The following is a 57,671-nucleotide window of genomic DNA, read 5'->3' on the forward strand; positions in this document are numbered from 1 at the left end:
ACTTTCTTATTATTCTGCTTAACATTTTGGGTTGCAAAGAAAGTTTTCAAAAGTACCAATCAGGCACATACTGCGATTTTTTCGATGGGTGCTTGTATGTCAAATACAGGACTTATTGGAACCGCAGTGTTGAGCCTGTTAATGGGACACCAAGCCACTACTTATATCTCATTGGTCGTAATTATTGAAAGTGTATTGCTGATTCCTGCTGTTTTAATTCTTGCCGAAATGGGGTTGCAAAAGCAGTCGGATTTATGGTCTGTTATAAAAAGTACCGCACGTACTTTATTGACTAATCCATTGTTTATTGCAGTGATTTTAGGAATCGGTTGTGCAACCTTAAAGATTCCATTACCTAAATATTTAGATCAAGTACTTGGTATGTTAGGACAAGCAGCATCACCTTTGGCATTGTTTGCGATTGGTGGTAGTTTGGTTGGGTTAGGAATTCGCTCTATTAATGTACAAAGCATTTGGTTAGTCTTTTCTAATAATATGCTGATGCCATTAGGTGTGTATTTAGGATTATCTGCTGTGGGTGTGAGTCAGGAAATGCTGTATGCAGGTACGTTAATTGCTGCAATGCCAATGCCCACATTATTTGGTATGTTGGGGCAGGGTTACGGCTTAAGAGAAGAAGTATTAACCCCATTGATGCTCAGTACAGTGGTGGGTTTTATGGTGGTTAGTAGTCTAATTGCGTTGTGGTGGTAGTTCATTAAGTCTAATATTCAAGAGTCATAAATAAGTATCATAAAAATGGCTCATTATCATGTTTGATACTGAGCCAAATAAATCAGTCATTTTCAAGATTTTTATTTTTTCGGTGCAGGCTGTTTGGCTTGCTCGGCAAGCAATTTATTGACGACATCTAAAGATTCTTTCGCTTTTGGAATATTATCTTTTGCCAAAGCAGTATAGATCTTTTTCGCTTCAGGTAAGTTCTGTTCAATAATATTGCCATTAGTCATCATATTTGCCACAGCCATGAGCGCAGGCACATAGCCTTTTGTCGCAAGGTCACGAATGGCATTCAAGCCTTGTTTCACTAAAGTTTCATTTTTGGTTTTATAACCTTGAGTGATGTCATATAGCGCTTTGGTATGAATGGCCTGTGAATTGCCTTTTTTAATGAGCGGATCAATTCTTAGTAGTGCTTCTTTATCTTTACCTTCTGCAAAAGCCATGACTGCAAGTTCAAGTGTTGCATCATCAAAACCTTGTGAAGATGCTTTTTCTAAGTAGGTCTTAGATTTTTTCGCATCTTTGGTAAGCCCTAATTCACCTGTAGCATAGCTTTGAGCCAAAACATAACTTGCGACTGAATAGCCTTTATCTGATGATTCTTGATAAAGTTTGAGTGCTTTACCATTATTCTTTGCTGTGCCTTGACCCATTTGGATCATATATGCTTGATTGTACATGGCTTGAGCATTGCCTGCTTTTGCCATAACATCCAGCTCGGTATAAGCCGCCGTGTAATTTTTTGCTTGTAAATACTGCTGAACTTTGGCAAAGGCAGGATCAAGTCCGCTTTGATCAGGTGCTGCAAATGCAGAAATTGAAGTGAGTGCAAGAAGTGATGCGATCAGAATTTTTTTCATCGTTGTAATAACCCTAGTGTGACTGCGACATAATTCCATTTATGTAGTGGAACACATGTTTTAGATAGATTTTAATCATAATTTGAAATTTATGAATGTAAACCTTTCAATTGTATTTGTTGATGTATTTATGTGGTTTACTTATTGAAAATACGTAAACTTATGAATATTACAATGAAACTGAACAGCCTAAAATTATGAATTGCTTTCTTAATTTATATTCATTTAATATATACAAATAAACAGTATTTTTAGACTGATTAAATTTTTCGATAAGGCTTTGCAGATGGGTTGGATTTTGTTTAAATCGCAGACTAAATGAAATTTGAGAAGATGTATGTTTATTAAAGGCATTAAGCGTAATTATTTAAGAGTGCTTGAAGATGAAAGTATTGCCGATGAAGACAAAATTGATGCTTTACTGATGAAACTTGGTGGTGAATTTTTAGTCAGCAAAGAAGACCGTGTTTATATTTTTCAAAAGGGTGAAGTCACTGCAAAGTTTGATGCCAAACATGCCCGTGCATACCAATTTAAAGACTATTTATGCAAAGACATGAATAAGTTATTCCATGGATTTTGATGGGAACATTTTTAAATATTCTGATTGAATATTTTGCTTAAAAATATAGATTTAATCGATATAGCTTTGCATAGATTGTTTGAGTATTTCGATTAAATCTTCATCCATATACTGATAATCATCAGGAATATCTAAAACAATAATTTTCTTATGTAATAGTTCTTTAGGAAATTTTTCTTTAATCCATACTTTATGTTTTTGTTCCATGACACAGATATAATTTGCCCAAGAAATATCTTTAACGGTTAAGCAATGTTTTGCATGACGACTCGTTCCTGCAGAACGAGTATGAATACCATAACCCACTGCAAAAATACGCTCTGCTGTTGGACTTCGCCATTGATTACGGCTACAAATAAAAAGATAGTTAATGAGGATTTCTCACAATTTATTGTTTGTGGATGATTGTTTTTAAATATATTCTTTAAAATATATTTCAGCCAAAAGTATTTCATTTATATCACATCAAAAAGCTATTTTTTGTAAGATAAGATAAGATAAGATGAGTCGGGACGGATTTAAAAATGATAAAAATACTGTCGATTTTATGCATAGGTTTAATTTGCTCAACAGCAAGTTTAGCAGAGCAACCTAAGCTTATTCCGCATCCAATAAAATTAAAAAATGGAAAGCATTTTTCTTTAAATCTTCCTACAAACTACGACATCATTCCTGCGGCAGAAGGCTTTAAACGAGTACGTTTTTTTGCTAAAGCACCCGATGGTAGAATGTTCGTCACAGATATGTACGATTTGTCTGATAATAAAAAAGGCACTGTTTATATTTTAGATGAGTGGAATGCTACAACAGGAAAATTTGGTAAAGTTATTTCCTATTTGACAGGTTTAAAAAATCCCAATTCTGTGCAGTTTTATACCGATACCAATGGACAGGACTGGTTATATATTGCAGAAACGCATCAACTCACCCGAAGAAAATTTAATAATGGTGAAATAAAACCAACAAGTACGGCGGAGATACTAGCGACTTTTCCTGATTATGGACTTAGCTATAAATATGGCGGTTGGCATCTGACACGAACCATCGCAGTCGGTGGTAATGGTAAAATTTATGTTTCAGTTGGATCTAGTTGCAATGCTTGTGTAGAGAAAGAAAAAGTTCGGGCAAGCGTTTTAGAAATGAACCCTGATGGTTCAGAACAAAAGATATATGCTTCGGGTTTACGCAATGCTGTGGGCTTGAAATGGGTCGGTAAATTTTTATTTGCCACCAATCAAGGGGCAGACCATTTAGGGAAAAATAAACCTGATGAAACCTTTTATGCGCTGAAACGTGATGCGGATTATGGTTGGCCGTCATGTTATTCGTCGAATGGTAAAATTTTTGCAGACCCAAAATTCAAACGTGCCTCAGGCTGTAAAAATATACCATCGCCTTATGCTTATTTTCCATCACATTCTTCAGCACTCGGTTTTGACTATTTTGATGATCCTAATACAGATGACACAATCAAAAATGCTTTTTTAGTCGCTTTGCATGGTTCAACTGATGAATCGATCGGGAATGGATATAAAATTGCCATTATGCGCAAAGGGCAGAAACTTGAAACCTTTATGGATGGATTTTTAGTGGGTAAAACAGTGAATGGGCGACCAGCAGATATTTATAGGATTGATGCAAATTCCTTTTACTTTTCAGATGATCGGGGTGGTGTTGTTTATTATGTGAGGAAGAAATTTTAAATTTTCGTATGTTTGAAAAAAATCCTTCTTAATAAGAAGGATTTAAATTTTTTATATATCTGATAAATCTTCATCCGTAACTTCATTTTCTTTAATTTCTATATACCTGTTTATGTCATTGTATAAAAGGGTAAGGTGCTCTAAGCGTTCTTGGAATTTAAGATTTTCATTCATATGTTTGTGTAATTCTTTGGTGAATTTAGGGTTCGTAATATCTGCTATACCATTAATAGTATGGCTTAGTTTGTAATGTTCATTGTCATACATTGACTCGAATATATAACTATTAAGAAAGTAGATAAGTTCTTGTTTGTTATCACTATCATGAATAAGAAATTTTATTAAACTTGAGCTTGAAATAAAAAATTCATCAAAATCATGTGCTACACATTCGAAATATGACAAAATATCTTGAGGAATTTGATTGTTTTTTAAGTAATTAAATTGAAAAAAACTATTTTCTTTTACAGTTTCAAAAATTGGTAAAAGGAATAGTTTATAGTAAAAATATTTATTTAAATGAGAAATAAAGAAAGTTAAGTTATCGACTACTATTGGTTTAATCTTCTTATTAAAAATTTTTTTAGCATTTTCAATTTCTAATTTACTTATGAATTTTGCTAAATAAAATTCGTGAATACTTCTATGAATAAAAGTAAATTCAGTTCCATCTTGTAAAATTAAACATAAATATTTTGTAAAATCATTCATTACCAAATATGGTGAAGTCGTTAATTCATACTTAACCAAGGATTTTTTTATCTTTTCTATGAAGAGAGCTTGTCCAAAAAGAAGCTTATCTTCTAGAAACATTTCAAAACAAAATCTTTCAAAAATTAGTTCAAGATCATCTCTATTGAGTTTTGACTCACTTTCTCTATCCCATCCTTTTGATTTATCATGAGTAATTGAAACTAAGTCGAAAATATTTTTGTAAAAATCTACAATTCTTTCAGGAGGAGTAAAATCAGAGGTATATTTTCTAATATATAAACCAATCATCAATGGTGTAATAAGTACACTTTTTACTTCAGGGGTAGTATTTTGAATTGACTTAATAAGTTGTTCTTGAGCTTACTTTTTCAGTAACAATTTTTTCAATTAAATTTTGTCTGTCCTCATCGTCATAGCTATTAACCTTAATAATTTCAAAATAAGATGAATGTTTAATTTCAGAATCTGGTCTACTACTTACAATGAGTTTTAAGTTGGAAAAATTATTTGCTAATTTTTCTATTGTTGAAAGCGTGTCAGGAATGAAATCCTTACTGATCTCATCAAATGCATCAAGAAATAACGAAACATTTCCAGACTGTAATATGAATTTTACTTGTTCATTTTTGATGTTATTTGTCCAAGCCTCAATTTTTTCTTGAATTAAATATTCAAGGCTTTTTTCTTTTGATATGTTTTTTAGCTCAATGAAGATAGGGATTCTTGAATTTTTCGAAGCTTCTTGCAATGCCAAGTATCGCATTAAAATGGATTTTCCTTGCCCAACAGTCGCTTCCATTAAAATACTATGTTCGGTAGTTATTTGATCTAAACAATGTATTTTTGAGATACCATTTCTAGTGGTAATTGAGGGCGTATAAAAAAAACTATGCAAATCTACAGGTTTTTCAGCTCCTGTAAAAAGAGTTTTTACTAATCCTATTTTTTCAATAGAATCTACGAGTTGTTGGTTATTAATTGAAAATTTTTTAAGATTAAAGCGTTTTTCAAACTCTGTGCTTAGAAATGTATTTGTATTTTTTGCAATTTCTGAAAGTATAGGTCGTAGTGCTAATAAAGTTAATGCAGTTGAAATTGGTTCAGGCATGATGTAGTCGTTATAAAGCTCACTATTGTGAGCTAATATAACAACAATTTATAAATAAGTTAAACACTTACTGTGGTCTAGCCACATCACCACTCAAATACTCAGGCAAGTCTAAAACAGTGACTTCTAACTCTGCCAAAGCATCAGGACGAGCCACCACAAGGGCAATAAAACCACTCTCAAAAGCAGCACTATTCACCACTTGAATACCTTTGTTAAGCTGGTCACCCAAAGCAGGCACATCACCTGAACCCTGAATCACATGCAACCATGCTTTAGGCTTCGCTTTAAACCATAAACGCGCAATAACTTCCTGACCTAAATAACAACCTTTGTCATATTGAATCCCTTCACGTTGATGCAAACGGAGCTCTTGAGGTTGAAACAAACCTTGCGTGATTTGAGTGATAAAAGCTTGCCCATTTTGAATGGCAGAGACTTCCCAAGCAGTAATATCAGTCGTTTCTGCTGAAAAAGTAGTCGTATCGTCAACGAGTGTTGGAAAAACTGAACCCACGAGTTCTAGTTTCATTTTAGCGAAAGCACCATACTTTTTAATGTGCTTAGAAAACTCATCTGCTTGGTCGGCAGTTGTGACAATTTCGAAGTGTTCAGGATTGACCTTTTTTAGCCACAAACCGAAGTGGATACGACCTTTCAGATCACAAATAGCGGTATAACGCGTAACATTTTCAGCCAATGCTTCTGTATTTAAAGTGACCTGTCCTTGTAGAAATTTTTGTGCATCCACACCAATTAAAGTGAATGAAGAGAAAGCCAATTCGCTCATGAAATACTCACTTATCTAAAATCTAATACTAAAGAATGAATTCTATTTTCCGCTATTTTTCAGAAAAAAGCACATTTAGTGTAAATATTCCAATCAAGTTGTTACTAAATATTTCAAAACCCCCTATTTTTATATGTAACCATATGAAAAATATACGATTTGGGAAATGGCTTTTCGACAGTGTAGTATTCAGCCATTAGACATGCTGTACATAATGATGCAAGAGGCACAAAGTAATGAATAACAACTACCGTAAATCTCTGACAGATACCCAGCTCGAATACTTCGATGTGCGTCAAGCCGTAGAAGACATCCAGCAAGGCGCATACGCAAAACTTCCATACACATCAAAAGTATTGGCTGAACAATTGGTTCGTAAATGCGACCCAGCCATTCTTGAACAATCTTTAAAAGAACTGATTAACCGTAAACAAGACCATGATTTCCCTTGGTATCCTGCACGTGTAGTGTGTCATGACATTCTTGGTCAAACTGCACTTGTTGACCTTGCAGGCTTGCGTGATGCAATTGCAGAACAGGGCGGTGACCCGTCTAAAGTCAATCCAGTTGTGCCAACACAGCTTATTGTTGACCATTCTCTCGCTGTAGAGTTTGGTGGTTTTGACCCAGATGCTTTCGAGAAAAACCGTGCGATTGAAGACCGCCGTAATGAAGACCGTTTTCACTTCATTGAGTGGACTAAAACAGCTTTTGAAAATGTCGATGTAATTCCTGCGGGCAACGGCATCATGCACCAAATCAACTTGGAGAAAATGTCTCCAGTAATTCAAAATCGTGATGGTTTAGCATTCCCAGATACTTGTGTAGGTACAGACTCGCACACACCACATACAGATGCACTTGGCGTGATCTCAATTGGTGTAGGTGGACTCGAAGCTGAAAATGTAATGCTCGGTCGTGCATCTTGGATGCGTCTTCCAGATATCATCGGTGTGGAATTTGTGGGTCAGCGTCAGGCAGGCATTACGGCAACAGATATCGTTTTAGCATTAACTGAATTTCTACGCAAAGAACGTGTAGTTGGTGCATATTTAGAATTCTTCGGTGAAGGCGCAGACAGCATGTCAGTGGGTGATCGTGCAACGATTTCCAACATGACCCCTGAATATGGCGCAACAGCGGCTATGTTCTACATCGACCAAAACACCATTGATTATTTAACGCTTACAGGTCGTGAAGCGGATCAAGTTAAACTTGTTGAAAGCTATGCTAAAGAAATTGGTCTTTGGGCATCTGATATGACACAAGCGGAATATCCACGTGTATTACGTTTTGATTTATCGCAAGTAACTCGTAACATTGCAGGGCCGTCAAACCCACATGCGCGTGTGTCTACGGCTGACTTAAAAGCCAAAGGTATTGCAGGCAATTTAGAAGCGGCTCAAGCAGAAGAAGCAGCAGGCTTAATTCCTGATGGTGCGGTAATCATCGCAGCAATTACCTCGTGTACCAATACTTCAAACCCTCGTAATACAGTGGCAGCAGGCTTGCTTGCACGCAAAGCCAATGAACTTGGTTTAGTGCGTAAACCTTGGGTTAAATCATCTTTTGCACCAGGTTCTAAAGCAGCTGCTTTGTACCTTGAAGAAGCAGGTGTACTCACCGACTTAGAAAAACTCGGTTTTGGTATCGTGGGATATGCTTGTACCACTTGTAATGGTATGTCAGGCGCATTAGACCCTGTAATTCAAAAAGAAATTATCGATCGTGATGTGTACGCAACTGCAGTACTTTCAGGGAACCGTAACTTCGATGGTCGTATCCATCCTTATGCAAAACAAGCATTCTTAGCTTCACCTCCGCTTGTTGTTGCTTATGCGATAGCAGGAACAATTCGTTTTGACATCGAAACAGATTCTTTGGGCAATGATAAAGATGGTAATCCAATTTATTTAAAAGACATTTGGCCATCAGATGAAGAAATTGATGCACTTGTAAAAGTTGCGGTTAAGCCTGAACAATTTAAGAAAATTTACATTCCAATGTTTGATTTGGGCGTGAATGCTAAATCTGAAAGCCCGTTGTATAACTGGCGTCCGCAAAGTACCTATATTCGCCGTCCGCCGTATTGGGAAGGTGCTTTGGCAGCTCCACGTACTTTGGCAAATATGCGTCCACTTGCAATTTTGGGTGACAATATCACCACGGATCATTTGTCTCCATCAAATGCGATTGTGTTAGACAGTGCTTCAGGTGAATATTTGAAGAAAATGGGCGTACCTGAGGAAGATTTTAACTCTTACGCAACGCACCGTGGCGACCATTTGACTACGCAACGTGCAACATTTGCGAATCCTAAACTGTTCAATGAAATGGTGGTTCGTGCTGATGGTACGATCAAGCAGGGTTCGAAAGCGCGAGTTGAACCTGAAGGCGAAGTGATGCGTATGTGGGAAGCGATTGAAACTTATATGAATCGTAAACAACCATTGATCATCATTGCAGGTAAAGACTATGGTCAGGGTTCAAGCCGTGACTGGGCTGCTAAAGGTGTTCGTCTTGCAGGTGTTGAAGTGATTGTTGCGGAAGGTTTTGAGCGTATTCACCGTACCAACCTTGTCGGTATGGGTGTGTTACCACTTGAGTTTAAAGCAGGCGTTGACCGTAAGACGTTAAAGCTTGATGGTACTGAGTTGTATAGCGTGATTGGAAATATTGCACCTCGTTCTGACTTAACTTTGGTGATTGAGCGTGCGACAGAAGATGGTAAGAGTGAAATTGTTGAAGTCGCTGTAACTTGCCGTCTGGATACTGAAGAAGAGGTGCATGTGTATGAAGCGGGTGGTGTGTTGCAGCGCTTTGCACAGGACTTTTTGGAAGGGAATGTGGCTTAAGTAAAAATAAGTCATTTTAATACTTGAAATAATTTTATAAAGCCATATTTCAAATATGGTTTTATTTTTTGGAAAATGGAAATGTCTCTTTTAAGGGAAATTCAAAACGATGCAGTAAACTCTAATGTTAAAGTTTCTGATTTATTAAGACGATGCAAAGTTTTAGCTTATCGATTGGGTAATGACGATTTTAAAACTTGGGTTGATTCAGAGCTTAATGGATATGAATTGTTGGATGATATTCCGTCTTATCGAATTTTCAATAATGTTACTTCAAAAGGACACTTTTCAGGTGCATTTGGATCAGGGCTAAGAAATGCTGATATTCCATCAAATTGCTTTCCTAAAGAATTTCGAAAAAATTTAACAACAGTTTCATTAACTGCGCCAATTGCTGAAATTGAATCACTTGTGATGGGTTCTTCTAAAAAGGGTAAATTATTACAGCAACCTTGGGATGCAAATTTTGTGGCTATGTTTAGCAATAAAGTTTATGAGCATATGGTATGTGTACAAGCCTGGAAAGTTATACCCTCTACGAAATTGGAGGGAATTGTTGATATCGTAAAAACCAAAATATTAAATTTTGTATTAGAAATAGAAGTTATTAATCCTGAAGCTGGCGAAGCAGAGTTGAATTCAAACCCAATTTCTCAAGAAAAAGTGAGTCAAATTTTTAATATTAATATTTCAGGAAATGTTGGTAATTTAGCTTCAGGGAATAGCCACAGTACTATTCAGCAATCTAACAATACTGAAATTCCAAAAGAGTTCATGGAATTAATTGCGAAGATTCAGGATGTAAATGAAGAAGATAACGAGGTTTTACAAGAACTAGAAGATAGAATAGAGGAGCTCGGTAGAAATGTTGGTACTAAAAATTATAAGGAAAAGTATTTGGAGCTTATGGGTTTTTTATCAGACCATACAACAGTAGTAAGTGGTTTGGTTATGCCTTTTTTACCATATTTAAGTTCATTTTTGGTGACTTAAGTTTTAATCATAAAGGAGGGTTTGATTGATTTATATTCTAAAAATACCTATCATAAGATATATATTAAGACTATTGGAGTAGGTGATGACTACAGCAAAAGTTTTTATGACAGGTCGTAGCCAAGCTATTCGTTTACCGAAAGAATTTCGCTTTGAAGGAAAAGAAGTCGAAATCTTTCGTCGTGGTGAGGAAGTGATACTGCGTGAAAAACCTGTGACAGCAGACTATTTATTCAAAGTATTGGCACAGATGCCTGAGGACTTCTATGTAGAAGAAAGGATGGATGAACCACCGCAAGAACGAGAAGAATTCTAATGCCGACACAATACTTATTGGATACTAATATTTGTATCTATATCACTAAGCATCAACCTGAAATTGTCCGCCAGCATTTTGAAAAGCATTTGCCAAATCGTAACATTTTAATGTCAGTGATTACTTTAGGAGAGTTACGTTTTGGTGCTGAAAAAAGTCAAAACAAAGAAAAGGCTTTAAAAGTCATAGATGAATTAAGCGCAATCATTCCTGTTGTTGAACTGGATGAAACAGTTGCTGAACATTATGCACAAATACGAAAAGACTTAACTTTAAAAGGTCAGATTATAGGTAACAATGATTTATGGCTTGCAGCACATGCGAGAGCAAATGATTGGGTCATGGTGACCAATAATGAAAAAGAATTTTTACGAGTCAATCAATTAAAAATAGAAAATTGGGTAACAAAAGCGATTTAGAAATCTAATGAGAGTTGGTCTATATTTGTTTGCACATAAGAACTTTCAATAAAATATAAGCTAAGAAACTCATGCCAAAAAAATCCCCTGAACAAAAAGCCGAAGAAAAACATCGCTATATTGTAGCAAGTGGTGCAGCCAATACAGCAAACTTGAACCATTCCTAACAGAGCCGAATCAAGCGATTCGAGTCATGGTAGCAATGAACCCTGATGCAGATGCTGAAATACTTGACCGCTTTGCAAACGACAAATTTTGGGGGAGTACGCATAGAAGTGGTGGGTCATCCGAATGTCAGCGAAGAAACATTACGCAGATTATTCGAAGCTAAGGTTAGCAAAAAAGGAGTCATCCATCACGCAGCACATGCAAAGCTACTCGAACGAGGCATTGAGTTTGGTGAAGATAGAATGCTACTTGATATGAGAAAATAAAAGAAAGACTTAAATAGAAATTTCGATTCATTTCTTAACATTAACGAAGAAAACATAGCAAACTCTAAAACCACATCACAAAATCTAGATAAATTCCCAAAAATTACAGTTTTATATTTCTTGCAAAAATGACACCATTTTTATTTAAAATAACTAATAGACAAACCTCAAAAATTGATTATACTTTATTCACCATTTCTAAAAACCTATGGAGAACAAAAATGGTTACTGCTGGCGAACAACCCGGAACAGGCTTCTATTTTTGTGTCCAATGCGGACATCGCGCTTACTTAGAAATTGGTACAGACCGTTTACCCCCGTGTACCAAATGCCTTGGCAATCAATTCAACAATAAGAATGCCTAAGCAGCACAAATAAAACAGTTACTCACTGTTTAAAAAAAAGCCCTATTACTCAATAGGGCTTTTTGCTACCTTATTTAATAATTTATAAAAATAAAGGTAGATGCACAATGATTGAAACAATACTCAGCCTATGCATAGGCATTGGATTAAGTGCAGCCTGTGGCTTTCGTGTCTTTGTTCCATTACTGGTGATGAGCGTTGCATCACTGACTGGATTATTTGAACCCATGAAAGGTTTTGAGTGGTTGGCAATGCCGTCAGTTTGTATCGGGCTTACAGTGGCGACCGTTTGTGAAATTGGGGCTTATTACATTCCGTGGGTAGATAACTCTTTAGACAGCATTTCTACACCTGCGGCGATGATTGCAGGTACACTGACCACGATGGCAGTGAGTACAGGAGAAATGTCACCCTTTGCAAGTTGGGCAGCAGCAATTATTGTTGGGGGGGGAACAGCATCAGCAGTACAACTTAGTACCGTTGCAGTCCGTGGCTTATCTACAGCAACGACAGGAGGGATTGCTAATCCATTGGTTTCTACAACTGAATGGATGAGTGCATTGCTGATCTCTGTCTTATCATTTTTTGTTCCTGTATTCGTAGTCATTGCTGGGATTATTCTGATGATTATTGGAATCCGTTGGATTCGTCGTAAAAAACAAGAAAATTTAAATCATTCAGCAGTATAAAGAAAATAATTGCTCATTTAGTTTGATTTTTATCCAAGATCAGTTTAGTTTTATAAAGACATACTTTTTGTATGGGATTATTTTAAATTGAACTTTAAAGTATTGGGGAGAGTGCTATGATCAAATTTATTATCAATGAAAATCCCTCAGCCAATGGGGTCTATCAAATACATAATGCAACACAGGGTTGTGAACACTTGCCTAATTTGAGCCAACAAATTCTGATTGGGTATTTCGCAAATATTGAGCTTGCTTTGAAAAGAGCCAAAATGAATTGGTCGAAAGAAAAAATTCAGCCCTGTAAAGCTTGTTGTGCAGAGCAATGATGTTGATCTTTTAGCGTCATCAATTTAATTTTAAATGTTGTTAAACTCAGCTTTTAGGCTGAGTTTTTTATATTTCTAAATATGTTTATATCAAAAATGATGAAATAAAAAGTATATATTGAGGTACATAAAATTTTTAAAATTTCTATGTGCTTCAATATAAAAAGATTTATCAAAAAAGTATGATTGATATTTCACCTAATACTAAAGGCGTATAAAAAATACGTGTATATTTGTGAATTGAAACACTAAAAATTGATTAAATTTTAATAAAATCACGTATTAGACTGTTTTTAAACAATAAGATAAGTGTTATTAATAAACAACAATACTTAAAACACATGGATTAGTGAAAGCATGAAAAATTTTGAAGTTGAAATTACTTTATCTGAAGGAAATGGGGCGGAGCAAACGGAAAGCTTTGAATCACAAGATATAAATTTAATATTACGTAAGTTTTTTAATATCAATTGGCGTCGTCAATTATTGAAACAATTACAACAGATGGAAAGTGAAAGTACTTTTAGCGTAATGAACGTTGAGACTGAACAATATATAAGTATAACGTTAAATGCACACAGTACTCAGACTGAACCACAGTTTCATATTGACAGTAATATTGAGTTTAGCGTGGTGAGTAAGGAGTTATTAGGATTACTCAAACGAACCAAAAATTATACGGTAATTTATAAAAATTTAAATCAAAGCCAAGTTGTTGAACAACTTTCGGTTTTTTTAGATGGACAAGTTGATTCAATGATTGAGCATTACAAACAATTACTTCATAAAAAGTCATTGCAGGAATATCGCATCGCTTAATTTGAAAACAGTACAAGATACTTAGCTTAAAAGAGGAGTATCTTGTACTGGGTTTATTCAATTTGAATAAATCATCTGAGTAGTGATTTGGAAAAAAAGCAGTGCTTTTTAACTTTAAAATGATAAAAAAAGCAGTAAAAATATTTTTTTTGGGAAATTATTTTTATTTTATAGTAAACAATGAAAAATATTCCTAAAAATATTGGAAATGAGTAAATCTTCGGAAATTAATTCCGTATAGCTTTAACTATTATAGCTTTCAAGGGTGTGATGGGATCGAAAAGAGTAGCATGCTGTGAGCGGCGCAAAACGCGAGTGCAGTACAAACCCACAAGGTCTCGATTCGGCTTAGGACGCTATAGATCAAAAGTTTATAGGCTAGAAGGTCATTTCTTACCAAGAGTGATAGTTGAAGTAAAACATCAGATTTTCCCTCACCCCTTAAAAATTCTGCTTCATCAGTAATTCTGAGTCATCTTCATCAAAAATTCCAAATATCATTTCACTTCAAACTTGAAGCACATTTTATAGATCGCTCTCGTCTTATTTTTGCTGCTCAGCATGTAAAATATCATTCAATTTTGTCATGTATTTATAGCAATACATTCTTCATGCATTTGTAAATAAAAACACTTTAAGTTAATTAAAATAAATTCAAAGTATTTGAGTTGGTTTTAACTGTTTTAATGAAAACATGTATAGGAGTCTATGTTTTTGATTTGAAGAATGAAAAGTATCGCAAAAAATATTTTTGTTCCGTAAAAATGGATTAAGCATAGGCAGATCATGATTTCTTAGACTAAATGTGATAACACTCTTGGAAAGTCTGTATATTCAACGATTAAGAATAGATAATCATCGAAAATCCCGTAGGCAAAAGGGAAAATACTCCTGCTAGTATCTCATTGCTAGGGTATAGGAATAAATAATAATGAAAAACTTTGAAGTAGAAATACATTTTCCGGGTCGAAAAAATGTATTAGATTCTGAAGTATCTCCTGACAATACAACCCAGGAAGTATTGGCAAAATTTGACTCACTCAATTGGCGTGGTTTACGTATTTTACAGTTGCAAATGGACGGTTCAAATTCTACATTTTTTGTGAAAAACCAAGAAACTGGAGAATATTTAAACATTACACTTAATGCATTTTCAGTCGGTGATGCGCTTGAGTTTCGTTTAGAGAGCAATATTCCAATGATGGTTCCATTTAAAGATTTATTTGGTCTAATTACTCGTCAATCTAAATCTGTACTTGGTTATAAAAGTATTGGCTTTGAACAATTGACTCACTACTTAACTGCATTTGTCTGTGGTGAGCGTGATCAGATGAGAGAATATTATATGCAGTTACTTCAAGATAAAGCAGCGCAAGGTCGTATGGTCGCCGCTTAAATAGGTTGATCGAACAGGGACTGAAGTCTTGGGGAGCTTGCCTTGTTCGATCGAAATTTGCTTCAAGCGCAAGAACACTTCGGTGTTCTTTTTTTTATAAAATTTAAAAGTACAAAATGCACATTTAGTACAATATTTGCATGATAAATTTCTGAATAAATATAGTTTATATGTAGTAAAAACTTCTTTATTTAAATTAATTCAGGAAAAAATACTTTAAAGATGTCTAATTGCGGAAAATAATCCTAAATCAGTTTGAAATCAACTGGTCTTAGGGAAATAATTCCGACGCCTTTTGGCTACTATAGATTTCAAGGGTGTGATGGGATCGAAAAGAGTAGCATGCTGTGAGTTACGTATAACGTGAGTGCAGTACATACCCAAAAGGTCTCGATTCGGCTTAGGACGCTATAGATCACAAGTTTATAGGCTAAAGCTAGTCGCTTACAAAGCGATCGTTGTTGAAGTAAATTAAATTTTCCCAAATGCCCCAAGAATTTTTTATCTGTCTTATCTGTAGATTGTATGGCTTATTTTAACATTCACAATATAAAATGACCCAAACCAACCATTACAATAATCTTTATATCTAGTATCAATTTTTCCTTAGTTGTTTTGTACTATGTTTCATATTTATTGGTATATTTTACGGTTTGCCTAAAGACTATTTTTTCATAAGCTTTATAGTATTTAAAAGCGTATATTCAACCCATCATTGAATTTATCTAATCATGACAGTTAATCTTAAAAATTGTGAAAATTCAGTGATTCAGGTTATCCTAGAAGCGGTCTAAGCCGAACGGTATTGCATGAAAATTTTAGATTATTTACTAACGACTCATGTCTATTTTCGTCGTATTTTTATTCTTATTAGCTTACTGTTAATAGGATGGCTCGACCTTGCAACAGGGTTTGAATATTCTATTACGGTATTTTATTTAATACCCGTTTCTATTGCCGCTTGGTATGAGCCAACACGCATTGCATTGAGCGCAGTGATCTTGTCAGGTTTAATTTGGTTATATAGCGATTTTCATACAGGGCATATTTATAGTAGTCCAATCATTCCCTATTGGAATGCAGGCGTACGGGTAATTTCATTTGCGATTGTGGCATTTCTACTGATTCGAGTAAAAACAGTGCTTGCCGAAATGACGTGTATGGCAATGAAAGATTCATTAACGGGCTTAAATAACTTCCGTTCATTTGAGATTCAGTATGAAATTGCCTATCGTCAACGTAGTAAAGAACAGCAGTCAGCCATTTGTGTCATTGATCTTGATGGTTTTAAGCAAGTCAATGATCGACTTGGGCATAGTCAGGGTGATGAGGTGCTTATTCGCTTTGCTCGCGTATTACAAAAATCAGTGTCTTCTGCAGATATTGTAGCGCGTATGGGCGGAGATGAGTTTGTAGTATTATTGAATGATACTAATCAGCAAGCGGTTGATACTTATGAAGGGCATCTTCGTCAATTATTTTCTAGAACGGAAATGAAGCGAGATTTTGGTGTCGATTTTAGTATGGGGATCAGCCTGTTTTATGAGTTACCTCATAAACCTGATGACGCAAAACATCATGCTGATGGCTTAATGTATCAGTCTAAAGATCTAGGTAAGGCGACAACAACCGTAAAATCAGTTGAAGTATAAAAAATCAGAATGTTTTAACACCCAAATACAAAATAATGGCACTACAAAGAGTAGCGAATATGATCAGGACTATTTAAAATCTGATTTGAAATATTTTGAACCAGCCCTTATGCCTTTGAACACCCATTTTGTTTATGCTCCGCCACAGCAAGCCCTTGTTATTTTGTATGAAGATGATGATTTGGTGATTATTGATAAACCTGCGGGGCTGTTGTCTGTACCAGGGCGTTTGCCTGAGCATCATGACAGTGCTTACTTACGAGTAGTTGAGCAATTTCCTTTAGCTAAAATTACCCATCGTTTAGATATGGCGACTTCAGGTATTTTAATGTTTGCGAAACACCGTGATGCGGAAGTTGCGGTGAGCAAAATGTTTCAGGCAAGAACCGTCAAGAAAAATTATGTTGCTTTGGTTCAGGGTAAACTCGAAAAACAGGGTCAAGTCGATGTTCCACTCATTACTGATTGGGAAAATCGTCCGCGTCAAATGGTGCATTATGAACTCGGGAAGTCCGCACAGACGTTATATGAACGTGTTGAATATTATGAAAATCAGGATATTAGCAGAGTGTTGTTGACTCCAATTACAGGACGTTCACATCAACTTCGTGTTCACATGATGCATATTGGGCATCCAATTACAGGTGATGAAATTTATCATCCTGAGCCGATAAAAAGTCCTTTAGGGCGTATGGCTTTACATGCGTGTTTACTTGAATTTAAGCAACCGTTGAGTGGCATTGACTTAAAAATTCAGGGAAGTGTTCCGTTTTAATAATATCCTTTGTTGCAAAATTGAAAGTGAACGCTAATTTATCGCCTGAAGTGAGATTTAATCTGCAAAATGCAATAATTTTGCGCTAATCTAGAATCAATAATCACCGTCTTTCTGTAAAAGGATAATCTCATGACCCGCAATTACGAACTCTACCCAGATGATGACAATGGCAACGTACTGTGGCAAATGCATACAGATGGTGATGACCTGACTGAACCACATGAAATTGAATATTCAATTGCATTTAAAAGTGAGGAACAAGCGGATCAGTGTGCGTTATATTTGCTAAAAGAAGAACAAAAAATCAGTTTGTTTGAAGATACCGAAGGCGAAAGTTCAGAGTGGATTATCACGATTTACGTCTATATGGAACCTGAGCATTCAGATATTGTCGATTTAGAAGAATGGTTTACCAAAATTGCAGAACAGCATGGTGGTGAATACGATGGCTGGGGTTGCATGGCGTATGTTTACGATGATGAAGACGAAGAAGATGAAGCCTAAACATATTTAAGCCAATCGTCTTAAATGAAAATTAAAAAGAGATGTTCAACATCTCTTTTTTTATGGGCTTTTATTGGTTTAAAGCCCGCTGTAATATAAATTTTACATGTAAATGGATAAGCTTAATTCGACAGGTAAAGTCGAGGAACAATACATGAACATTAAACAAAAAAGAATTTATGATGAAATATTAGTAACTGATGGCAAAAGAATTTTGTTAGATCGACTTTGGCCTAGAGGAATTAAAAAAGAAGTAGCTCAGATCGATTTATGGCCAAAAGGATTAAGCCCATCCAATGAATTACGAAAATGGTATCATGAAGCGCCAGAACAGCGTTGGGATGTATTTCAGCAGCGTTATTTGGAGGAGTTGGCAGAGCAAAGTCAGGATCTTGATGAATTGTGGAATTTTATGACGAGAGAGAAAACAGTAACTTTTCTGACGGCATCTAAAAATACCATGCAAAATCATTTAACAGTGATAGTGAATTTAATCAAGCAAAGAGAAAACTGAGCGGTATTTTTATTGCCTTAAAATAAATATGTGATTTAAATTTTTGAAAATTATAAAAATGTTATAATTAATTTTTGCCTTTTTAATTTTTGAGGTGGCTTATGTCTTTGCCTAATTGTCCAAAATGTCAGTCTGAATATACCTATGAAGATGCAGGTGTACTGATTTGCCCCGAATGTACTTATGAATGGAAAGAAGGTGAGGTACTTGCAGGTGATGAGATCAGCATCATTAAAGATGCATTTGGTAATGTCCTTGCAGATGGTGATGCTGTCACTGTGGTTAAAGATTTGAAATTGAAAGGTTCATCATCAGTTGTTCGCCAAGGAACGAAAGTCAAAAATATTCGTTTAGTTCCTGATGCAACAGATGGTCATGATCTTGATTGTAAAGTTGATGGGATTGGAAGCATTAAACTGAAATCAGAATATGTTAAAAAAGCTTAATTGCTAAAGATGATAATTCATTAAGATGTCAGAAATAAGGTAACAAATTTCAACTGGATTTGTTGCCCTAAAATGCTTACAAATAATTGAAAATAAAATTGAATCACAGAAGAATAAAAATGTCTGAATATTTATCAAAATCAGCACACCCAAGTGTAAAGCAGCAGTCGGCAATTCATTCGAAACGGCTTTTACAACTCTTTTTCCAACCAAAGCGTTATTTTCAAGATTTACCCCATCTAGATCGGAGCAAAGTTTATTTGCTTGCCTATTTACTTGGTATCTTTGTGGTTATGGATCGTATTGATACTCAAATGATTAAAGCTGAATTAAATTCTAGCTCTAATATCCTTGATTTTACTGTAAATAATTGGATCAATTATTGGGGATTTGTATTAACGGTTGGTTTATTCGGTGGTTTTATTGCATGGCATTTATATGGATGGTGGTATGAATTTCGCTTAAAAAGATGTGGGGTATCATCCCCCGATCCTACCTTGGCAAAACAGGTGAATGTCTTACAGTGGATGAGTGCAGTTGTTCCGATTATTGCTGTTACTATTATTCAAACTTTACTGTATCAAAACTATAACGAGGCATATTATGCAGATGAAATCTGGAGTGTAATTATTGTTCTAGTTACTTTAGTTTACTCTTGCTTGGTGAGTTTTATTGCAGCTAAAACTGTATTTCAAGTCAATCGTTGGGGCATTTTTTGGTTTTTGATTTTACCTTTATTGTTTTATTCAACAGTGATTTTTGCTGTTGCCATGATGTTTATAGCAGAGTGAAGATTTTTGAATTATTTATATAATAAATATCAATAAGATATTTGTTTTTTCAGATATTAGCTAAGTCCTTCATTTAAAGTTGTAATTGAGTTGTTAAAAGCAGTTGTGAAAATACAGTAAAGTCATTTATATTTTAGTGCAGGCGCATATTTATATGCAGATAAAGCACGACTTCGAAACAATAAATGTAAAAATAACTAGAGGAAAATCAATATGTCAGGATGGTATGAAATTAGTCAGGCAAAAGATGATCAATATCGTTTTGTATTAAAAGCAGGTAATGGCGAAGTGATTTTGACGAGCGAACTTTATAAAGCCAAAGCTTCTGCACAAAATGGGATCGAGTCTGTTCAAAAAAATAGTCCTGAAGATGGGCGTTATGAGCGACTTGAAGCTAAAAATGGTAAACCATACTTTAATTTAAAAGCAGCAAACCATCAGATTATTGGTACAAGTCAGTTCTATTCGAGTGAAGCTGCACGTGATAATGGCATTGAGTCAGTCAAGAAAAATGGTTCATCTGATAAAATTAAAGATCTGACGATAGAGGCTTGATACTTAAGACTTAAATTAAAGATTAAGCCAAGTTTTATCGGATTTATTACAAAAGAGCATGTAAATACATGCTCTTTTCATTTTGTTATAATTTAGTAGATTGTTATTGGATTGTTTAGAATTTCAGTATGGAATGTTCATTTTTTTAAACGCAATTTAAAAATTTCAAAAAATAACAAAAAAATATAAAATCAATTAACAAAATATTATTAAAAATGTTAAATTCATCACGTTAAATAAAAATAATGTTGAGGAATTCCTCTATGAATGTAGGTCATATTGAAATTGTTGGTAATCATATTGTTGCAGAAGAAGTTCTACAAGTCATTCAGGCTTGGGATCAGGCATTATTGGGTCAACACGTTGATGATTTAATGCAACAGTGCGCTACCGATATCAGTATGTTTGATGTCAGCTCTCAGCTTGATGGTGTAAGACAATACAAAAAAGAATGGGAAAAATTTAGTCCTTATTTTAATGAAGAAATGAAAATCTCTCGCCGTGAAGTTCGTTTGTATGCTGCAGATGATTTGGTGGTGATGCATTGCCATTCTAAAGTTGAAAATCCAATTTTGAAAGGCAAATTAGATATGCCTTGGTGTCGTACAACGCTATGTTTACAGAAGAAAGATGATGCTTGGCTTGTTGTACATCAACATATTTCGATGCCTGTTGATCTGCTAACAGGTCAAGCGATTGTACTTAAAAATAAGCCCAAACTCAGATTAGTGGTTTAAATTATTTTAAGATAGAAAATTTGATCAGGAAATAATGTTATTAAACTGACCTATTTCTTTTGATAAATCCTGTTTGAAGACAGGATTTTTTTATTTTTAGAGAAGAAATATTTTAGTTATATGACTCACAAAATTTAAAATAAGTGCCAATAACATATAAAATATGACTTGTGTTCTGTGAAACGATTTGAAAAAATTCATTGAAAATAAATCGAAGAAATATTACTTATGTCAAACTCTGTTCCTACTCGCCCTACGTGGTTGAAACCTCTTTTACCTCGAAATCCGCACGAGTCGCATCGTGTGGCGACATCGCTTGAACTTTTATTTGATTTGATTTTTGTGGTCGCTATTGCAACAGCAGGTGTGCAACTGCATCACAGTATGATTGAAAACCATTTAAGTACAGGACTTGTGCATTATTTGATGGTGTTTTTTGCTTTGTGGTGGGCATGGATGAACTTTAGTTGGTTTGCCTCTGCCTATGACAATGATGATGCTTTTTACCGAGTTATGACCTTTGTACAGATTATTGGTTCATTGGTGATTGCTGCGGGCATTCCCATGGCATTTCAAAAAGATGACTTCGATGTAATTGTCGCGGGTTATGTGATTATGCGGCTTGGTTTGGTTGTTCAATGGCTTCGAGTGGCAGCAAGTGATTTAGAACGTAGAAAAACTGCAATACGCTATGTGATTGGTATTGTTATTGTACAACTTGCATGGCTATTGTTTCATTTTGCCCCAATTGATTTAACTTTATTTATTTTTGCTGGATTAGTGTGTGCTGAGTTGAGTGTGCCACTTTGGGCGGAAGCTGCGAGTAGAACACCATGGCATCCGCATCATATTGCAGAGCGCTATTCACTTTTGACTATCATTGTATTAGGTGAATCGATTGTGGGCTGTTATAGCGCAATTGCCGATGCACTACAAAGTCAGCTACTGAGTATTGAGTTAATTTTCTTAATGGTTGGTGGCTTGATTATAATGTTTACCATGTGGTGGGCATATTTTGATAATGAAGTGGGCGATACTTTAACTACCCGAAAACGTGTGTTTTCTTGGGGGTATGGACATTTCTTTATTTTTATTAGTATTGCCATGATTGGGGCAAGTCTTGCAGCAGCTGTTGATGTTGCGACTCATCAAGCACATATTTCAGATCAAATGGCGGGGTGGCTCGTGGCAATTCCATTGGTCATTTATACGGGAAGTTTGTGGGCACTGCATGAAGCACATACGCTTAATGGCATGAAAAAATGGTTCTATCCATTAACAACAATAATTGTGCTGTGTATTCCTATATTTTCTCCTGACATTGGTTATAGCGTTTTCGCCATTGGTGTCGTGTATGCTTTACGTCTATTCTTAACAAAAACTTATTTAATTAAACGATTCTAATAGGCAGATTGTATGGGATTTCATGATTTTTACCGACTGAGTTCTCATGCGGTCATTTGTAATACAGTGGGTCAGATTTTATTGCTGAAAGCTACTTATGCTGAGCATGCATGGGGCTTGCCAGGTGGTGGTTTGGACATGGGGGAAACCATTCATGATGCATTGTTTCGTGAATGCCATGAAGAATTAGGTTGTGAGATTGAACTTGATTATTTATCGGGTGTTTATTTTCACAGTGCGGTGACTTCACATGCTTTTATTTTCAAATGCCACTTCAAGGAAAATACAGAAATTAAACTCAGTGTAGAACATTCCGAATATCGTTGGTTTAATGTTGATGAGTTGTCCGAAATACAACGCATACGTGTTGAAGATTGTTTAAGATTTCAAGGTCAAGTCGTTAGCCGAGCATTTTAAGATTATGGATGATAAGAGTATGGATCATCAAAAAATAGCTCATTAAAAAGGACAGAAAATGAAAAATACTAAGATGAAAGATGATATTAAAAGTCATTTAAAAACAATTTTATTGATCTGCTCGAGCTTCGCTAGCACAAGTATATTTGCTGAAATTAAAGGGATTTCATTTAGCCATGGTGATTGGGAGCTTGCTTGTGACAATACCGGAACATGCCGAGCAGCGGGATATCACACAGATGAAAATAGCTTTGAAAATATGGTCAGCGTTTTATTGACTCGAAAAGCAGGTACAAGTACACCTGTAAAAGCTGAATTTACTATGATGGTTGGTGATGAAAAAGCGGTCATTCCTAAGCAATATATTTTAAAAATTAATGGTCAATCTTATGGCAAAGTTTCAAATCAGGAAGAGAACTCAACAACTTTAACACCTCAACAAATTCAAGCTTTATTGAAAAGTGCAACGCAAAACAGCGAAATTATTTTGGATGCAGGAAAAAATAGTTTGGTTCTTTCAGGCAGTGGTATGAGTGCTGTTTTGCTGAAAATGGATGAGTTTCAAAAGCGAGTAGGGACATCATCAGCCCTGATTAAAAAGGGAAATCGAGCAAATGAAAATGTATTACAGCCTGAAGCAATCCCTGTTGTCACAGTGCAACCCGCTATAAAAGGTAAAATGATTGAATATAAATCACCTCATATAGAGGTGGAACGTATACAGAATATTTTAAAACGTACGACCACCGAGGAAGATTGTTATATTCTTTTTAATGAACAGGATGCTGATGTTCGTCAGGTTATTGTGACCCCTTTGACGAAAGATAAAAGTCTAGTCAGAAGCCCGTGTTGGAGTGGGGCTTATAATTTTGGTTCAGGTGCTTGGGTAATGGATCACAAACTAACAAAAGTGTATCAAATGGTGAGTAACTCGATTAGCGATGGTGATTCAGTTATGTTGAATGCTTCGCATAAAGGGCGTGGCTTGGGTGATTGTTGGTCATCGGAGGAATGGGTGTGGAATGGACAAAAATTTATTCAAAGTTATGAAGCTGCAAATTTACAATGTAAAGGATTCCCTGGTGGTGCATGGACGATGCCCACCAAAATTTCCAAGATAAAAGAATCAGCTCGATAATTTTTTGCTTTTTTGAAGCCAAAAGATGATTTAAATGGCTTAAATAAAGCGAGTCATTGATTTAAAATGATTTAAGCCGGATTTTTCAGCTTTTCAATGAGTTCATCAATTTTTTTGGCACGTTTCACTTCATTCCATAGCAGTTTTGCTTCAGGATAATGCTTCGACATCATACCAATCCACTGTTTATAACGCCCAACCATATTGATTTCTTTTTTATAAGGTCCACTAAGGAAACGGATTTGTAACTTGAGTAACTCGTCCCAAGTCAGTAAGGCTTCATCAGTATTTTGACGAATACATTGGGTTAAATCGGGTGTAGTGACTGCACCACGTCCAATCATTAAATCTTCACAGCCCGATTCAAGTTGACATTGTTTGGCATCAGTATTTGTCCAAATTTCACCATTAGCAATGACATTAATTTTGAGTGTTTCTTTGATCGGTTGTAACACATCCCAAAATGCAGGTGGTGTATAACCATCTGCTTTGGTGCGTGCATGTACAGTTACCCATGAAGCACCAGCATCTTCAATCGCATGAGCATTTTCCATGGTGAAATTTCTGTCCATATAGCCGAGGCGCATTTTTGCAGAAACAGGAATGTGTGCAGGAATCGCATCACGAACCGCTTTGACCAACTCATAAACCACTTCGGGTTCATCAAGGAGTACCGAACCCCCACGATGACGATTCACTGTTTTTGCAGGGCAGCCAAAATTCATATCAATGACAGGTGCGCCCAACTCAACTGCTCGAATCGCATTAGCAGCGAGCATTTCAGGATCATTTCCTAAAAATTGCACATGTACAGGTGTGCCTGATGCCGTTTTTCCGCCATTGAGGAGTTCAGGGCAGTAGTGATGATAAACATGATCCGGTAATACCGAGTTGGTAATACGAATAAACTCAGTCACACACCAGTCAAAGCTACCTACAGACGTGAGCACATCACGCATGATTGGGTCGGTTAAGCCTTCCATAGGTGCAAGGATGAGTTTCAATGTCGTTACCTGATCTATCAATTTGAACAGGAGCGTTATACGGTTTTTTTGTGAGGATGTCTAGGTGAAGTATTTCGGAACAAAATAAAGTTATTGAATATAAATGGTTTATGTCTTAAGTGGATACGTTATTTAGATTGTACAATAAAAATCGTAATGATTTTTTCTGACTGCTGTTGAATCCACTGCCAATCTTTTAAATGTAACCTTTGGAGTTGATCATCTAAAAGTACCTTTATTTCAGGTTCCATAACCGATTGCATAAAACATGTTCTTGCTAGTGCAACGTCTGTATTAGAACAGCGTATTAATGTGGTTACTTTGCCCTGTTCATAAAGCGATAATCCTTATTAATTTTAAGGGTAATAACATAGGTTTTATTTTTCTAAAGTTCTAAAATAAATATAAAATATCTTATACGAGATTGATTGGTTTTATTGAATCATTTCAATTCATTCAAATAAATTAAAAAAGCCTAATTGATTAAAACTAGGCTTTGGGATGGTTTTTCACTTTTTAAATTTTTGTTTGCATCAGCGGTTTAAAATCATTTCCAAAACAAATTTAGAACCAATAAAACCCACGGCCAATAAAAAAAATCCAATAATGGTAAAACGAATCGCTTTTTGACCACGCCAACCAAACTTATAGCGACCAATCAGCAATGCGCCATATACAAACCAAGACACAATACTAAATGCTGTTTTATGGGCAAGATGTTGAGCAAAGAAATTATCAATGGTGAAAAAGCCAAAACCAAGAGCGAGAGTAAGCAGAGTAAAGCCTGTCATCAACATATCAAATAATAAAGATTCCATGGCTTGAAATGAAGGTAAAAAACTCACCCAAATACGTTTTTTTTGTTTTTTCTTTAATTCACGATTTTGTAACCACAATACCACCGCATGAATAGTTGCCATGAGTAGAACGGCATAGGCAGATAACGACAAAATAATATGAATGTCTAAGCCTAAGGAATGCTGTTCAATGAACTGATGAGGTTTACTAAAACAAAAACCTAAAATCAGTCCAAAGCCTGCAACAGGAATTCCTAACAAGTTGAGCGATAAGACGGGACGATAGGTGCTATAAAGTAGACTGAGCAGTAGCATGAGCCCTGCTGTAAAAGACATTAGATTGAAAACATCATAGTTAATGCCTTGTGGCGTAACCATGTCAATATAAAGTACACTTGCATGTAGAATCAGTCCCAAACTTGACACGATCCCGATAAACCAAGGGTTATAAGCACGTTTTGACATTAAATGCATCACCAAATACCAAAATACAGAGGTATAGGCAATTAATGCTAAAATCGTATAAACCAAGGGTAGGCTAATCATGTCAAACCTTTTTCAGGATGATGAATAATCATGTTATAAGATATAAATTCCATGTGAACTACAGTATCCTATAGCATCTTATGCATAAAAGTTCTATTTTTCAGAAGATTTTTTGCAACAACTATTTTAAGCGGATTTCGCAATGTTTGATACCTTAACAGAACGACTCACGCAGAGTCTAAGAAATGTTACCGGCTCAGGACAACTGACTGAAGACAATATTAAAGACACGTTACGTGAAGTGCGTATGGCACTGCTTGAAGCCGATGTGGCTTTGCCTGTAACCCGTGAGTTTATCGCGAAAGTTAAGGAAGAAGCATTGGGTCAAGAAGTGATGACACAGCTGTCTCCAGGACAAGCTTTTGTCAAAATTGTCTATGACGAACTCACCAAAATGATGGGTGCGGCAAATGAAACCCTAGATTTGGCTGCTAAGCCACCTGTAGTCATTTTGCTTGCAGGTCTACAAGGTGCAGGTAAAACCACTACAGCTGCTAAACTTGCGCGTTTCTTAAAAGATCGCCAAAAGAAAAAAGTTGCAATGGTTTCTGCAGACGTTTACCGCCCAGCGGCAATTAAACAACTACAAACCGTTGCTGCTGAAGTGGGTGCTGATTTTATTGAATCAGATGCTTCGGAAGATCCAATAAAAATTGCGCAACGTGCGATTGGTCAGGCAAAAATTAACTTTAATGATGTCTTGATTGTCGATACTGCAGGTCGTTTGCATATTGATGCAGATATGATGGATGAGATCAAAGCATTACACGCAGCGATTGGTCCAACCGAAACACTATTTGTTGTCGATGCGATGACAGGTCAGGATGCTGCAAATACTGCAAAAGCATTCAATGATGCACTGCCTTTAACAGGCGTGATCTTGACTAAAACTGATGGTGATGCCCGTGGTGGTGCTGCACTTTCAGTTCGTGCAATTACAGGTAAACCAATCAAATTCTTAGGTATGGGTGAAAAACTCGATGCCTTAGAGCCATTCCATCCTGAGCGTGTTGCACAGCGAATCTTGGGTATGGGTGATGTCCTTTCTTTAGTCGAAGAAGTTGAACGTAAAATCGACAAAGAAAAAGCTGAAAAAATGGCGAAAAAATTGCAAAAAGGCGGAAGCTTCAATTTTGAAGATATGCTGATGCAGTTTGAACAAATGAATAACATGGGTGGCATGATGGGCTTCTTAGATAAGTTGCCTGGCATGAGCAATTCAGGAATTCAAGATGCAATTGCACAAGCAAACCCTGAAAAGCAAGTGAAAAAAATGGAAGCGATTATCCAGTCGATGACCATTAAAGAACGCCGTAATCCTGATTTGATGAATCCAAGTCGTAAAAAACGTATCGCTGCGGGTTGTGGTATGGAAGTTGTTGAGGTGAATAAGCTCATTAAACAACATGCGCAAATGGCAAAAATGATGAAAAAATTTGCCAATCCATCGGGCATGGCGAAAATGTTGAAATCACTTGGCGGTATGCAAAAGCAGTTTGGTGGTGGCGGTGGTATGGGACCCTTATTTGGTAACAATGAACCGAAGAAATAAAGGTTAAATTTTTAAAATCAAAAAACTTAAAAGGTGATATTTATCACCTTTTTGTTTATAAAAATAATACAAATTAAAAGAATTATTAAATTATAATAAACTTAAGTAAATAATTATTAGAAGAATGCTTATGAAAGTTTTTATTATACATGGGTATCAATCTTCACCTGAGCAACATTGGTTTCCATGGTTAGCAACAAAAATTGAGCAAATGGGAAGTCAATGTGAGATTGTTCATTTGCAAGGCAGTGATCAGCCTGATTTTGCCACATGGCGTCAAAATTTGGAGGCACAAGTCCATCCTTTAAATGAGCAAACCATTATTGTTGCGCATAGTTTAGGGTGTATTAGCGTACTAGATTATCTCTCTGAAGCACTTAATGGTCGTTTAATTAAAGCGATATTTATGGTCGCAGGTTTTAATGAAAAGCTGACAGCTTTGCCTGAATTGAATCAGTTTGTTCAACAAGCCAAACTCAATGATGCATTACTCAGATTTAGAATTCAGCAACGTTATTCATTATTTTCCTGTAATGATCCATTCGTTCCTGCACCATTGAGTATTCGTTTTGGTCAATTATTAAATGCACAAATGATTGAAGTGAAAAAAGCAGGTCACTTTATGCAAAGTGATGGTCTTAGCGAGTTCCCACAGCTCTGGGAAAAGTTAGAAAAACTATTGGTCGAACAGTCGGTTACTCAAGTAGTGACTATATAGAAATAGAAAATCGCATTTTTTTAAAAATTGAGATTTTATTGAAATCGAAATTGAGGATGTTAAAGCATCCTCAATTTTTATTTATTTGATAAGGTTACACGTTAAATGCTACTTGATAACTTTAAAATCATGTTGCATGTTCAATATAGAAACGTAAACCTTTGAGTAGTAAGTCTTCTTCAACTTGTGGTTCAAACTCTTCAAGAAAACGTGCAAATAAAGGTGCATCACCACCTGTAAGTATAAGTTTACGTGGTGACTGTTGCATAACTTGGCGAATAGTACTGAGTAAGCCAAGAAAAATACCGTGATGTACTGCATCAATGGTATTGCGTCCTGGAGTGAGTTCATCAAAGGCAACGTCAGGAATTTTAATGCCTTTAGTATTTTGAATAAGTGAGTCTCGTTGTAAATATAAATTTGGCAAAATATATCCACCCAAATGTTGTAAACCTTGTGTTAAATCAATCGTTAGTGCAGTCCCACAACTAATAACACATAAGTCTTGTTCAACATTAGCGACAGCCAATACTTGAAGCCAACGGTCAATACCGAGTTGTTCAACATGATCATAGCCACATTTTAAACCCGCATATTCGGCATGTACTTTTGCAAAGGTCATAGGAATATCGAGTAGGTTTAAAATCTGTAAAATACGTTCATTATTCTTTTGATCTTGGACTGACGAAATGCCAACACAATCAATCTCACTATTTTTAAAATGTTGAATCAAACCTAACAAGAGATCAGCAGGAGATTGCAGATGTAATTCTGCGCCATGCTCAATAACATGTTGCTCTAATGTTTCGAGATCGGTCGTGGTAATCCAATATTTTAGACGTGTATTGCCAATATCAAGCCATAAGTTTTTCATGGAAGTGTTGATCGTCCTACTAATTTTTAATGTTGATCTATTTAACCGATTTTAGACGTAAACGTCCTTGATAATAGCTTTGTAATCCTTGTTCATTTTCAATTTGAATTGCTCCATCTCGATCAATGCCTTTAAAAACACCTTGAATAGTATCTTTTGTTTGTTCAAATTCAACCGTTTGTCCCATAAATGCTGCGACATTATTGAAGCGAGCTGCAAGGTTGTAGCAGCCATGATCAAACCATTGCCCCGCTTGCAAAATGGCTAAATATACGTCACTGATCATTTGAATACGGTTGGGATATTGCACACCCAATTGCACGACAGAAGTTGCTTGTTGTGAGAGTTGTTCAGGTGGTACAGGCAATAAGTTGATCCCCACACCAACAATGGCTTCATGTGCTGATAATGGTTCAACGAGTATCCCTCCCCATTTTCCTTGTGGGCTATATAGGTCATTGGGCCATTTAACTTGTAGATTTGGCAGGGTTTTTAAACTTGAAATTTGTAGAATATTTAATGCAATTTCAAGTGCAAGGCGTCCATCAAGGGGTGTTTTGGTTTTCAGCAATGTGCTTAAATAAATATTCCCGATGGGAGAGACCCATTCTCGTTGATGTTGCCCCCGTCCCTGACTTTGTTGTTCACTACACACAAGGATGCGATTTGCGCCTTGTGCAAGCTCACGGACATCATCATTGGTCGATGTTGTATTGTGTTTAAGTAAAAGAATTTCAGGTAGTTGCTGAGCATCTGTTAAAAGCTGTCGAAGATGACGAGTCTCTAAATCCATATTGAATCTGAGAAGAAAGGAAAGTAGTGATGGAGTTAATCATATATTTGGTCATTGGTGCAATTGCAGGATTTGCCGCAGGACTATTTGGTGTTGGTGGTGGTTTGATTATTGTCCCAATTTTATATGTGGTTTTTACTCAAATGGGTTATGACCCAACGGTTGTGATGCATATGGCATTGGGAACATCATTGGCAACAATTATTGTGACATCACTAAGTTCAGTTTCAGCCCATCATAAAAAAGGTGCGGTTATGTGGCATGTGGTTAAAAACCTTGCACCAGGTTTAGTTCTAGGCTCATTTTTAGGTGCAGGTATTGCCGATGTTTTGTCGGGTGGGAATTTGCAATTGATCATTGGTGTATTTGCTTTATGGGTGGCATTTAAAATGTTTAAGGGCGCTAATGTTCAAGTAGATGTGTCTAAACACTTACCGCCTGTACCAATGCAAATGCTTGCAGGTGGTGGTATTGGAGTAGCATCGGCAATTTTTGGTATTGGTGGGGGAAGTTTGACAGTGCCATATTTAAATAAATATGGCGTAGTGATGCAAAAAGCGGTAGCGACTTCGGCAGCATGTGGTTTGCCGATTGCTATTGCAGGGGCAATTGGTTTTATGATTTTTGGATCACATGGTCAAGTTGAAATTAAAAATGCGATTGGTTATGTGCATATTTATGCCTTTATTGGTATCAGTATTATGAGTTTTATTACAGCAAAACTCGGTGCAAAAGTGGCACATCAATTATCACCTGCAATGTTGAAAAAATGCTTTGCAGGTTTGCTGGTTTCAGTCGGAACTTACTTTGTATTACAGGGCATTAAAATATTTTTTTAAATTGGCTGATAGATAAAGTTTTAGATCAATGACACTATTGTTCACAACAGGATTGGCTTAAAATCTTAAAAATTGTCTAACAATGACATGGAAATGCAAAGTCTGAATCAGTTATATAAGGAAGATAATGATTCAGACTTAATCTAAATAAAACTAATAAAACAGGATTTATATGCATTTGGATGATGTAGATAGCCTATCGGAACAAATCGCAAGGCATATAAGCGAGCAAATCATCAGTGGTGAATTGGTGGAGGGTGAGCGCATACAAGAGTTACGCATTGCAAAAGAACTTGATGTCAGTCGAGGTTCGGTGCGTGAGGCTTTATTGTTGCTTGAACGCACGCATCTGATTGAAATTTTCCCACGTCGTGGCGCAATTGTGTCAGAAATGTCAGCACAGCAAGTGAGAGCGTTATTTGATACTTGTGCACTTCTATTGGGTCAGATTGTTCATAAAATGAGTGAGACGTGGCGAAGCCATGAAGCTGAAGCGCTACAGCATTTATTAAATGATTTAATTGAGCATGTAAAACAGGGCAATACTGAAAAGTTTTATGATGGTATTTTTCATTTTTTGTCTGAACAAAATGATATGGTTGGCAACTCTTATTTGATGAAATTTTATAAGGAACTGTTGCCTTCTTTACGTCGTAGCTATTTTTTAACCTTAAATACTTCAAGACGAGAGCTACAAGAAGCGTTAGAATTGTTCCGCTTGGTGATTGATGCGATTTTAATCCGAAAATCACAACAAGCTACTTTATTTATGGATGATTTTTGCCGACACTTACGCAACTTAGTGTTGGAATCGCTGACACGAATGAAACAAATCGAACTTGCTTGGGCGCGGAGATCACGTCGCTAAGTAACGTGAGTAAGTAATTAGGACATTATGCGTTTAAGCAGCTTAAAATTGTCTGGCTTTAAATCTTTTGCCGACAGCACGACATTACAATTCAAAGAGAACCGTACTGCGGTAGTGGGACCTAATGGCTGTGGTAAATCCAATGTGATTGATGCCATTCGTTGGGTCATGGGTGAATCAAGCGCACGTCAGTTACGTGGCGGAACTATGCAAGATGTCATTTTTACAGGAACGGCAAAACGTAAACCTGTTGGTATGGCAAGTGTAGAACTACGCTTTGAAAATACCTATGGCAAGCTCGGAGGGGCGTATAATGCCTATAGTGAATTGGCTGTACGCCGTCAGGTCAACCGTGATGGAAAATCTGAATACTTTCTTAATGGAACGAAGTGCCGTCGCCGTGATATTACCGATATTTTCTTAGGGACAGGCTTAGGTCCTCGTTCCTATGCCATTATTGAGCAGGGTATGATTAACCGCTTGGTTGATGCTAAGCCTGAAGAAATGCGGATATATATTGAGGAAGCTGCAGGCGTATCACGTTATCAGGCGCGTCGCCGTGAAACTTTACAACATTTAGAGCATACGACACAGAATCTTGAGCGTTTAGAAGATATTGCCTCTGAATTGAAAGGACAGTTAAAAACACTCAAGCGTCAATCTGAAAATGCGGTTCAATACAAAACACTTGAAAATGAAGTTCGAACTTTAAAAATAGAAATTTTATCTTTCCAATGTGAACAAAGTAGCCGTTTACAAGAAGAATATACCGTTCAAATGAATGAACTTGGTGAACATTTCAAACTCGTGCGCTCGGACATGACTACACTTGAGCATGATTTGACATCGACAAGTGAATTATTTCAACGTCTGATTCAACAATCGACACCTTTGCAAAATGAATGGCAACATGCGGAAAAGAAACTCGCTGAATTAAAAATGATGCTTGAGCAAAAACAAGCATTGTTGAATCAAAATACTGAATCTTTAGCAAAGCTCGAAACACAAAAAATTCAAACCAAAGAACGTATTCAGCTCATTGAATTACAGCTCGATACCTTACAGGCACAGTTAAATGAATATGCTGAAAACTTACAAAGTGCCGAAGCCGATAGTCAACAGCGTGTGCAAGTCTTTGCTGATTTAAAAGCGCAACAACTACAAACGCAACAACAATATGAACTGATTAAAATTCAGGTTGAAAAACAGCAACAGCAAAAAGCTCAGATGCAAGCGCAAATGGAGCAACTGAGTAAAAATGTTCAACGTATAGAGCAGCAAAAAGACACCTTAAAAGTTCAAGCTGAACAGGTACAAAAGCAGTTTATGACGGAGGATTTGAGTCAACTTGAACAAGATCAATCCAAAGCTCAGTGTGAAATTGTACAGTTAGAGCAAAACATTGCTCTAACAAAAACTCGTATTGAGCAAACGCAAGAACACGTCAATCTACAAAAAGTACAAATTTCAGCACTAAAGTCTGAAATTCAAGTGTTACAGTCTGAGCAGAAAAATCTCAATCAGCTCTTGGCGAAAAGTGCAGTCAAAACATCAGAAAATGCTCTACAACTCATGCACGTTTTAAAACTCAATGAGCAGGGTAAAGCACAAGCGAGTTTGGTTGAAAAGCTCCTTGCAAAATGGCTGTCTGCAGATATTGTTGATACAAATTCTGATTTTCAAGACAGTCTTGCTCGTCAGTTAAAAAGCTCAATTTCAAAGGATAAAATCCAAATCAATGGATTATCTTGTTTAGCAGATTGGATTGAATCACCTCAATATTCATTGTGGAATCAGGTAGCGATTGCTGAAAACTTAACGCAGGCGTTGAGTTTTCAAAAACAATTAACCGTTGGGCAGAGTCTTCTGACACTCGATGGTTATCATGTCGGTCAAGATTGGGTCATTGGCTTATTCTTCGATGAATCCAGTCAAGCCGCACAAGGCGCATTGAGTCATCGTATTCGTTTAGAAGAAATTGAGCTTGCGCTTATAACTTTATTACCTCAATTGAGTGATGCTGAAGTAGTATTACCTTCAATACAACATCAGTTGGCTGAATTACAGAAGCAGATCCAAGCAGATCAAACAGCTTTAAAAACACAGCAAAATATTCAACAGCAAGTAAATGTGCAAATCGCTAAACAACAAAGTGCAACGCAGGCATTTGAATTGCAAAAAGTTCAGCTCAATAGTCAGTTACAACAACTTGATGAGCAACTTGAAGAAGATGCCATGCAGAAAGATGATCTTGAAATTGATCTACATTCATTGAGCATGAAGCTAGAACAGCATTTACCTGAATATAAAACTTTGCAATATAAGCTTGACGAGCTTAATGAACAGGTTGAAGAACAACAGCAACAATTACAGCATAAACAGCAAGATGTGGAAGCATCAAGGCGTATGGCTGAGCAAAATAAGCAACAGATTGAATTGCTTGATAAAGATTTGAATTTTTCTAAAGTGAGCTATCAGCAGATTGTGCAGCAAATGGAACAGGCTCATCAATTTGTTGATCCGATACAACTCGAGTTGCCAAGCCTAGAGCGTCAGTATGCTGAGCAAGCTGAGCAAGCGGAAAAGTTGCAAAAAACTTGGGCAGATTGGCAAGTTGAATTGAATAATGTTCAGTCAAAACAACAACAGTTAACCGAACTGCGTCTGTTACATCAACAAAATGATGAGCAACTACGTACCCAACTCGAAGCAAAGCGCTTAGCATGGCAGTCAGCGAAGTCTGATTTACAGCATTATTCTGATCAGCTCAAAGAGATGAATGCTGAGATAAAATCAGGATTGATCATTGATTTACCTACGCATCAACAAAACTTTGAAAAAGCTCAGCGTCAGTTTGAAAAATTGGGTGCGGTCAATTTGGCGGCTTCAGAAGAGTATGAAGACGTGTCAAAGCGTTTTGATGAATTGATGCATCAAATTCATGATTTAGAAAATACAGTGGAGCAACTGAGAGATGCTATGAAGAGCATTGATCAGGAAACTCGTAAATTATTTATGACCACGTTTGATCAGGTCAATGCAGAACTGCAAAATCTGTTTCCAAAAGTCTTTAATGGTGGTGAAGCAACATTAAGTCTTGAAGATGATTGGCAATCGGGTGTACGTTTAATGGCTCGTCCACCGGGCAAGAAAAATAGTTCATTGGCATTGCTGTCGGGCGGTGAAAAAGCATTGACGGCATTGGCATTGGTTTTTGCAATTTTCCGTTTAAATCCTGCACCATTTTGTGTGCTTGATGAAGTTGATGCGCCACTTGATGATGCGAACGTTGGGCGTTTTTGTAATCTTGTAAAAGAATTGTCGGAGCAGGTGCAATTCATTTACATTACACATAATAAAGTTGCTATGACCATGGCAACCGATTTATTGGGTGTGACGATGCCTGAACCGGGCACATCAAAACTCGTCACAGTGAATTTGGAAGAGGCAAGAGAGTACGGTTTAGCCGCGGAGTCCTAGTATGGAAATCACAACAATTATTGGCATTGTCCTTGCGGTTATTATCTGCCTTGTGGGTTTGATTATGATGTTGCGTAAGTCAGATGATGCAGCGCCATCGCTTGATTCAGCATTGCATATTAATGAAGACAGCAATCAGCCAGTCATTCCACGCCATGTACGTGATCAGTTGCGTAGCTCGACAGAAACAGAACGTGTCGAGCCAAATTTAACGATACTTGAAGATGTTGATGTTAACGCATCTTCAACTGAAAAAGCTGAACCAAAACCGACTGAGGCAAAGCAAACTGAAGTAAAGCCAACTGAAACAGTGACTGCGGAAGTGACTGAAGAAAATATCACAGCACATATTGATCAAGCGGATGATACAACTAAGCTGAAAATTGAAAAGGTTGAGCCAACACTTGATTTACAGACGGCTTCTGTTGTGGAAAAAACTGAAACGTCCAATCAAGAAGATATAACAAAAACTGATACGGCGACATCGACATATGTGACGAAACCGCAAGTTGAAGCCATTGAAGCATTCACACCGAATACACAGGTTGAAACTGTAAAAATTCAAGAATTTGAAGATGAAAGCAGTATTCTTGATGTACATTTGAGTGAGCAACAACGCCAAGATGATCAAAGTATTTTGGCAAATGCTGAGAGAATTATTGGCTTAAATGTTTATCCTGATCCACGTCGTGCCTTGTCAGGTGATAAAACCCTGAAAGTAATGATGAAATATGGTTTACGCTTTGGTGAAATGAAGTGTTTTCACCGCTATGAAGACCCTGAAAATGAAAGTTCATTGATGTTTTCAGTATTACGTATTATTGACTCAACACCAGCCGGCTTTGATTTAGAAGCCTTGTCTATGGAACAGGTACAAGGTTTGGCATTCTTCCTTGCTTTGCCACATCCTGATGTGCAAAAAGGTTTTGATACCATGGTGAGCATTGCAGGTTTAATTGCTCGTGAGATTGATGGGACGGTTTATGATGAAAATAATCTGGAATTTACCCCACAGTTAAAAGAACACTGGCGTCATCAAGCCATTGATTTTCGTTCAGGACAAGCGGTCTGATCATCAGATCAAATGCTGATATTATTTTGAGACTGATTTAAAATGAAATGGGCGGAATTATCCGCCCATTTATTATGGTAAAAGAGTTTTGGTGAAAGAATTTATGGAAAAAAATGCGATCGTCGCTCAAATGCGTCAATTGATTCAAGTCCTTGCACAACATAATCATGCGTATTATGTGATGGATCAACCGAGCATAGAAGACAGTGAGTATGATCAGCTCTTTCATCAACTTAAAAGTCTAGAACAACAATATCCAGATCTGATACAACCCGATTCGCCTGTTAGTCGTGTAGGCGGAAAGCCATTATCAAAGTTTGAAAATATTACCCATACTGTGCCCATGCTGTCTTTGGGTAATGTCTTTAATCAAGATGAGTTGTTTGCTTTTGCGCGTCGTATAGAAGAGCGTTTGCCGAATCAAAAAATTGAATATGATGTAGAACTTAAATTTGATGGTTTAGCGATTTCACTGTGGTACGAAAACGGTATATTGATTCGTGGCGTGACCCGTGGTGATGGTGAAACAGGGGAAGTAATTACGCAAAATGTGAAAACAATTCGTAATTTACCGAAGGTTTTAAGTTCTGAAACAATAGAAATTCCGACATTGCTTGAAGTGCGTGGCGAAGTACTAATGCCAAAAGCAGGTTTTGAAAAACTGAATGCAGAAAATGAAGCGAAAGGTGAAAAGACCTTTGCAAATCCACGTAATGCAGCAGCAGGTAGCCTACGTCAGCTTGATCCTAATGTTGCAGCCTCACGTCCTTTAGCCTTCTATGCCTATGGTATTGCACAATGTGAACCACCTCATGGGCAAAATACCATGTCTGAAAGTTTGGAGTGGTTAACGCAGTTCGGTTTTGCGGTGGGTGAGCGTCATTTTGTTTGTCAATCTATTGAAGAAGTTCAAGAAAAGTATGAGCAAATCAATCAAGAACGTCCAAATTTATTGGTTGAAATTGATGGTATGGTTGTTAAAGTCAACGACTTGAAACAACAGCAACAATTGGGTTTTTTAAGTCGCGAGCCACGTTGGGCAACGGCTTATAAATTCCCTGCTGTAGCAGCTTTAACCACAGTTGACAATATTGATTGGCAAGTGGGGCGTACAGGAACATTAACGCCTGTTGCACGTTTAAACCCTGTTGCTGTGGGTGGTGTTACTGTTTCTAACGTAACTTTACATAACATTGGTGAAATTCACCGTTTAGATGTTCGTGTCGGCGATACAGTTAGTGTTTACCGCAGTGGTGATGTGATTCCGAAAGTGGAAAAAGTTTGGCTAGAGTTTCGTCCGAATGATACGGTTGAAGTACATTTACCTGAAAACTGTCCTGTTTGTGCTTCGCCTGTCGTAATGCCAGAAGGTGAAGCTTTAGCACGTTGTTCTGGTGGATTGTATTGTTCAGCACAGCGTATTGAGGCGATTCGCCATTTTGTTTCACGTAAAGCGATGGATATTGAAGGTTTGGGAGATCGATGGGCGGAATCATTATTACATTTAGATTTACTCAATGATGTGGCGGATATTTATCATTTACATGAGCATCGTGAAAAATTATTGACCATTGAGAAAATGGGCGAGAAGTCGGTTCAAAACTTGATTGATTCGATTGAAAACAGTAAAAAAACGACACTAGCTTCTTTTATTTATGCGCTTGGAATTCGTGGTGTTGGTGAAACTACAGCACGTATGTTAGCTAATACTTTTCAAACTTTGGAGGCTCTTCGTCAAGCGGATTTAGAAGCCTTAAAGAAAACACCTGATGTTGGTGATATTACGGCTGAATGGATTGTGGACTTTTTTCAAGCACCACATAACCTTGAAGTGGTAGATCGCTTACTTGCAGCAGGAATTCATTGGGATGCACCTGTCGCACCGAGCCGTCAGCCACTAAATGGTGAGAGTTGGGTAGTCACAGGCACACTCAGTACCATGGGACGTGATGAAGCAACTCAATTGCTCCAAGCCTTGGGTGCACGTGTTAGTGGTAGTGTGTCGAGTAAAACTAAATGTGTTGTTGCAGGTGAAAAAGCAGGCTCTAAATTAGAGAAGGCTGAAAAATTGAATATTCCTGTTTTAAATGAACAGCAATTTTTAGAATTCTTACAACAATTTTCTGCATAATTGATTTACTTGAATATGTAGACTATTGATCATAAAAAACCACTGTTTAACAGTGGTTTTTTATTGGGTTTCATTCAAGGATTATTTGGAAGTTATTTGAGAAAAATAAACCTCTTCACCAAACCATCATTGATCATTTGTTGGAAATGTTCAACCAAACTCACTTCAATGTCGCGATAGGTCATACCTAATTCTTTTCGACTTTTATTGGCATTAAAGAATATAGGATAACCCATATTTTTATCGACAAATGCACGGCTAAAACCAATTATGGGGCCAAAGGCTTTAAACGCAATTTTTGGCAATTGATTACGTGGAAATGGATAAGCATTGCCAAAATTTTTGCGTAGAATTCCACCCATTTCCATGAGGCTGAGTGACCCCCCACTAATGATGTAGCGCCCCGAAGCTGTGGTACTCAATGCAGCAGCAATATGGGCATCAGCAACATCACGAACATCAACAATACCATTCCACATGGCAGGTACGCCCGCAAGCGTCATGCCATTGGCAAACTGTTGTAAAACTTCAACGCTTCCTGACTGTGTACCAGCTGTAAGTGAAGGGCCAAGTACAAGCGCAGGGTTAATACAGATTAAATCCCAACGATCTTGAGCTTTTGCCATGTCCCAGGCTTTACGTTCAGCCATGACTTTTGAATAAGGATAAGGCTGATGTGTTGTTGAACTAGTCGTATTCCAATGTGATTCATCAAAAATATTTTGTGAAGTTTGTAAAATATCAACCGCATCACCATAAGTTGAAGCAATACTAGACGTCACGATCACACGCTTCACCGACGCCGTTTGATTGACACTATTCAGCACATTTTCAGTGCCTATAATGGCAGGTTCAATAATGTCTTTGATTGCATCTTTATAATTGGTCACGACAAAAGGCGAAGCCATATGTAAGACAATTTCACAGCCTTGCATTGCGGTATCAAAAGAGCCTTCAGTAAGTAAATTTGCCTCAAAAAATTTGAGCGTGCCAGAGGTTTGAGCTGCAATTTTTTCTAAATGTTGATAGCTCGTTTTTTTTGCCAAGCTACGAACCGTTCCATGTACCGTGAAACCTTGTTCGAGTAATTTTTGAATCACCCAACTTGCAATATAACCTGTCGCACCTGTAACCAAAATGGGTGCAGTGGTGTTTCCCTCTGACATGATATGTTCCTTTTATTCTAAGTGGTGAAGCTCAAAGTGATTAAGATCAAATATATAAAGATCATCGTACTTTATGATCATGTAAATTCTAACATTAACGCATGTGAGAACGTATGCGTTTAAAGTGAATAAATTATGTCGTTGTAGTCAGCTATTTTAATGCTGAATAAGAAGCATTGTGAATAGTTACAAAAATGAATCAATATGAATTTTTTAAAAATAAATAGAGTTAACGGTTCGAAGATTTCGCAAAGGTTTATTTTATATATGGAAAATAGCTAATTCATACTGCAAATGCGTATGTTTCTCATTTTAATTTTATAAAAATCATAAACTTATAAATTTATTGTTTTGCAATATCGATCAAAATTGTCCATAATGCTGAAAAAGGGTATGGAGTATTTGAAATGCGTGGCAATCCAGAAGTTGTAGATTATCTAAATATGTTGATCGGTGGTGAACTGGCTGCTCGTGATCAATATTTAATTCATTCTCGTATGTATGAAGATTGGGGTTTATCTAAAATCTTTGAACGTATTGACCACGAAAGTCAGGAAGAAGGTGCGCACGCAGATGCATTGATTCGCCGTGTGTTGTTTCTTGAAGGAACGCCAAATATGGATCGTGATGGTATTGAAGTTGGTACAGATGTTGTGAGCTGTTTAAAAGCAGATCTTGCACTTGAATATCATGTCCGTGAAAAATTGGCGCAGGGTGTCAAATTGTGTGAAGAAAAGGCAGATTACATTACTCGTGATATGCTTCGTCAGCAAATGTCTGATACAGAAGAAGATCATACTTATTGGCTTGAAAAGCAAATGCGTTTGATCGAGTTAATTGGTTTGCAAAATTATATTCAGTCACAAATGTAAGTTGTGTTGAATTTAAAAAAGCTCAGATAAATCTGAGTTTTTTTATGTCTAAATTTTTAACTCAAATGTGAATATCAGTCTAAGTTATAAAATAAAAAAAGCCTAGCAGTAATACTAGGCGGGAAAACTGAAAATACTAAAATCTATTCAGTCAGTGTTCAAAAATTAATGATAACCATGTAATTGGCGATATAGACCTGGCGTTACACCAGTCCATTTTTTAAATGCGCGGTGGAAGGTACTAGTTTCACTAAAGCCAACCTGTTGTGCAACATCTTCAAGAGTTAGATCAGGATTGAGCAATAAGTGAATGGCTGCATCACGGCGTAAAGCATCTTTCACACCTTGATAACTCTTACCTTCAGCGGCTAAACGACGACGCAAGGTTTGTGGTGATAAATACAGCATCGAGGCTACATCATTCAATGTTGGCATTTCTTCACCAATTTGACTTTTCAATACTTCACGAATACGTGAGGTCAATGAATTGGTATTTTTGAATTTCACCAATAATTGTGCAGGTGCTGCTTTTAAGAATTCTTCCAAACTTGCTTCATTTTGACGAATCGGCAAATCAAGGTAGTCAGCAGCAAAGGTGATTTCAGTGCGTGGCATATCGAACTGCATGACGGGTGCAAAGAAGAGTGCATCGTACTCATCGGCATGATTTGGACGTGGATAGCCAAAATGTACACGCTCAAGTGGAATACGGCGCTCAATGAGCCAAGAAGCTAAACCGTGCCAAATCATGAGCATACTTTCAGTAATAAAATGATCTGGATCTAATGTTTTTGGAATGAGTGGAACTAAGCGAGCTTCGTGTTTGTCACGCTCGACAGACACCGACCATTCATCGCCAAATAATTTGTAAAATTGTGATGAAAGCTCTAAGGCTTCACCCAAAGTTTTAGCATGGATAATCAGCTGACACATAATGGCGAAAGAGCCAAGTCGACGGGGTTGAATATCAAACCCAACGTGCTCATCCTGAGTCACCATCCACAGCATTTTAATGAAACGGGTATATTGTTCAGGAGAAATACGTGCTTTAGGCTGACGAAGGAGTTCAGCTTCAATTCCGACGTGCGAAAGTAAAGTTTCGACATCCATGCCAAGGCGTTTAACCCCAGTCAGCGCCGCATTGACAAAATGGATACTGATCGTATCACGACTCATGTTAAATCCTTCAGTCTCTTTGATGTTCACGTATACCTGACCTAAATGACGCTAAAAAAAATATAAATAGCAATTTACAACAGCGTAAATCTACTTTTTACATAATAAATTGCCGAAATGATCAAGGTAAATGGCTGAACATGACATTGTTATGTTAGTTTTATATTTCTAATATGACATAAAAATCAACCTTAAATTGGTAAAAATAATATGACAGCTGCTTTGAAAGGATTGAAAGTACTCGACTTTTCTACATTATTGCCAGGTCCATTTGCGACCATGTATCTTGCAGACTTGGGTGCAGAAGTGATCCATATCGAGTCACCGACTCGTCCTGACTTGGTTCGTTTACTGCCACCTTACGCCAATGGGCAGGCAACTTCACACAGTTATTTAAATCGTAATAAGCAATCGATTGCACTCGACTTAAAAGATCCTAAAAGTATTGAATTGATTAAACAGAAAATTTCGGAATATGACATTGTCGTTGAACAATTTCGTCCAGGTGTCATGCAACGTCTCGGCTTGGATTATCATACTTTGGCGGAAATTAACCCTAAATTGATTTACTGCTCGATTACAGGTTACGGGCAAAGTGGTCACTATAAAAATAAAGCAGGGCATGACATTAACTACATTTCACTGTCAGGGATCGCAGGGCACAGTGGTCGTCAAGACAGTGGTCCACCACCAATGGGCATCCAAATTGCTGATGTTGCAGGTGGTTCACTACATGCAGTCATTGGCATTATGGCGGCAGTTATTGAACGTCAAACCAGTGGTTTAGGACAGTATGTAGACATTTCTATGACAGATTGTGTTGTGAGTATGAATAACATGGCAGCTTCAGCAAGTCTTGCAGGAGGACAACATCAGCAAGTGGAAGGTGAACATTTAAATGGTGGTACATTCTACGATTATTATGAAACTATTGATGGTCGATATATCTCAATTGGAAGTTTAGAACCGCAGTTTATGAGTGGTTTAGCGACTGCACTAGAATTGCCAATTTTGCTCGAAAAAGGAGCTTCGTTTGATACTGAAGATCGTAAAATTGTGAAGAAAGCACTACGAGAAAAAATAAAATCGGAGTCGTTTGATGTTTGGAAATCGTTATTTGCCCAACTTGATGTTTGTGTAGAACCTGTCTTAAAACTTGAAGAAGCATTGGATTCAGCTTTGGCGAGAGAGCGAGAATGGGTCGTGAATGTGCCCTTAACTAGAGAGAGTGATGCGACTGAACCACAGTTGGCATTGCCAATTAAATTTTCACGTTCAAAAAGTCGTTACGACTTTATTGGTCAGCCATTAGGTGCAGGTGAATGGTAATACTCTTTTATTACCTAGTGTGAAAAGTGATAAATAAATGGAAAGTCGGCATTCGTCGACTTTTTTTATTGCGATAAAAATACAACTTGAGCGTTATTGAATTGATAAATATATTGATATTTTGGTCTATTTTATGAATTAAATTGTTTATATACCTTTGTTTTTAATGTGGTTTGGCTTTGAATTTTATGTACAAATATTGCACTTTTTGTGGAAAATAGGTCATAATTAAATCATCGACTAAAGTCTATATTTAAACAGTGACCACGGATGGAAAGGTTGGAATGGATTTAATACAAAGCAATGGTCAACCTCGTTATGGACGTTTTGAGCAGATTCCAACATCAATTGATGTGAATCGCTATGAATACAAAACGCCGTATGGAAAAACGCTTAAAGGATGGCGTAAACAGTTAAAATATAAAAAATTTAAATTTTGTGGTATTCAACATGCAGAATATACCATTGGCGTGGCTATTGCAGATATTGGTTGGGCAGGGCATGGGTTTATTTATGTCTATAATCATGAAACCCAAGAAGTACTTGAGTGGAATGCCAATACGATTTTAGGTCGAGGTACAACGGTTGATGAGCAACCACTTTTTAGTCAAAGTCACTTTTTAAAATCGCCATTCGAACTTGAAATGCAACATGCCAATGGTGTGCGTTATATCACTGTAAAAAAGCATGGTGAAGTACAACTGAAAGCTCGAATTTTCTGTGCAGGGATATCACCGCTAAGTTTATGTAGTCCAAATGGTATTAATGGTTGGACGTATACACAGAAAAAAACCACATTGGCTGTGGAAGGTTTTTTTATTAATAAGAAGAAACAAAATATTGAATTTAATGAAAAGAGCTTTGCTTCATTAGATGATACTTGTGGTTTTTTACGACCTGAAACAGCATGGTTTTGGTTATCATGTAATTTTTGGGATGCCAATGGTCAGCGTGTCGGACTGAATTTGGCGTCAGGGGTGAACGAAAGTTTTGGTAATGAAAACTGCTTATGGGTCAATGGTGCTTTGTATGCTGTTGCAGATGTATTATTTGTAAAACAAGATAATCAACATTGGACAATCACTTCGCTCGATCAAAAACTAAACTTGACCATTGAAACAGGATGGCGCCGTTTTGAGAGTTTAAATCTACGTTTGGTTGGTAGTCAATTTAGTCAATGGCAGTCGCGAGTGAGTGGGACAATTCAAACTGAACAAGGTGAAATAATTCATTTAAATCGTGAATATGGTTTACTCGAACAACACTATGCAAAATGGTGAGTCAATAAGATGATCTATGTAAATCTACCAATCATTTTTGAAGAATATTAAATAAAACATGTAAAAAAGGCGAGTGTTATTTACATTCGCCTTTTTTTGCATCCGTCATTTTAGAATGAACTCAAGTCATCTCTGCCATTATAAAGCCGCTTGCCAAAAAGCCTCACCAGCGGCAATAGGATCATCGGTTTCAGCCAAAGCATCAATCCACGTTTGGTATTGGCGAATGACAGGATGTTGACTCGGATGAAAGTCTGCTTTAAACCAATCTTTATAAGATGAGCTCATTGCGCTGAGCGTACCTTTTTGACCAAAGAACCATGGCAAACCTTGGATTGCAAATTTTGCACGTTCTAAGCGATTAAAGCCATCATGCTTGAGCATGACATTGGCACGGTAAAATGTGAATCCAAACATTTGGATGGTGATAAAAGTCAGTGCAAATTTACGTAAACGTTCAGAAACTTCTCCAACCTCTTGCATGACATCAAAAGCCACATCACGATGCTCCATTTCTTCAATCGCATGCCAAGCAAAAAGCGCACGAACATAAGGATGGACATCTATAAGCGTTTCTTTCTTACTATAAAATGTTTCCGCCATCAGTGCTGTCAAATGTTCTGCGGCAGCGGTCATAGCAATGTTGTATTGCTTTGAGCGATTTTTAATTAGATAAGAAAATCGATCATCCATAAATTTTACAAAGTCATCGACAGGCATGCCTTGCTTTTTCATTTCATTATTCATACGGTCATGGGTAAGACCGTGTTGCGCTTCTTGTTGAATAAAATCGGTGACTTTTTGTTGTAATTCATTATCTGTTATGCGGTCACGTAAGGCACGAACACTTTGAATAAAATAACGCTCACCGACAGGGAAAGTCAGACTTAAAGCATCAAACATACGCGTGCGGAATGGGTCTCCCCCAAACCAAAAGCGAGGAATTTGATCGAGTTTGAAGTCGAGGTTCTTACGCACGACAGGATCGACTTGATGTTGAAGATAAGCATTCATGATTCTTTCCTATTTTTATATTTTTCAGTTTGATCAACTTGATGAAAATGACCAATTAATTACTTAAACCTGCTTGCCAAAATGCTTCACCTGCTGCAATCGGATCGTTGGTTATTGCTAAAGTGTCAATCCAAACTTGATACTGTGCAATGATTGGGTGCTGACTTGGGTGGAACATTGGCTTATACCAATCCATATAGGCAGAGCGCATACGTGTCAGCATGCCCTTTTTCCCGACAAACCACGGTAAGCCTGTATACGCCATTTTTAAGCGCTCCATAGGTGTAAATCCATCGGCGCGTAACATGACATTGGCGCGGTAAGAGGTAAATCCAAGCATCGCAACTGTGGTCAGTGCGAGGCTAAATTTACGAATATGCTCAGGGACTTCACCGACTTGTTGCATAACATCAAAAGCTACATCACGATGTTCCATTTCTTCAATAGAATGCCATGCAAGTAGAGCACGGACATAGGGATGAGCATCTGCAAGTGTTTCTTGATGACTATAAAAAGTATCTGCCATGAGTGCTGTAAGATGCTCTGCTGCAGCGGTCATAGCAATATTGTATTGTGGAGAACGGTTCTTAATTTCGGACTTAAATAAACGGGTTAAAAAGCTGATGAATTGATCAATGGGCATACCTTGATTACGCATAACCTGATTCATTTTGTCATGTGCCATACCGTGTTGCGCTTCTTGACGAATAAAATCGGCAACACGTTGTTGTAAATCTGGATCTTGAATCTTGTTGCGGAACAGGCGTACAGATTCAATGAAATAACGTTCACCATCTGGGAAGGTTAAGCTGAGTGCGTCAAACATACGAGTGCGAAATGGATCTCCACCAAACCAAAAGCGAGGAATTTCATCGAGTTTAAAGTCGAGCTGGGTGCGAACTACAGGTTCAGCTTGATATTTCACTAATGCATTCATTTTATTTTACTGGCATAGCTAGAATGATTTCAGTATGTCGGGCTTTTACAATTTTGTTTTGACAGTGTCTGCTATTTTTTATACATTTTACGACAGAATGAAAATTGAACATGTCAAAATAACATTATTGTATGAGTGTTGGTGTATGCAGGACTTACATATTCCCAATGGGTATTTCCATCTTTGGCAATTGTATTTGTTAGAGCAGGGTATAGATGCGCTGAACGCAGATTTTTTACACGATGATCATGAAAATTTACAACGGATTTTGAACCTACCCATAGATGCTCAATCACCGTATTTATTTTTTCATCAATTGATTGAGAAAACACGAATTATATTGAATCGTCCAAATATCGTCTTTGATATGGCAGAGCATGTACGACCTGAACATTTTGGAGTTTTGGGCTATATGGCTTCACGTAGTACTACGGTTGCCGAGGCATTACAAAATATATTACGTTTCAGTCGTTTAGTGATAGATGGTGATCACATCATTCCGATGAAAATGCATCATTATGGACATAATGTGCATATGGTTTGGCCATTTCATCATGAAAAATACATATTACTCAATGAGTTGACCACAGCATTGATGATGTATTTAGCAAGAAAAATAGTGCCTGAAGATCAGTTTCCTTTACGCAGTGTACATTTTGCTCATCCGCCACAAATGGCAATGTATCATTATCAAAAATTTTATGCTTGTGAAGTATTGTTTCATCAAAGTGAATACTGTTTTGTTTTAGATTTAGATGGATTAAACCTGAAAATTCAACAAGCTGATCCACCACTTATGCAAATGTTAGTGCGCCAAGCCGAAGAGGCAATTGCCTCAAAGCCACGTTATGAAACTATTGCCGAACAGTTGCATTTGATTGTGGCAGAGTATTTACGCTTAGAAGAGCAAGCACCGAAAATTGAACAAATCAGTCAAGAGTTGCATATTTCAAGTCGAACACTACAACGACAACTGTCCGACTTGGGTACATCATTTAAAAAAATTATTGAATATGAACGTATGAATCGTTGTGAGCAATTGTTGCAAGATCAGCGACATTTGACCGATATTGCGATGAAGTTGGGTTATTCAGATCAATCTGCATTAGCGAGAGCTTATAAGGCCTATAGTGGACAGACTTTATTGCAGAAAAAACAACAGTTGAAAAATGCCATTAATAGTGGCTAATACTATTGAAAAATAATTCATAAAATTGCTAGGTTGAAATAAAAAGGTGACCCGAAGATCACCTGAATTTTTAGATTAATGCTGTTTACAGCGAAACTGATTTTAATTTTGGAAAACGAAATACAATTGCGAGTACCGCAAAAATGGCTAAAACCCAACAGTAATAAATTGAACCAATCAATTCAACAGGAGATATTTTTGCAATTGAACAGGCTAAAAGTAGCTGAGCACCATAAGGAATAATACCTTGAACGATACAAGAAAAAATGTCCATAAATGCAGCAGCACGCTTAGGATCAACACCATAAGCATGTGCGACCTCTCTTGCCATATCACCCGATAAAATAATTGCAACGGTATTATTTGCCACAAATAAATTGGAAAAAATGACTAAAAAACTAATACCAATTTCACCTGCACGCTGTGTACCGACTTTAAATAAACCAGTTAGGACATAAATGCGCTGAATTAACCATTCTAAGCCACCTTCTTTTTGCATAATGGCAGATAAGCCACCTAAGAGCATTGATAGTAATGCGACTTCAAACATGCTCACAAAGCCATCATAAATCGCCGTATTGAATTTGAGCATGCTAAATTCAGGTGTAGATATTAGTCCTATGATACCTGAGATTAAAACGCCAAGACTCAGTACCGCAAGTACATGCAACCGTGTAAATGCTAAGAAAAAAACCGCAACATAAGGCAAAATTAACCAAATGTTATAAGCTTTATACTCAATGTGTTGTGATGAATGGCTTGAAAATACGTAGATCAATATCGTGATGATTGCAGCAGGTAAGGCAATCCAAATGTTGACTCTAAATTTATCTCGGAGTTCAACATTTAAACTACGAGTTGCAGCAATCGTGGTGTCTGAAATCATCGACAAGTTATCGCCAAACATTGCACCACTCACCACTGCACCAATGGTATAAATTGCGGTTAAATCGGTTGCTTGTGAAAATCCAAAAGCAATGGGTGCACAAGCAGCAATAGTACCCATTGAGGTTCCCATCGCAGTGGCAATAAATGCTGAAATGATAAATAGCATTGGCAAGACAAAGGTTGGTGGAATAATGGATAAGCCAAACTGAACTGTTGCATCGACACTACCAATGGCACTTGAAACACTCGCAAAAGCACCAGCGAACATAAACACCATAAACATCAAAATTAAATTGGGGTGACTTGCACCTTCTAAAAATTGATCAATCGCATGGTTGAGTTTCTTACGGTGTAACAGGACTGCTAAAAGTAAGGCAGGAAGAATCGCCACGGGTGCTTTTAATTGATAAAAAGCAAACTCAGTACCAATGATGGTATGGTAAATACCGCTACCTAAAAAGACAGTCAAAAAAACCATCAATGGTAAAAGTGCAATTGCACGAGCTTGTACCTGATGGTGTGGGAGAGTGGACATAAATAAAAAAATTAAAAGAAAACTCATACAGTATAAACAGCTTTTGCTATTTCTTAAAATCGCTTGATTCAGCTCATGAGTCATGTTTTTTTAGTTATTTATTTGATTTAAAACAAAAATGATGATTATTTTTAAAGTTTTAGCTTAGCTGAAAATAGGAAGCTTTGATCATTGTCCTTAGCACTGAAATAGCGCTAAATAATGTCATTGGGTTGTGGTCTTATTTATGTATAAATACGGCTTTGTATTGTGCTACTGTGACAGACTATTCTTTGTGTAAAAAATAGCGTTACAATTAACATTTAAAATGCAACGACTTGTATTTTTACATTAACTCCTCAAGTTTTAACAATTCAAGGAAAGTACACTGCCATGTCACGTTTAGCCACCCGATTTGCACAGCTTAAATCTCAACAGCGTAAAGCTTTGGTTTCTTATGTGATGGCGGGTGACCCACAACCTCATGTAACCGTTCCATTGTTACATCAGATGGTGGAAGCGGGTGTGGATGTACTCGAATTGGGATTGCCATTTTCAGATCCAATGGCTGATGGCCCCGTGATTGCACTTGCCGCAGAGCGTGCATTGGCTGCTGGCACCAATACCTTCGATGCTTTGAATATGGTCAAAGCCTTTCGTGAAAAAGACACCACAACACCAGTTGTTTTAATGGGCTATTTAAACCCTATTGAAGTAATTGGTTATGAAAAGTTTGTGGCATATGCCCATGACTGTGGTGTCGATGGTGTTCTTCTTGTGGATTTACCCCCCGAAGAAGCAAAAGATTTAGATGTTGTATTGCAAAAATATGATATGAATCAAATCTTCTTGCTTGCACCAACATCGACAGATGAGCGTATTGCACATGTGGTTAAACAGGCATCAGGTTTTATTTACTATGTTTCGTTAAAAGGCGTTACAGGTGCAGCAACATTGGATACCGCTGAAGTGGCAGCACGTATTGAGAAAATCAAAACTTTTACTGATATTCCTGTTGGTGTGGGTTTTGGTATTAACGATGCAGCCTCTGCAAAAGCAGTGGGTGCGGTTGCTGATGCCGTGATTGTCGGAAGTGCGTTTGTTAAGCCATTTGCCAACCTGGCACCCGAGCAAGCCGTTGAGCTAGCGGTGAACAAAGTCAAGGAGCTTCGAGCAGCGCTCGATGAGTTAGTATGAATCAAGAAGTGAAAACAGGGAAAACTCTCAGTCCATCAACGCCATGGACAGATCGTTCGATTCCTGGCATTTTAGCGCCAAATCAACAGCAAACCGTTAAAGCTACGTTTACTGAACCAACGATTGAATGCCCTGAGTGCCATGCACTCGTTACACGCACAGCAATGTCATTTAATGCCTATGTTTGTCCATCATGTGATGAACATTTAAAAATGAAAGCACGTGACCGCTTAAATTGGTTCTTTGACAATGTGACGGCTGAGCTAGGTCAAGAGTTTGTTGTAAAAGATCCATTGCAATTTGTGGACAGTAAACCGTATCCATCGCGTATAAAAGAAGCGCAGGATAAAACTGGTGAAACTGAAGCATTGATTGTGATGCAAGGTCAGTTAAAAAATATTCCGATGGTTGCTTGTGCATTTGAATTCGACTTTATGGCGGGTTCAATGGGTACAGTTGTCGGTGATCGTTTTGTACAAGCAGCAGAAAAAGCCATTGCAACAAAACAACCACTCATCTGTTTTGCAGCTTCAGGTGGTGCACGTATGCAAGAAGGCATGTTGTCTTTGATGCAAATGGCGCGTACATCGGCCGTGATTCAAAAAATGAAAGATGCACGTTTACCGTATATCGTAGTACTCACCAATCCTGTTTATGGTGGCGTAACGGCATCATTGGCAATGTTGGGTGATGTACATTTTGCAGAACCTAAAGCTATGATTGGTTTTGCTGGTAAGCGCGTGATTGAGCAAACAGTACGTGAAAAATTGGAAGAACCATTTCAACGTGCAGAATTTTTGCTTGATCATGGTGTAATCGATCAAATTGTCCATCGTCACGCATTACGTGATACTGTATCTCGTATTGTAGCGAAACTGATGAATTTGCCTTGAATGACACTGCACCATTAAGCAATACACCATCAAATATTGATGATTTACAAACATGGCTCAATTATTGGGGTCATGTTCACGTTACGGGAATCGATTTAGGTTTAGAGCGCGTCATTCCCGTGGCTGAACAACTCGGTGTTATGCGCCCGAATGCTAAAGTCATTACGGTTGCGGGCACCAATGGTAAAGGCTCAACCACGACTACCTTGGCGGCTATTTTAAATGCACAAGGTCTGAGTGTTGGGCTGTATCAATCACCACATATTTATCGGTTTAATGAGCGTGTCAAATTACAAGGTAAAGAAGTTAGCGATCAAACGCTGATTGATGCCTTCGTTCAAGTTGATCAAGCACGCCGTTTCTGTAATTTAACCTTGTCTTTTTTTGAAGCAACCACTTTGGCTGCTTTTGTTATTTTTAAACAGCAGCAATGTGATGTTTGGGTGCTTGAAGTCGGTCTAGGCGGTCGCTTAGATGTGGTCAATGTAATTGATCCAGATGTTGCTGTGATTACCAATATTGGGCTTGATCATACCGATTGGCTCGGTGACACCATTGAAAAAATTGCATTTGAAAAAGCAGGAATTATTCGTTCAAATATTCCAGTGATTTTTGGTGGTCAGCAAGATATTCCGCAAGCTATTCAAAACAAAGCGGATGAGAGCCAAGCAACACTGTATGCCATTCACCGTGATTATTTTTATAAAGATTCGGAAGACGGTCAAACTTGGAATTTTGCAAGCTCAGGTACAACACTCAAATTGCCTCTAGGCACACTCGCACTTGAAAACATTTCGACCGCAGTCGCAGCAATTTTGGTCAGTGGATTAAATATTTCTCAACAAGCGATTGCACAAGGCATTGTAAATGCGAAGCTACAAGGGCGGTTTGAAGTTCGTCAAATTCAAAATAAAACAGTGATTTTTGATGCCGGACATAATCCGCATGGTGTAGATTTTTTGTTAAAGCAATTGCGAAAATTCTTAGAATACAATAAACAGTACACAGAAGTGATTGCAGTTTTTTCAATGTTGGCAGATAAAGATATTCAATCTGTTGTAGAGTCATTGAAAAACACCGTCAAAATGTGGAAAATTGCGCCAATGACTGTGCCTCGAGCCGCGCCATTGCAACAATTAGAAACAGCGTTGGTCGGTGAAGCAGTTCAACAATTTAATAATGTACAAGCAGCATTTCAGTCAGCCATTGAAGAGACAAAAAATAATCAGCTGATACTGGTGTGCGGTTCGTTTCATACTTTGGAAGCGGTCTGGGAGTATCTGGAAGAATGTCAATGAATAACAAACAACGCTGGATGGGTGGTGTTGTTTTATTGGGTGGTGGCGTTTTATTGGCAGCATTGCTTTTAAAAGGTCAAGAAGAGATTCACCAGAAACAAACACAGACAGTACCAACAGGACAGACTCAGAAAACAAATCAAGTTGCACCTGTGGGTGAAGCTGTTCAGTTGCAACCTTTAACTGTAGATGTCGCAACTGAAAAGCGTTTGCTTGAAGAGCAGAAACGTTCACGTGAGCGTGCAGTTGCAGAGCAAGAAGCTAAAGCAGCAGAATTTTTACGTATGCAACAGCAAGCAGAAGCAGATGCGGCGCGTAAAGCAGCGGAAGAATATGCAGCAATGAATGCACGTCGTAATGCTACGGCTGTTCGTGAGGGTACAGATTTACCACCTGAAATGACTCAAGATGATAAAACCAAAGCACAACAAAAAATAGATGATCAAAAAAAATTAGAGGCACAGAAAAAGGCCGATACTGAAAAAAAGTTGAATGAGCAGAAGCGTCAAGCGACTGAAGCAGAAAATAAAGCTGCAGAGGAAAAGAAACGTAAGGCTCAGGAAGATGCTAAGAAAAAAGCAGATGCCGATAAAAAGGCTGAAGCAATGAAAAAAGTAGAAGCTGATCGTAAAAAAGCGGCTGACGAAATAAAGCGTAAAGAGCAAGAAGCAGCAAAAAAGAAAGCGGAAGCTGAGAAAGCCCGTAAGCTATTGGAAGATGGTGACCGTGGTCATAAGCAGTGGATGGTTCAAGTTGCTCTTGCTGCCAATGAAGACAATGCAGATGCCGTAGCTTCAAAGTTACGTGCAAAAGGTTATAAAGTTACGCAAAGTAAAACGTCCAAAGGTATTCGTATTATGGTAGGACCGTCTAAAGACCGTGATGCAGCAGATGTAACACGGAAGAAGATCAATGCAGATGAAAGCTTAGGGATGAAATCTGCATGGATTAATGAATGGACGCCTTTAGATAAACGTTAATATATTTATATAAAGTGTTCAATTTAAGATGGATTCGCGAGTTGCTCACGGATCCATTTTATATTTTCAGGGGTAAATAATGCTTCAATATTACGCCAAATGGGATGAAAACCATAACCACCATGTTTCATTTCATTTAAAGCATCGTCTGTTGACCAATTTTGAAAAATAATTCGATACATCGCAATACTTGCACCTGTACGATCTGAGCCATGATAGCAATGCACTAAAACTTTCTGATTATTTTGTTCAGCTTTTTGTATGGTCTGCATGACAGCGAGTAAGTCATTACGGTCAATTGCCCATGTATTGATAGGAATATGTACTTGTTGAAAAGGTTGGTTTGCCAAGACCGTTTTATCTTTATTTCGATTACGTAAATTAATCACGATATCAATTTTATTTTCTTTGAGTAATGGAATGAGTTCTGCATTTGGTTGTTCACTACGATAAACCATCTCACTGATTTTATAAAAATTACTTTTTGTATTGAGTAAATTTCCCCATTGGGTTGGGCGTTTGTCTGCAGGTAATGCATCTGTGGTCATACAACCACTGAGCAGTGAGATACTGAGTACAGTTGCACTGAGTATTGGGAACTTAAAGATTCTTGCTGTCTGACGATTAGGGTGAGTTAGATTTGACATATAAAGCCTTATTGCCTTTATTTATTACATGATGAAAAATGACTTCATTTAAAAATTAAGATTGTATATAGCGATAAAGCTCAACGGGATCATGAGCGCAGATAATTTCAATTTCAGGATGCGTACTCGCAAGTGATTGAATAGATTTTAGCGTTTGTATGCGTTGTAAATTATCATAAGCGAATAATCGCTCGGTAATTTCTAAAGCAGGTAGTCTATGTTTTGGATCAAGTTCCAAGTGTGTGTAATAGGCATCACCACAGAATAATAACCAATTGTTCTGCTGTTTAATGGCAATACCACAATGTCCTGCTGTATGTCCTAAAAGAGGAATAAGTAAAATTTCATCTTTAAAGAGACTTAATCCTTGTACATTGCTGAAATTGAACCAAGCATTTGTGGCCATCGGCTCAATAAAATTCCAATGCCGATGTTGTTTAAATTGTTCTTGCCGATAACGCAGTTTATTTTTCCAATGAAATGAATGTGCTGCATTATATTCAGTCGACAGAATATGCACGATTGCATGGGGGAAATCAGATATTCCGCCTGCATGATCAAAGTCTAAATGACTGACAAAAATATGTCTGACATCGGTCGGTTGAAAACCGAGTTGTTGAATTTGTGCAATTGCAGTGAGATTGAAATCAAATTGAATGGCGCCCATTCGTGTAACAGCATTGCCTAAGCGTTGCTTCGGGTTTAAGTAGTCTTGAATACCATAGCCTGTATCAACCAATACTAAGCCTTGATCAGTTTCAATGAGTAAGCAATGACAAATGATTTTAGCTTTTAAACCCTTTTGCCCAAAGAGAGGGGCACAGGTTGGACACATAGTACCGCAGTGCAAATGGTGTACGTTGTAGATCATAAGTGATTTATTCTTAAAATGTCTTGATGGTTTTATAACCTGAAATAAACAAGTCACCTAAGCTTTTTGTGATTGTTTTTGTGAAGGTTTTGAGTAACACCCGATGACATTCACGATTGATGGCTAAGTCATCAAAAAGAACCCATCCGAAGATGGGCATTGGAGAAGGTAATCTTTGACTTTTATTGTTGTTACTTGAGATTATTTTTTATTAATTTTTCGATTTAGCTTGTTTTATTAGGTTGCGGAGTCAGTCTTAAGTAAGGTGTAACTGCTGTATAACCTTGGGGAAAACGTTGCTTGATTTCATCTTCATCTTTTAAAGAAGGTACAATGACGACATCCTCACCTTCTTGCCAATTGGCAGGTGTGGCAACTTTGTAATGGTCAGTAAGTTGTAGCGAGTCAATGACGCGTAAAATTTCATGAAAATTACGTCCTGTTGATGCAGGATAAGTAATGATGAGACGAACTTTTTTGTTTGGATCAATAATTACTAAAGAACGGACTGTTAAAGTTTCACTCGCATTGGGATGAATAAAGTCATACAAAGTCGAGACTTTACGATCTTTGTCAGCAAGAATAGGAAAATTCACCGTTGTATTTTGAGTTCTATTGATGTCTTCAATCCAACCTTTATGTGATTCAACATCATCAACTGACAAAGCAATTGCCTTAACGCCACGTTTTTGAAATTCATCATGCAGTTTCGCGGTATAACCAAGTTCTGTTGTACATACAGGCGTATAGTCAGCAGGGTGTGAAAAAAGAACGCCCCAACTATCACCTAAATATTCATAAAAATGAATGTTACCTTGACTCGATTGTTGTTCAAAGTCTGGTGCTGTATCGCCAAGTCGTAGTGTCATGTGAGCTGCCTTAAAATTTAAAATTGATATTGATGGTTCATGTATTGAATATGGCGTAGTTTTTTTATATTTAAAAATAGTGTTTTTTTCTTTGGTTATACGTTTTATTGATATATTGAAATGATCAGTCATAAATTTTTTAAGCTTTTCATTAACTTCAGCTATGTTATGTGTAGATTAAATTTGCTACATTAATTTGCCTTAGATTTATGATGTGAATGTTGATATAAAGATTTTTTTTACTCGGTTTTGTGCAAAACCCTTGTACTTCAAATTTCAAGCACCATAATATCGTCTGAGAAAAAATTATTTATTCAGCAAGTTTTAGAGAGTTTATATGTTGGCAAGTCTGATCGGAGGAATCTTCGGTACTAAAAACGAGCGCGAACTTAAACGGATGCGTAAAATTGTCGAGAAAATTAATGCGCTCGAGCCGACGGTATCAGCCTTAAGTGATGCAGACTTATCTGCGAAAACTGAAGAATTCAAACAAAGATACAATAAGGGCGATAGCCTCGATAAATTATTACCTGAAGCATTTGCAGTCTGTCGTGAGGCAGGTAAGCGTGTCATGGGTATGCGCCATTATGACGTACAGTTGATTGGTGGTATTACCTTGCATGAAGGTAAAATTGCCGAAATGCGTACAGGTGAAGGTAAAACCCTCATGGGTACTTTGGCTGTATATCTCAATGCAATCAGCGGTCAAGGCGTTCACGTAATTACCGTGAATGATTACTTGGCACAGCGTGATGCTGAGTTAAACCGTCCTCTTTATGAGTTTTTAGGTTTGACTGTTGGTGTAATTTATTCCATGCAGGCACCTTTTGAAAAATCAGAAGCGTATCGTTCAGACATTACGTACGGTACCAATAACGAATTTGGTTTTGACTACCTACGTGACAATATGGTTTTCTCGATGGCTGAGAAAAAACAGCGTGGTTTAATCTATGCGATTATCGATGAGGTCGATTCGATCTTGATTGATGAAGCACGTACTCCGCTGATTATTTCAGGTCAAAGTGAAGATTCATCACAGTTATATGAAGCATTCAACAGCATTCCACCAAAATTACATCCACAGAAAGAAGAAAAAGTTGCCGATGGTGGACATTTTTGGATTGATGAAAAACAACGTTCAGTAGAAATAACTGAGGCAGGCTTTGAAGCTGTTGAACAAGAACTTATTCAAATGGGCTTGTTGGCAGAAGGCGAAAGTCTATATTCATCGGGCAATTTAAACTTAGTACATCATGTGACTGCGGCAATTCGTGGACATTATTTGTATCAACGTAACGTACATTATATTGTTGATGATGGTGAAGTCGTTATTGTCGATGAAAATACTGGTCGTACCATGCCAGGTCGTCGTTGGTCAGAAGGTTTACACCAAGCGGTTGAGGCTAAAGAAGGGCTTGAAATTCAGCCTGAAAACCAAACCATGGCAACTACGACATTTCAGAACTATTTCCGTCTTTATAAAAAACTGTCAGGTATGACAGGTACAGCAGATACAGAAGCTGCTGAAATGAAGGAAATTTATGGTCTAGATGTCGTATTGATTCCGACACATCGTCCAATGGTGCGTGTTGATCAAAATGACTTAATTTATTTGAATCGTAATGGTAAATACAGCGCGATAATCAAAGAAATCCAAAAAATTCACGAAGAAGGTGTTGCACCAATTTTGATTGGTACCGCGACCATTGAAGCCTCTGAAATTTTATCAGATAAATTACTTGAAGCGGGTATTGCACACGAAGTTCTCAACGCTAAACAGCATGAGCGTGAAGCCGATATTATTGCTCAAGCTGGTGCGCCAAAAGC

Annotated in this window: 58 protein-coding genes (2 of these 58 running past the window's edge); 40 read left to right on the forward strand and 18 right to left on the reverse strand. The window is 37.3% G+C overall.

Going from position 1 to position 57,671, the window contains the following annotated elements; translation table 11 throughout:
• Positions 1 to 714: the 3' portion of an AEC family transporter gene (locus ACK1JC_RS05525; protein ID WP_409510864.1), read on the forward strand. Its footprint begins 210 nt before the window's first position; 714 of the gene's 924 nt are visible here — the last part of the coding sequence; the start codon falls outside the window, past its left edge; its stop codon occupies positions 712 to 714.
• A 101-nt stretch (positions 715 to 815) separates the two neighbouring features.
• Here the strand turns inward: ACK1JC_RS05525 and ACK1JC_RS05530 are convergent, their stop codons facing one another.
• Positions 816 to 1,604: a tetratricopeptide repeat protein gene (locus tag ACK1JC_RS05530; protein ID WP_409510865.1), complete on the reverse strand. Its 789-nt coding sequence runs from the start codon at positions 1,602 to 1,604 to the stop codon at positions 816 to 818.
• 337 nt (positions 1,605 to 1,941) lie between these two features.
• Between ACK1JC_RS05530 and ACK1JC_RS05535 the strand changes: the two genes are divergently transcribed.
• The gene (locus ACK1JC_RS05535) at positions 1,942 to 2,187 is read left to right on the forward strand and encodes a hypothetical protein (RefSeq protein WP_409510866.1); all 246 of its coding nucleotides are present in this window, start codon (positions 1,942 to 1,944) and stop codon (positions 2,185 to 2,187) included.
• Between the two features lie 51 nt (positions 2,188 to 2,238).
• On the opposite strand, the gene ACK1JC_RS05540 is transcribed toward ACK1JC_RS05535, so the two are convergent.
• Positions 2,239 to 2,559, reverse strand: a complete 321-nt coding sequence (locus ACK1JC_RS05540; RefSeq protein WP_409510930.1) for a low molecular weight protein tyrosine phosphatase family protein — start codon at positions 2,557 to 2,559, stop codon at positions 2,239 to 2,241.
• Positions 2,560 to 2,711: 152 nt separating this feature from the next.
• Here ACK1JC_RS05540 and ACK1JC_RS05545 point away from each other — a divergent pair, with 152 nt between their 5' ends.
• Positions 2,712 to 3,890, forward strand: coding sequence for a PQQ-dependent sugar dehydrogenase (locus tag ACK1JC_RS05545; RefSeq protein WP_409510867.1), 1,179 nt, complete (start codon positions 2,712 to 2,714; stop codon positions 3,888 to 3,890).
• A gap of 51 nt (positions 3,891 to 3,941) precedes the next feature.
• Here ACK1JC_RS05545 and ACK1JC_RS05550 read toward each other — a convergent pair whose 3' ends face one another.
• The 3 genes from ACK1JC_RS05550 to ACK1JC_RS05560 form a co-directional block, all read right to left on the reverse strand.
• On the reverse strand, positions 3,942 to 4,892 hold the full coding sequence (locus ACK1JC_RS05550) for a hypothetical protein (protein ID WP_409510868.1): 951 nt from the start codon (positions 4,890 to 4,892) through the stop codon (positions 3,942 to 3,944).
• 52 nt (positions 4,893 to 4,944) lie between these two features.
• A complete protein-coding gene (locus tag ACK1JC_RS05555) occupies positions 4,945 to 5,712 on the reverse strand; it encodes an NACHT domain-containing protein (protein WP_409510869.1) in 768 nt (255 codons plus the stop codon).
• Positions 5,713 to 5,779: 67 nt separating this feature from the next.
• The gene (locus tag ACK1JC_RS05560) at positions 5,780 to 6,502 is read right to left on the reverse strand and encodes a YgfZ/GcvT domain-containing protein (protein WP_409510870.1); all 723 of its coding nucleotides are present in this window, start codon (positions 6,500 to 6,502) and stop codon (positions 5,780 to 5,782) included.
• 236 nt (positions 6,503 to 6,738) lie between these two features.
• Here ACK1JC_RS05560 and acnD point away from each other — a divergent pair, with 236 nt between their 5' ends.
• The 21 genes from acnD to ACK1JC_RS05665 all read left to right on the forward strand — a co-directional run bounded on the left by acnD (position 6,739) and on the right by ACK1JC_RS05665 (position 24,050).
• Complete coding sequence (gene acnD, locus ACK1JC_RS05565; RefSeq protein ID WP_409510871.1) at positions 6,739 to 9,357, forward strand: Fe/S-dependent 2-methylisocitrate dehydratase AcnD; 2,619 nt, start codon at positions 6,739 to 6,741, stop codon at positions 9,355 to 9,357.
• 81 nt (positions 9,358 to 9,438) lie between these two features.
• The gene (locus tag ACK1JC_RS05570) at positions 9,439 to 10,350 is read left to right on the forward strand and encodes a hypothetical protein (RefSeq protein WP_409510872.1); all 912 of its coding nucleotides are present in this window, start codon (positions 9,439 to 9,441) and stop codon (positions 10,348 to 10,350) included.
• Positions 10,351 to 10,435: 85 nt separating this feature from the next.
• A complete protein-coding gene (locus ACK1JC_RS05575) occupies positions 10,436 to 10,666 on the forward strand; it encodes an antitoxin (RefSeq protein WP_409510873.1) in 231 nt (76 codons plus the stop codon).
• Complete coding sequence (locus ACK1JC_RS05580) at positions 10,666 to 11,085, forward strand: type II toxin-antitoxin system VapC family toxin (RefSeq protein ID WP_409510874.1); 420 nt, start codon at positions 10,666 to 10,668, stop codon at positions 11,083 to 11,085. The genes ACK1JC_RS05575 and ACK1JC_RS05580 overlap by 1 nt, the downstream gene beginning before the upstream one ends.
• A 212-nt stretch (positions 11,086 to 11,297) precedes the next feature.
• The gene (locus ACK1JC_RS05585; protein WP_409510875.1) at positions 11,298 to 11,519 is read left to right on the forward strand and encodes a hypothetical protein; all 222 of its coding nucleotides are present in this window, start codon (positions 11,298 to 11,300) and stop codon (positions 11,517 to 11,519) included.
• A gap of 128 nt (positions 11,520 to 11,647) precedes the next feature.
• Complete coding sequence (locus tag ACK1JC_RS05590) at positions 11,648 to 11,884, forward strand: zinc ribbon-containing protein (RefSeq protein WP_409510876.1); 237 nt, start codon at positions 11,648 to 11,650, stop codon at positions 11,882 to 11,884.
• A gap of 110 nt (positions 11,885 to 11,994) precedes the next feature.
• Positions 11,995 to 12,573, forward strand: a complete 579-nt coding sequence (locus tag ACK1JC_RS05595; protein ID WP_409510931.1) for a DUF4126 domain-containing protein — start codon at positions 11,995 to 11,997, stop codon at positions 12,571 to 12,573.
• Positions 12,574 to 12,689: 116 nt separating this feature from the next.
• Positions 12,690 to 12,899: a hypothetical protein gene (locus tag ACK1JC_RS05600; RefSeq protein ID WP_409510877.1), complete on the forward strand. Its 210-nt coding sequence runs from the start codon at positions 12,690 to 12,692 to the stop codon at positions 12,897 to 12,899.
• A 357-nt stretch (positions 12,900 to 13,256) separates the two neighbouring features.
• The gene (locus tag ACK1JC_RS05605; RefSeq protein ID WP_409510878.1) at positions 13,257 to 13,718 is read left to right on the forward strand and encodes a hypothetical protein; all 462 of its coding nucleotides are present in this window, start codon (positions 13,257 to 13,259) and stop codon (positions 13,716 to 13,718) included.
• A gap of 931 nt (positions 13,719 to 14,649) precedes the next feature.
• Positions 14,650 to 15,114 (forward strand): hypothetical protein, encoded by a 465-nt coding sequence (locus ACK1JC_RS05610; protein WP_409510879.1) that lies wholly within the window; start codon positions 14,650 to 14,652, stop codon positions 15,112 to 15,114.
• 809 nt (positions 15,115 to 15,923) lie between these two features.
• Positions 15,924 to 16,766 carry a GGDEF domain-containing protein gene (locus ACK1JC_RS05615; protein WP_409510880.1) on the forward strand — a complete coding sequence of 281 codons (843 nt, stop codon included), beginning with the start codon at positions 15,924 to 15,926 and terminating at the stop codon, positions 16,764 to 16,766.
• Between the two features lie 109 nt (positions 16,767 to 16,875).
• Positions 16,876 to 17,541, forward strand: coding sequence for a pseudouridine synthase (locus ACK1JC_RS05620; protein ID WP_409510881.1), 666 nt, complete (start codon positions 16,876 to 16,878; stop codon positions 17,539 to 17,541).
• 132 nt (positions 17,542 to 17,673) lie between these two features.
• Positions 17,674 to 18,048: a ribonuclease E inhibitor RraB gene (locus ACK1JC_RS05625; protein WP_409510882.1), complete on the forward strand. Its 375-nt coding sequence runs from the start codon at positions 17,674 to 17,676 to the stop codon at positions 18,046 to 18,048.
• Between the two features lie 154 nt (positions 18,049 to 18,202).
• A complete protein-coding gene (locus tag ACK1JC_RS05630) occupies positions 18,203 to 18,562 on the forward strand; it encodes a DUF488 domain-containing protein (RefSeq protein ID WP_409510883.1) in 360 nt (119 codons plus the stop codon).
• Between the two features lie 101 nt (positions 18,563 to 18,663).
• A complete protein-coding gene (locus ACK1JC_RS05635) occupies positions 18,664 to 19,008 on the forward strand; it encodes a zinc ribbon domain-containing protein YjdM (protein WP_409510884.1) in 345 nt (114 codons plus the stop codon).
• Between the two features lie 119 nt (positions 19,009 to 19,127).
• Positions 19,128 to 19,799, forward strand: coding sequence for a hypothetical protein (locus ACK1JC_RS05640; protein WP_409510885.1), 672 nt, complete (start codon positions 19,128 to 19,130; stop codon positions 19,797 to 19,799).
• A gap of 213 nt (positions 19,800 to 20,012) precedes the next feature.
• The gene (locus ACK1JC_RS05645) at positions 20,013 to 20,354 is read left to right on the forward strand and encodes a YegP family protein (protein ID WP_409510886.1); all 342 of its coding nucleotides are present in this window, start codon (positions 20,013 to 20,015) and stop codon (positions 20,352 to 20,354) included.
• Between the two features lie 263 nt (positions 20,355 to 20,617).
• The gene (locus ACK1JC_RS05650) at positions 20,618 to 21,091 is read left to right on the forward strand and encodes a YybH family protein (RefSeq protein ID WP_409510887.1); all 474 of its coding nucleotides are present in this window, start codon (positions 20,618 to 20,620) and stop codon (positions 21,089 to 21,091) included.
• Positions 21,092 to 21,319: 228 nt separating this feature from the next.
• Entirely contained in the window at positions 21,320 to 22,495 is a 1,176-nt protein-coding gene (locus tag ACK1JC_RS05655) for a low temperature requirement protein A (protein ID WP_409510888.1), read from the forward strand.
• Positions 22,496 to 22,507: 12 nt separating this feature from the next.
• Positions 22,508 to 22,912, forward strand: coding sequence for an NUDIX hydrolase (locus ACK1JC_RS05660; protein WP_409510889.1), 405 nt, complete (start codon positions 22,508 to 22,510; stop codon positions 22,910 to 22,912).
• A 58-nt stretch (positions 22,913 to 22,970) separates the two neighbouring features.
• A complete protein-coding gene (locus ACK1JC_RS05665) occupies positions 22,971 to 24,050 on the forward strand; it encodes a DUF1176 domain-containing protein (protein WP_409510890.1) in 1,080 nt (359 codons plus the stop codon).
• A gap of 71 nt (positions 24,051 to 24,121) precedes the next feature.
• Here the strand turns inward: ACK1JC_RS05665 and ACK1JC_RS05670 are convergent, their stop codons facing one another.
• The 3 genes from ACK1JC_RS05670 to ACK1JC_RS05680 form a co-directional block, all read right to left on the reverse strand.
• Positions 24,122 to 25,054 carry a tRNA dihydrouridine synthase gene (locus ACK1JC_RS05670; RefSeq protein ID WP_409510891.1) on the reverse strand — a complete coding sequence of 311 codons (933 nt, stop codon included), beginning with the start codon at positions 25,052 to 25,054 and terminating at the stop codon, positions 24,122 to 24,124.
• Between the two features lie 128 nt (positions 25,055 to 25,182).
• Positions 25,183 to 25,317 (reverse strand): hypothetical protein, encoded by a 135-nt coding sequence (locus ACK1JC_RS05675; protein ID WP_409510892.1) that lies wholly within the window; start codon positions 25,315 to 25,317, stop codon positions 25,183 to 25,185.
• Between the two features lie 270 nt (positions 25,318 to 25,587).
• Entirely contained in the window at positions 25,588 to 26,397 is an 810-nt protein-coding gene (locus tag ACK1JC_RS05680) for an inner membrane protein YpjD (protein ID WP_409510893.1), read from the reverse strand.
• A 142-nt stretch (positions 26,398 to 26,539) separates the two neighbouring features.
• On the opposite strand from ACK1JC_RS05680, the gene ffh reads away from it, so the two are divergent.
• Positions 26,540 to 27,949, forward strand: coding sequence for a signal recognition particle protein (gene ffh, locus ACK1JC_RS05685; RefSeq protein ID WP_409510894.1), 1,410 nt, complete (start codon positions 26,540 to 26,542; stop codon positions 27,947 to 27,949).
• A gap of 130 nt (positions 27,950 to 28,079) precedes the next feature.
• Entirely contained in the window at positions 28,080 to 28,667 is a 588-nt protein-coding gene (locus ACK1JC_RS05690) for an RBBP9/YdeN family alpha/beta hydrolase (protein ID WP_409510895.1), read from the forward strand.
• A 127-nt stretch (positions 28,668 to 28,794) separates the two neighbouring features.
• Here the strand turns inward: ACK1JC_RS05690 and ACK1JC_RS05695 are convergent, their stop codons facing one another.
• The gene (locus ACK1JC_RS05695; protein WP_409510896.1) at positions 28,795 to 29,541 is read right to left on the reverse strand and encodes a type III pantothenate kinase; all 747 of its coding nucleotides are present in this window, start codon (positions 29,539 to 29,541) and stop codon (positions 28,795 to 28,797) included.
• Between the two features lie 37 nt (positions 29,542 to 29,578).
• Positions 29,579 to 30,334: a biotin--[acetyl-CoA-carboxylase] ligase gene (locus ACK1JC_RS05700; protein WP_409510897.1), complete on the reverse strand. Its 756-nt coding sequence runs from the start codon at positions 30,332 to 30,334 to the stop codon at positions 29,579 to 29,581.
• A gap of 29 nt (positions 30,335 to 30,363) precedes the next feature.
• On the opposite strand from ACK1JC_RS05700, the gene ACK1JC_RS05705 reads away from it, so the two are divergent.
• From ACK1JC_RS05705 to ligA, 5 genes are all read left to right on the forward strand, one after another.
• Positions 30,364 to 31,173 (forward strand): sulfite exporter TauE/SafE family protein, encoded by an 810-nt coding sequence (locus ACK1JC_RS05705; RefSeq protein WP_409510898.1) that lies wholly within the window; start codon positions 30,364 to 30,366, stop codon positions 31,171 to 31,173.
• Between the two features lie 172 nt (positions 31,174 to 31,345).
• Complete coding sequence (locus tag ACK1JC_RS05710) at positions 31,346 to 32,041, forward strand: GntR family transcriptional regulator (protein WP_409510899.1); 696 nt, start codon at positions 31,346 to 31,348, stop codon at positions 32,039 to 32,041.
• A gap of 27 nt (positions 32,042 to 32,068) precedes the next feature.
• Positions 32,069 to 35,521, forward strand: coding sequence for a chromosome segregation protein SMC (smc, locus tag ACK1JC_RS05715; protein ID WP_409510900.1), 3,453 nt, complete (start codon positions 32,069 to 32,071; stop codon positions 35,519 to 35,521).
• Position 35,522: 1 nt separating this feature from the next.
• Positions 35,523 to 36,593 carry a cell division protein ZipA C-terminal FtsZ-binding domain-containing protein gene (locus ACK1JC_RS05720; protein WP_409510901.1) on the forward strand — a complete coding sequence of 357 codons (1,071 nt, stop codon included), beginning with the start codon at positions 35,523 to 35,525 and terminating at the stop codon, positions 36,591 to 36,593.
• Between the two features lie 103 nt (positions 36,594 to 36,696).
• Positions 36,697 to 38,724 carry an NAD-dependent DNA ligase LigA gene (gene ligA, locus ACK1JC_RS05725; RefSeq protein WP_409510902.1) on the forward strand — a complete coding sequence of 676 codons (2,028 nt, stop codon included), beginning with the start codon at positions 36,697 to 36,699 and terminating at the stop codon, positions 38,722 to 38,724.
• A gap of 92 nt (positions 38,725 to 38,816) precedes the next feature.
• Here the strand turns inward: ligA and ACK1JC_RS05730 are convergent, their stop codons facing one another.
• Positions 38,817 to 39,890 (reverse strand): SDR family oxidoreductase, encoded by a 1,074-nt coding sequence (locus ACK1JC_RS05730; RefSeq protein WP_409510903.1) that lies wholly within the window; start codon positions 39,888 to 39,890, stop codon positions 38,817 to 38,819.
• A 407-nt stretch (positions 39,891 to 40,297) separates the two neighbouring features.
• On the opposite strand from ACK1JC_RS05730, the gene bfr reads away from it, so the two are divergent.
• Entirely contained in the window at positions 40,298 to 40,762 is a 465-nt protein-coding gene (bfr, locus tag ACK1JC_RS05735; protein WP_409510904.1) for a bacterioferritin, read from the forward strand.
• Between the two features lie 165 nt (positions 40,763 to 40,927).
• On the opposite strand, the gene ACK1JC_RS05740 is transcribed toward bfr, so the two are convergent.
• On the reverse strand, positions 40,928 to 41,938 hold the full coding sequence (locus ACK1JC_RS05740) for an AraC family transcriptional regulator (RefSeq protein ID WP_409510905.1): 1,011 nt from the start codon (positions 41,936 to 41,938) through the stop codon (positions 40,928 to 40,930).
• A 210-nt stretch (positions 41,939 to 42,148) separates the two neighbouring features.
• Here ACK1JC_RS05740 and ACK1JC_RS05745 point away from each other — a divergent pair, with 210 nt between their 5' ends.
• The gene (locus ACK1JC_RS05745; RefSeq protein WP_409510906.1) at positions 42,149 to 43,267 is read left to right on the forward strand and encodes a CaiB/BaiF CoA transferase family protein; all 1,119 of its coding nucleotides are present in this window, start codon (positions 42,149 to 42,151) and stop codon (positions 43,265 to 43,267) included.
• A gap of 284 nt (positions 43,268 to 43,551) precedes the next feature.
• Positions 43,552 to 44,547 (forward strand): DUF2804 domain-containing protein, encoded by a 996-nt coding sequence (locus ACK1JC_RS05750; protein ID WP_409510907.1) that lies wholly within the window; start codon positions 43,552 to 43,554, stop codon positions 44,545 to 44,547.
• A gap of 138 nt (positions 44,548 to 44,685) precedes the next feature.
• Here ACK1JC_RS05750 and ACK1JC_RS05755 read toward each other — a convergent pair whose 3' ends face one another.
• Together ACK1JC_RS05755 and ACK1JC_RS05760 are read right to left on the reverse strand one after the other, a co-directional pair.
• The gene (locus ACK1JC_RS05755; RefSeq protein ID WP_409510908.1) at positions 44,686 to 45,561 is read right to left on the reverse strand and encodes a metal-dependent hydrolase; all 876 of its coding nucleotides are present in this window, start codon (positions 45,559 to 45,561) and stop codon (positions 44,686 to 44,688) included.
• Between the two features lie 55 nt (positions 45,562 to 45,616).
• A complete protein-coding gene (locus ACK1JC_RS05760; RefSeq protein WP_409510909.1) occupies positions 45,617 to 46,498 on the reverse strand; it encodes a metal-dependent hydrolase in 882 nt (293 codons plus the stop codon).
• A 145-nt stretch (positions 46,499 to 46,643) separates the two neighbouring features.
• Here ACK1JC_RS05760 and ACK1JC_RS05765 point away from each other — a divergent pair, with 145 nt between their 5' ends.
• Complete coding sequence (locus ACK1JC_RS05765) at positions 46,644 to 47,687, forward strand: AraC family transcriptional regulator ligand-binding domain-containing protein (RefSeq protein WP_409510910.1); 1,044 nt, start codon at positions 46,644 to 46,646, stop codon at positions 47,685 to 47,687.
• A gap of 85 nt (positions 47,688 to 47,772) precedes the next feature.
• On the opposite strand, the gene ACK1JC_RS05770 is transcribed toward ACK1JC_RS05765, so the two are convergent.
• Positions 47,773 to 49,110, reverse strand: coding sequence for a Na+/H+ antiporter NhaC family protein (locus tag ACK1JC_RS05770; RefSeq protein WP_409510911.1), 1,338 nt, complete (start codon positions 49,108 to 49,110; stop codon positions 47,773 to 47,775).
• A gap of 372 nt (positions 49,111 to 49,482) precedes the next feature.
• Between ACK1JC_RS05770 and trpA the strand changes: the two genes are divergently transcribed.
• The 4 genes from trpA to ACK1JC_RS05790 are packed head-to-tail and all read left to right on the forward strand — an operon-like array spanning position 49,483 to position 53,457.
• Positions 49,483 to 50,286 (forward strand): tryptophan synthase subunit alpha, encoded by an 804-nt coding sequence (gene trpA / locus ACK1JC_RS05775; RefSeq protein ID WP_409510912.1) that lies wholly within the window; start codon positions 49,483 to 49,485, stop codon positions 50,284 to 50,286.
• On the forward strand, positions 50,283 to 51,179 hold the full coding sequence (gene accD / locus ACK1JC_RS05780) for an acetyl-CoA carboxylase, carboxyltransferase subunit beta (protein WP_409510913.1): 897 nt from the start codon (positions 50,283 to 50,285) through the stop codon (positions 51,177 to 51,179). Before trpA ends, accD begins: the two co-directional genes overlap by 4 nt.
• Complete coding sequence (gene folC / locus ACK1JC_RS05785; RefSeq protein WP_409510914.1) at positions 51,176 to 52,477, forward strand: bifunctional tetrahydrofolate synthase/dihydrofolate synthase; 1,302 nt, start codon at positions 51,176 to 51,178, stop codon at positions 52,475 to 52,477. The genes accD and folC overlap by 4 nt, the downstream gene beginning before the upstream one ends.
• Positions 52,468 to 53,457, forward strand: coding sequence for an SPOR domain-containing protein (locus tag ACK1JC_RS05790; RefSeq protein WP_409510915.1), 990 nt, complete (start codon positions 52,468 to 52,470; stop codon positions 53,455 to 53,457). The genes folC and ACK1JC_RS05790 overlap by 10 nt, the downstream gene beginning before the upstream one ends.
• 23 nt (positions 53,458 to 53,480) lie before the next feature.
• Here the strand turns inward: ACK1JC_RS05790 and ACK1JC_RS05795 are convergent, their stop codons facing one another.
• The 3 genes from ACK1JC_RS05795 to ACK1JC_RS05805 form a co-directional block, all read right to left on the reverse strand.
• Complete coding sequence (locus tag ACK1JC_RS05795) at positions 53,481 to 54,005, reverse strand: dual specificity protein phosphatase family protein (RefSeq protein WP_409510932.1); 525 nt, start codon at positions 54,003 to 54,005, stop codon at positions 53,481 to 53,483.
• A 154-nt stretch (positions 54,006 to 54,159) separates the two neighbouring features.
• Positions 54,160 to 54,975, reverse strand: a complete 816-nt coding sequence (locus ACK1JC_RS05800) for an MBL fold metallo-hydrolase (RefSeq protein WP_409510916.1) — start codon at positions 54,973 to 54,975, stop codon at positions 54,160 to 54,162.
• A gap of 224 nt (positions 54,976 to 55,199) precedes the next feature.
• Positions 55,200 to 55,844: a peroxiredoxin gene (locus tag ACK1JC_RS05805; RefSeq protein WP_409510917.1), complete on the reverse strand. Its 645-nt coding sequence runs from the start codon at positions 55,842 to 55,844 to the stop codon at positions 55,200 to 55,202.
• A 337-nt stretch (positions 55,845 to 56,181) separates the two neighbouring features.
• Here ACK1JC_RS05805 and secA point away from each other — a divergent pair, with 337 nt between their 5' ends.
• Positions 56,182 to 57,671, forward strand: partial view of a preprotein translocase subunit SecA gene (secA, locus tag ACK1JC_RS05810; protein ID WP_409510918.1) — the 5' portion only. 1,249 nt of this gene lie beyond the right edge of the window; the window shows 1,490 of its 2,739 coding nt (coding positions 1-1,490); the start codon lies at positions 56,182 to 56,184; its stop codon lies beyond the right edge, outside the window.

Origin of the sequence: Acinetobacter sp. TY2, from assembly GCF_046269225.1 — a bacterium.
GTDB lineage: Bacteria > Pseudomonadota > Gammaproteobacteria > Pseudomonadales > Moraxellaceae > Acinetobacter.

Coding starts and splice junctions, on each gene's coding strand:
- ACK1JC_RS05745 (WP_409510906.1), top strand. CDS start 42,149: ATGACAGCTGCTTTGAAAGGATTGAAAGTACTCGACTTTTCTACATTA.
- ACK1JC_RS05575 (WP_409510873.1), top strand. CDS start 10,436: ATGACTACAGCAAAAGTTTTTATGACAGGTCGTAGCCAAGCTATTCGT.
- ACK1JC_RS05710 (WP_409510899.1), top strand. CDS start 31,346: ATGCATTTGGATGATGTAGATAGCCTATCGGAACAAATCGCAAGGCAT.
- ACK1JC_RS05640 (WP_409510885.1), top strand. CDS start 19,128: ATGTCTGAATATTTATCAAAATCAGCACACCCAAGTGTAAAGCAGCAG.
- ACK1JC_RS05560 (WP_409510870.1), bottom strand. CDS start 6,502: ATGAGCGAATTGGCTTTCTCTTCATTCACTTTAATTGGTGTGGATGCA.
- ACK1JC_RS05655 (WP_409510888.1), top strand. CDS start 21,320: ATGTCAAACTCTGTTCCTACTCGCCCTACGTGGTTGAAACCTCTTTTA.
- ACK1JC_RS05750 (WP_409510907.1), top strand. CDS start 43,552: ATGGATTTAATACAAAGCAATGGTCAACCTCGTTATGGACGTTTTGAG.
- ACK1JC_RS05730 (WP_409510903.1), bottom strand. CDS start 39,890: ATGTCAGAGGGAAACACCACTGCACCCATTTTGGTTACAGGTGCGACA.
- ACK1JC_RS05635 (WP_409510884.1), top strand. CDS start 18,664: ATGTCTTTGCCTAATTGTCCAAAATGTCAGTCTGAATATACCTATGAA.
- ACK1JC_RS05610 (WP_409510879.1), top strand. CDS start 14,650: ATGAAAAACTTTGAAGTAGAAATACATTTTCCGGGTCGAAAAAATGTA.
- ACK1JC_RS05605 (WP_409510878.1), top strand. CDS start 13,257: ATGAAAAATTTTGAAGTTGAAATTACTTTATCTGAAGGAAATGGGGCG.
- ACK1JC_RS05695 (WP_409510896.1), bottom strand. CDS start 29,541: ATGAAAAACTTATGGCTTGATATTGGCAATACACGTCTAAAATATTGG.
- acnD (WP_409510871.1), top strand. CDS start 6,739: ATGAATAACAACTACCGTAAATCTCTGACAGATACCCAGCTCGAATAC.
- ACK1JC_RS05705 (WP_409510898.1), top strand. CDS start 30,364: ATGGAGTTAATCATATATTTGGTCATTGGTGCAATTGCAGGATTTGCC.
- ACK1JC_RS05795 (WP_409510932.1), bottom strand. CDS start 54,005: ATGACCACAGATGCATTACCTGCAGACAAACGCCCAACCCAATGGGGA.
- smc (WP_409510900.1), top strand. CDS start 32,069: ATGCGTTTAAGCAGCTTAAAATTGTCTGGCTTTAAATCTTTTGCCGAC.
- ACK1JC_RS05555 (WP_409510869.1), bottom strand. CDS start 5,712: ATGCCTGAACCAATTTCAACTGCATTAACTTTATTAGCACTACGACCT.
- ACK1JC_RS05590 (WP_409510876.1), top strand. CDS start 11,648: ATGACACCATTTTTATTTAAAATAACTAATAGACAAACCTCAAAAATT.
- ACK1JC_RS05700 (WP_409510897.1), bottom strand. CDS start 30,334: ATGGATTTAGAGACTCGTCATCTTCGACAGCTTTTAACAGATGCTCAG.
- ffh (WP_409510894.1), top strand. CDS start 26,540: ATGTTTGATACCTTAACAGAACGACTCACGCAGAGTCTAAGAAATGTT.
- ACK1JC_RS05545 (WP_409510867.1), top strand. CDS start 2,712: ATGATAAAAATACTGTCGATTTTATGCATAGGTTTAATTTGCTCAACA.
- ACK1JC_RS05675 (WP_409510892.1), bottom strand. CDS start 25,317: ATGCAATCGGTTATGGAACCTGAAATAAAGGTACTTTTAGATGATCAA.
- ACK1JC_RS05550 (WP_409510868.1), bottom strand. CDS start 4,892: ATGATTGGTTTATATATTAGAAAATATACCTCTGATTTTACTCCTCCT.
- ACK1JC_RS05660 (WP_409510889.1), top strand. CDS start 22,508: ATGGGATTTCATGATTTTTACCGACTGAGTTCTCATGCGGTCATTTGT.
- ACK1JC_RS05770 (WP_409510911.1), bottom strand. CDS start 49,110: ATGTCCACTCTCCCACACCATCAGGTACAAGCTCGTGCAATTGCACTT.
- ACK1JC_RS05620 (WP_409510881.1), top strand. CDS start 16,876: ATGCCTTTGAACACCCATTTTGTTTATGCTCCGCCACAGCAAGCCCTT.
- ACK1JC_RS05650 (WP_409510887.1), top strand. CDS start 20,618: ATGAATGTAGGTCATATTGAAATTGTTGGTAATCATATTGTTGCAGAA.
- ACK1JC_RS05600 (WP_409510877.1), top strand. CDS start 12,690: ATGATCAAATTTATTATCAATGAAAATCCCTCAGCCAATGGGGTCTAT.
- ACK1JC_RS05690 (WP_409510895.1), top strand. CDS start 28,080: ATGAAAGTTTTTATTATACATGGGTATCAATCTTCACCTGAGCAACAT.
- ACK1JC_RS05665 (WP_409510890.1), top strand. CDS start 22,971: ATGAAAAATACTAAGATGAAAGATGATATTAAAAGTCATTTAAAAACA.
- ACK1JC_RS05615 (WP_409510880.1), top strand. CDS start 15,924: ATGAAAATTTTAGATTATTTACTAACGACTCATGTCTATTTTCGTCGT.
- ACK1JC_RS05800 (WP_409510916.1), bottom strand. CDS start 54,975: ATGATCTACAACGTACACCATTTGCACTGCGGTACTATGTGTCCAACC.
- ACK1JC_RS05790 (WP_409510915.1), top strand. CDS start 52,468: ATGTCAATGAATAACAAACAACGCTGGATGGGTGGTGTTGTTTTATTG.
- ligA (WP_409510902.1), top strand. CDS start 36,697: ATGGAAAAAAATGCGATCGTCGCTCAAATGCGTCAATTGATTCAAGTC.
- ACK1JC_RS05760 (WP_409510909.1), bottom strand. CDS start 46,498: ATGAATGCATTAGTGAAATATCAAGCTGAACCTGTAGTTCGCACCCAG.
- ACK1JC_RS05740 (WP_409510905.1), bottom strand. CDS start 41,938: ATGAGTCGTGATACGATCAGTATCCATTTTGTCAATGCGGCGCTGACT.
- ACK1JC_RS05580 (WP_409510874.1), top strand. CDS start 10,666: ATGCCGACACAATACTTATTGGATACTAATATTTGTATCTATATCACT.
- ACK1JC_RS05805 (WP_409510917.1), bottom strand. CDS start 55,844: ATGACACTACGACTTGGCGATACAGCACCAGACTTTGAACAACAATCG.
- ACK1JC_RS05570 (WP_409510872.1), top strand. CDS start 9,439: ATGTCTCTTTTAAGGGAAATTCAAAACGATGCAGTAAACTCTAATGTT.
- ACK1JC_RS05530 (WP_409510865.1), bottom strand. CDS start 1,604: ATGAAAAAAATTCTGATCGCATCACTTCTTGCACTCACTTCAATTTCT.
- ACK1JC_RS05645 (WP_409510886.1), top strand. CDS start 20,013: ATGTCAGGATGGTATGAAATTAGTCAGGCAAAAGATGATCAATATCGT.
- ACK1JC_RS05720 (WP_409510901.1), top strand. CDS start 35,523: ATGGAAATCACAACAATTATTGGCATTGTCCTTGCGGTTATTATCTGC.
- accD (WP_409510913.1), top strand. CDS start 50,283: ATGAATCAAGAAGTGAAAACAGGGAAAACTCTCAGTCCATCAACGCCA.
- ACK1JC_RS05630 (WP_409510883.1), top strand. CDS start 18,203: ATGAACATTAAACAAAAAAGAATTTATGATGAAATATTAGTAACTGAT.
- bfr (WP_409510904.1), top strand. CDS start 40,298: ATGCGTGGCAATCCAGAAGTTGTAGATTATCTAAATATGTTGATCGGT.
- ACK1JC_RS05680 (WP_409510893.1), bottom strand. CDS start 26,397: ATGATTAGCCTACCCTTGGTTTATACGATTTTAGCATTAATTGCCTAT.
- ACK1JC_RS05535 (WP_409510866.1), top strand. CDS start 1,942: ATGTTTATTAAAGGCATTAAGCGTAATTATTTAAGAGTGCTTGAAGAT.
- ACK1JC_RS05755 (WP_409510908.1), bottom strand. CDS start 45,561: ATGAATGCTTATCTTCAACATCAAGTCGATCCTGTCGTGCGTAAGAAC.
- ACK1JC_RS05625 (WP_409510882.1), top strand. CDS start 17,674: ATGACCCGCAATTACGAACTCTACCCAGATGATGACAATGGCAACGTA.
- ACK1JC_RS05585 (WP_409510875.1), top strand. CDS start 11,298: ATGCAGATGCTGAAATACTTGACCGCTTTGCAAACGACAAATTTTGGG.
- trpA (WP_409510912.1), top strand. CDS start 49,483: ATGTCACGTTTAGCCACCCGATTTGCACAGCTTAAATCTCAACAGCGT.
- ACK1JC_RS05765 (WP_409510910.1), top strand. CDS start 46,644: ATGCAGGACTTACATATTCCCAATGGGTATTTCCATCTTTGGCAATTG.